The sequence below is a fragment of the Acidovorax sp. FG27 genome (genome assembly GCF_040365715.1).
Classification (GTDB): Bacteria; Pseudomonadota; Gammaproteobacteria; order Burkholderiales; family Burkholderiaceae_C; genus Paracidovorax.
This window is the reverse complement of record NZ_BAABVY010000009.1, coordinates 1-54,379: the sequence shown is the minus strand read 5'-3', so window position 1 is coordinate 54,379 and position 54,379 is coordinate 1. Positions and strand designations below refer to the sequence as shown.

Annotated in this window: 58 protein-coding genes and 3 pseudogenes (1 of these 61 cut by a window edge); 26 read left to right on the top strand and 35 right to left on the bottom strand. The window is 67.5% G+C overall.

Going from position 1 to position 54,379, the window contains the following annotated elements; translation table 11 throughout:
• The 5 genes from ABWV53_RS07215 to ABWV53_RS07195 form a co-directional block, all read left to right on the top strand.
• A protein-coding gene (locus ABWV53_RS07215; protein WP_353364401.1) for an acyl-CoA carboxylase subunit beta crosses the window boundary here: on the top strand, positions 1-171 show its end. 1,362 nt of this gene lie to the left of the window's left edge; the window shows 171 of its 1,533 coding nt (coding positions 1,363-1,533); its start codon lies beyond the left edge, outside the window; it ends in the stop codon at positions 169-171.
• A 149-nt stretch (positions 172-320) separates the two neighbouring features.
• Positions 321-2,420: an ATP-binding protein gene (locus ABWV53_RS07210; protein ID WP_353364399.1), complete on the top strand. Its 2,100-nt coding sequence runs from the start codon at positions 321-323 to the stop codon at positions 2,418-2,420.
• 83 nt (positions 2,421-2,503) lie between these two features.
• Positions 2,504-3,007: a VOC family protein gene (locus ABWV53_RS07205; protein ID WP_353364396.1), complete on the top strand. Its 504-nt coding sequence runs from the start codon at positions 2,504-2,506 to the stop codon at positions 3,005-3,007.
• A 365-nt stretch (positions 3,008-3,372) separates the two neighbouring features.
• A complete protein-coding gene (gene bioB, locus ABWV53_RS07200) occupies positions 3,373-4,470 on the top strand; it encodes a biotin synthase BioB (protein ID WP_353364394.1) in 1,098 nt (365 codons plus the stop codon).
• Between the two features lie 136 nt (positions 4,471-4,606).
• A complete protein-coding gene (locus tag ABWV53_RS07195) occupies positions 4,607-4,858 on the top strand; it encodes a hypothetical protein (protein WP_353364392.1) in 252 nt (83 codons plus the stop codon).
• Between the two features lie 93 nt (positions 4,859-4,951).
• Here the strand turns inward: ABWV53_RS07195 and ABWV53_RS07190 are convergent, their stop codons facing one another.
• The 4 genes from ABWV53_RS07190 to ABWV53_RS07175 form a co-directional block, all read right to left on the bottom strand.
• Entirely contained in the window at positions 4,952-5,161 is a 210-nt protein-coding gene (locus ABWV53_RS07190; protein ID WP_353364390.1) for a hypothetical protein, read from the bottom strand.
• A gap of 156 nt (positions 5,162-5,317) precedes the next feature.
• The gene (locus ABWV53_RS07185; RefSeq protein WP_353364388.1) at positions 5,318-7,390 is read right to left on the bottom strand and encodes a TonB-dependent receptor; all 2,073 of its coding nucleotides are present in this window, start codon (positions 7,388-7,390) and stop codon (positions 5,318-5,320) included.
• 164 nt (positions 7,391-7,554) lie between these two features.
• A complete protein-coding gene (locus ABWV53_RS07180; protein WP_353364386.1) occupies positions 7,555-7,983 on the bottom strand; it encodes a hypothetical protein in 429 nt (142 codons plus the stop codon).
• Between the two features lie 96 nt (positions 7,984-8,079).
• Positions 8,080-9,132 (bottom strand): tyrosine-type recombinase/integrase, encoded by a 1,053-nt coding sequence (locus ABWV53_RS07175; protein WP_353364384.1) that lies wholly within the window; start codon positions 9,130-9,132, stop codon positions 8,080-8,082.
• Between the two features lie 128 nt (positions 9,133-9,260).
• Between ABWV53_RS07175 and ABWV53_RS07170 the strand changes: the two genes are divergently transcribed.
• Positions 9,261-10,253, top strand: a complete 993-nt coding sequence (locus ABWV53_RS07170) for a DNA-binding protein (RefSeq protein ID WP_353364382.1) — start codon at positions 9,261-9,263, stop codon at positions 10,251-10,253.
• Positions 10,254-10,485: 232 nt separating this feature from the next.
• Here the strand turns inward: ABWV53_RS07170 and ABWV53_RS07165 are convergent, their stop codons facing one another.
• The gene (locus tag ABWV53_RS07165) at positions 10,486-11,925 is read right to left on the bottom strand and encodes an MATE family efflux transporter (protein WP_353364380.1); all 1,440 of its coding nucleotides are present in this window, start codon (positions 11,923-11,925) and stop codon (positions 10,486-10,488) included.
• A gap of 82 nt (positions 11,926-12,007) precedes the next feature.
• Positions 12,008-12,463 (bottom strand): MarR family winged helix-turn-helix transcriptional regulator, encoded by a 456-nt coding sequence (locus ABWV53_RS07160; RefSeq protein ID WP_353364378.1) that lies wholly within the window; start codon positions 12,461-12,463, stop codon positions 12,008-12,010.
• A gap of 50 nt (positions 12,464-12,513) precedes the next feature.
• On the opposite strand from ABWV53_RS07160, the gene ABWV53_RS07155 reads away from it, so the two are divergent.
• Positions 12,514-13,065, top strand: a complete 552-nt coding sequence (locus ABWV53_RS07155) for a PaaI family thioesterase (protein WP_353364376.1) — start codon at positions 12,514-12,516, stop codon at positions 13,063-13,065.
• A complete protein-coding gene (gene gloA, locus ABWV53_RS07150) occupies positions 13,062-13,478 on the top strand; it encodes a lactoylglutathione lyase (RefSeq protein WP_353364374.1) in 417 nt (138 codons plus the stop codon). The genes ABWV53_RS07155 and gloA overlap by 4 nt, the downstream gene beginning before the upstream one ends.
• Positions 13,479-13,550: 72 nt before the next feature.
• Here the strand turns inward: gloA and ABWV53_RS07145 are convergent, their stop codons facing one another.
• From ABWV53_RS07145 to ABWV53_RS07130, 4 genes are all read right to left on the bottom strand, one after another.
• Positions 13,551-14,045, bottom strand: coding sequence for a GNAT family N-acetyltransferase (locus ABWV53_RS07145; RefSeq protein ID WP_353364372.1), 495 nt, complete (start codon positions 14,043-14,045; stop codon positions 13,551-13,553).
• An 81-nt stretch (positions 14,046-14,126) separates the two neighbouring features.
• On the bottom strand, positions 14,127-14,780 hold the full coding sequence (eda, locus tag ABWV53_RS07140) for a bifunctional 4-hydroxy-2-oxoglutarate aldolase/2-dehydro-3-deoxy-phosphogluconate aldolase (RefSeq protein WP_353366659.1): 654 nt from the start codon (positions 14,778-14,780) through the stop codon (positions 14,127-14,129).
• Positions 14,781-14,839: 59 nt separating this feature from the next.
• A complete protein-coding gene (gene edd / locus ABWV53_RS07135; protein WP_353364370.1) occupies positions 14,840-16,651 on the bottom strand; it encodes a phosphogluconate dehydratase in 1,812 nt (603 codons plus the stop codon).
• A 114-nt stretch (positions 16,652-16,765) separates the two neighbouring features.
• Entirely contained in the window at positions 16,766-17,296 is a 531-nt protein-coding gene (locus tag ABWV53_RS07130) for a gluconokinase (RefSeq protein WP_353364368.1), read from the bottom strand.
• Between the two features lie 129 nt (positions 17,297-17,425).
• Between ABWV53_RS07130 and gntR the strand changes: the two genes are divergently transcribed.
• Positions 17,426-18,457 carry an HTH-type transcriptional regulator GntR gene (gene gntR, locus ABWV53_RS07125; RefSeq protein WP_353364366.1) on the top strand — a complete coding sequence of 344 codons (1,032 nt, stop codon included), beginning with the start codon at positions 17,426-17,428 and terminating at the stop codon, positions 18,455-18,457.
• An 83-nt stretch (positions 18,458-18,540) separates the two neighbouring features.
• Here gntR and ABWV53_RS07120 read toward each other — a convergent pair whose 3' ends face one another.
• Positions 18,541-19,071 carry an OmpA family protein gene (locus ABWV53_RS07120; RefSeq protein WP_353364364.1) on the bottom strand — a complete coding sequence of 177 codons (531 nt, stop codon included), beginning with the start codon at positions 19,069-19,071 and terminating at the stop codon, positions 18,541-18,543.
• 69 nt (positions 19,072-19,140) lie between these two features.
• Here ABWV53_RS07120 and ABWV53_RS07115 point away from each other — a divergent pair, with 69 nt between their 5' ends.
• The 3 genes from ABWV53_RS07115 to pdxH all read left to right on the top strand — a co-directional run bounded on the left by ABWV53_RS07115 (position 19,141) and on the right by pdxH (position 21,140).
• A complete protein-coding gene (locus ABWV53_RS07115) occupies positions 19,141-19,740 on the top strand; it encodes a gamma-glutamylcyclotransferase (protein ID WP_353364362.1) in 600 nt (199 codons plus the stop codon).
• 98 nt (positions 19,741-19,838) lie between these two features.
• On the top strand, positions 19,839-20,384 hold the full coding sequence (locus ABWV53_RS07110) for a superoxide dismutase family protein (RefSeq protein WP_353364360.1): 546 nt from the start codon (positions 19,839-19,841) through the stop codon (positions 20,382-20,384).
• A 63-nt stretch (positions 20,385-20,447) separates the two neighbouring features.
• Positions 20,448-21,140, top strand: coding sequence for a pyridoxamine 5'-phosphate oxidase (gene pdxH / locus ABWV53_RS07105; RefSeq protein ID WP_353364358.1), 693 nt, complete (start codon positions 20,448-20,450; stop codon positions 21,138-21,140).
• 301 nt (positions 21,141-21,441) lie between these two features.
• Here pdxH and ABWV53_RS07100 read toward each other — a convergent pair whose 3' ends face one another.
• The 5 genes and pseudogenes from ABWV53_RS07100 to merR form a co-directional block, all read right to left on the bottom strand.
• A complete protein-coding gene (locus tag ABWV53_RS07100) occupies positions 21,442-22,395 on the bottom strand; it encodes an AEC family transporter (RefSeq protein ID WP_353364356.1) in 954 nt (317 codons plus the stop codon).
• Positions 22,396-22,524: 129 nt separating this feature from the next.
• The gene (locus ABWV53_RS07095; protein ID WP_353364354.1) at positions 22,525-23,550 is read right to left on the bottom strand and encodes a tripartite tricarboxylate transporter substrate-binding protein; all 1,026 of its coding nucleotides are present in this window, start codon (positions 23,548-23,550) and stop codon (positions 22,525-22,527) included.
• An 88-nt stretch (positions 23,551-23,638) separates the two neighbouring features.
• Positions 23,639-24,520, bottom strand: coding sequence for an HpcH/HpaI aldolase/citrate lyase family protein (locus tag ABWV53_RS07090; protein ID WP_353364352.1), 882 nt, complete (start codon positions 24,518-24,520; stop codon positions 23,639-23,641).
• Positions 24,517-24,960: pseudogene (locus ABWV53_RS07085) on the bottom strand (MmgE/PrpD family protein); the annotation flags it as partial. The pseudogene ABWV53_RS07085 and the gene ABWV53_RS07090, both read right to left, overlap by 4 nt.
• Before the next feature lie 53 nt (positions 24,961-25,013).
• Entirely contained in the window at positions 25,014-25,448 is a 435-nt protein-coding gene (gene merR / locus ABWV53_RS07080; protein ID WP_000414383.1) for a mercury resistance transcriptional regulator MerR, read from the bottom strand.
• 71 nt (positions 25,449-25,519) lie between these two features.
• Here merR and ABWV53_RS07075 point away from each other — a divergent pair, with 71 nt between their 5' ends.
• Both ABWV53_RS07075 and merP read left to right on the top strand, forming a co-directional pair.
• Positions 25,520-25,870, top strand: coding sequence for a mercuric transport protein MerT (locus ABWV53_RS07075; RefSeq protein ID WP_001294666.1), 351 nt, complete (start codon positions 25,520-25,522; stop codon positions 25,868-25,870).
• 15 nt (positions 25,871-25,885) lie between these two features.
• Positions 25,886-26,161, top strand: a complete 276-nt coding sequence (merP, locus tag ABWV53_RS07070; protein ID WP_000732290.1) for a mercury resistance system periplasmic binding protein MerP — start codon at positions 25,886-25,888, stop codon at positions 26,159-26,161.
• A 147-nt stretch (positions 26,162-26,308) separates the two neighbouring features.
• Here the strand turns inward: merP and ABWV53_RS07065 are convergent, their stop codons facing one another.
• Together ABWV53_RS07065 and ABWV53_RS07060 are read right to left on the bottom strand one after the other, a co-directional pair.
• Positions 26,309-27,598, bottom strand: a complete 1,290-nt coding sequence (locus ABWV53_RS07065; protein WP_023343400.1) for an ISL3 family transposase — start codon at positions 27,596-27,598, stop codon at positions 26,309-26,311.
• Between the two features lie 14 nt (positions 27,599-27,612).
• Positions 27,613-27,930 carry a DMT family transporter gene (locus tag ABWV53_RS07060; protein WP_032429244.1) on the bottom strand — a complete coding sequence of 106 codons (318 nt, stop codon included), beginning with the start codon at positions 27,928-27,930 and terminating at the stop codon, positions 27,613-27,615.
• A gap of 301 nt (positions 27,931-28,231) precedes the next feature.
• On the opposite strand from ABWV53_RS07060, the gene ABWV53_RS07055 reads away from it, so the two are divergent.
• Together ABWV53_RS07055 and ABWV53_RS07050 are read left to right on the top strand one after the other, a co-directional pair.
• Positions 28,232-29,488 (top strand): 3-phosphoshikimate 1-carboxyvinyltransferase, encoded by a 1,257-nt coding sequence (locus tag ABWV53_RS07055; protein WP_353364348.1) that lies wholly within the window; start codon positions 28,232-28,234, stop codon positions 29,486-29,488.
• Between the two features lie 133 nt (positions 29,489-29,621).
• Positions 29,622-30,011, top strand: coding sequence for a hypothetical protein (locus ABWV53_RS07050; protein ID WP_034127625.1), 390 nt, complete (start codon positions 29,622-29,624; stop codon positions 30,009-30,011).
• 1 nt (position 30,012) lies between these two features.
• On the opposite strand, the gene ABWV53_RS07045 is transcribed toward ABWV53_RS07050, so the two are convergent.
• Positions 30,013-30,612, bottom strand: coding sequence for an NAD(P)H-dependent oxidoreductase (locus ABWV53_RS07045; protein ID WP_054898696.1), 600 nt, complete (start codon positions 30,610-30,612; stop codon positions 30,013-30,015).
• 108 nt (positions 30,613-30,720) lie between these two features.
• Between ABWV53_RS07045 and ABWV53_RS07040 the strand changes: the two genes are divergently transcribed.
• Positions 30,721-31,122: a TetR/AcrR family transcriptional regulator gene (locus ABWV53_RS07040; RefSeq protein WP_502903846.1), complete on the top strand. Its 402-nt coding sequence runs from the start codon at positions 30,721-30,723 to the stop codon at positions 31,120-31,122.
• 42 nt (positions 31,123-31,164) lie between these two features.
• Here ABWV53_RS07040 and ABWV53_RS07035 read toward each other — a convergent pair whose 3' ends face one another.
• Together ABWV53_RS07035 and ABWV53_RS07030 are read right to left on the bottom strand one after the other, a co-directional pair.
• Positions 31,165-32,454 carry an ISL3 family transposase gene (locus tag ABWV53_RS07035; protein WP_023343400.1) on the bottom strand — a complete coding sequence of 430 codons (1,290 nt, stop codon included), beginning with the start codon at positions 32,452-32,454 and terminating at the stop codon, positions 31,165-31,167.
• 14 nt (positions 32,455-32,468) lie between these two features.
• A complete protein-coding gene (locus tag ABWV53_RS07030) occupies positions 32,469-32,786 on the bottom strand; it encodes a DMT family transporter (RefSeq protein WP_032429244.1) in 318 nt (105 codons plus the stop codon).
• A 176-nt stretch (positions 32,787-32,962) separates the two neighbouring features.
• Between ABWV53_RS07030 and merA the strand changes: the two genes are divergently transcribed.
• From merA to ABWV53_RS07000, 6 genes are all read left to right on the top strand, one after another.
• Complete coding sequence (gene merA / locus ABWV53_RS07025) at positions 32,963-34,651, top strand: mercury(II) reductase (protein ID WP_353366658.1); 1,689 nt, start codon at positions 32,963-32,965, stop codon at positions 34,649-34,651.
• 17 nt (positions 34,652-34,668) lie between these two features.
• Entirely contained in the window at positions 34,669-35,034 is a 366-nt protein-coding gene (gene merD / locus ABWV53_RS07020; RefSeq protein WP_353364344.1) for a mercury resistance co-regulator MerD, read from the top strand.
• Positions 35,031-35,267, top strand: a complete 237-nt coding sequence (gene merE, locus ABWV53_RS07015) for a broad-spectrum mercury transporter MerE (protein WP_003090697.1) — start codon at positions 35,031-35,033, stop codon at positions 35,265-35,267. Before merD ends, merE begins: the two co-directional genes overlap by 4 nt.
• Positions 35,264-36,253 carry a DUF3330 domain-containing protein gene (locus tag ABWV53_RS07010; RefSeq protein ID WP_001276635.1) on the top strand — a complete coding sequence of 330 codons (990 nt, stop codon included), beginning with the start codon at positions 35,264-35,266 and terminating at the stop codon, positions 36,251-36,253. The genes merE and ABWV53_RS07010 overlap by 4 nt, the downstream gene beginning before the upstream one ends.
• 129 nt (positions 36,254-36,382) lie before the next feature.
• Positions 36,383-36,943 (top strand): recombinase family protein, encoded by a 561-nt coding sequence (locus ABWV53_RS07005; RefSeq protein ID WP_003055107.1) that lies wholly within the window; start codon positions 36,383-36,385, stop codon positions 36,941-36,943.
• Positions 36,944-36,945: 2 nt separating this feature from the next.
• The gene (locus ABWV53_RS07000; RefSeq protein WP_304352073.1) at positions 36,946-39,915 is read left to right on the top strand and encodes a Tn3 family transposase; all 2,970 of its coding nucleotides are present in this window, start codon (positions 36,946-36,948) and stop codon (positions 39,913-39,915) included.
• Positions 39,916-39,945: 30 nt separating this feature from the next.
• Here the strand turns inward: ABWV53_RS07000 and ABWV53_RS06995 are convergent.
• The 4 genes and pseudogenes from ABWV53_RS06995 to ABWV53_RS06980 all read right to left on the bottom strand — a co-directional run.
• Positions 39,946-40,941, bottom strand: a pseudogene (locus ABWV53_RS06995) (MmgE/PrpD family protein); the annotation flags it as partial.
• A 64-nt stretch (positions 40,942-41,005) separates the two neighbouring features.
• Positions 41,006-42,187, bottom strand: coding sequence for a CaiB/BaiF CoA transferase family protein (locus ABWV53_RS06990; protein ID WP_353364340.1), 1,182 nt, complete (start codon positions 42,185-42,187; stop codon positions 41,006-41,008).
• Positions 42,188-42,204: 17 nt separating this feature from the next.
• A complete protein-coding gene (locus ABWV53_RS06985; RefSeq protein ID WP_353364338.1) occupies positions 42,205-43,368 on the bottom strand; it encodes an acyl-CoA dehydrogenase family protein in 1,164 nt (387 codons plus the stop codon).
• A 48-nt stretch (positions 43,369-43,416) separates the two neighbouring features.
• Positions 43,417-44,328, bottom strand: a complete 912-nt coding sequence (locus ABWV53_RS06980) for an HTD2 family dehydratase (protein ID WP_353364336.1) — start codon at positions 44,326-44,328, stop codon at positions 43,417-43,419.
• A gap of 96 nt (positions 44,329-44,424) precedes the next feature.
• On the opposite strand from ABWV53_RS06980, the gene ABWV53_RS06975 reads away from it, so the two are divergent.
• Positions 44,425-45,333 (top strand): LysR family transcriptional regulator, encoded by a 909-nt coding sequence (locus tag ABWV53_RS06975; protein ID WP_353364334.1) that lies wholly within the window; start codon positions 44,425-44,427, stop codon positions 45,331-45,333.
• Between the two features lie 28 nt (positions 45,334-45,361).
• Here the strand turns inward: ABWV53_RS06975 and ABWV53_RS06970 are convergent, their stop codons facing one another.
• The 10 genes from ABWV53_RS06970 to msrA form a co-directional block, all read right to left on the bottom strand.
• Entirely contained in the window at positions 45,362-45,667 is a 306-nt protein-coding gene (locus ABWV53_RS06970) for a helix-turn-helix domain-containing protein (protein ID WP_353364332.1), read from the bottom strand.
• Positions 45,648-46,031 (bottom strand): type II toxin-antitoxin system RelE/ParE family toxin, encoded by a 384-nt coding sequence (locus ABWV53_RS06965; protein WP_353364330.1) that lies wholly within the window; start codon positions 46,029-46,031, stop codon positions 45,648-45,650. Before ABWV53_RS06965 ends, ABWV53_RS06970 begins: the two co-directional genes overlap by 20 nt.
• 124 nt (positions 46,032-46,155) lie before the next feature.
• On the bottom strand, positions 46,156-48,291 hold the full coding sequence (locus ABWV53_RS06960) for a TonB-dependent receptor (protein ID WP_353364328.1): 2,136 nt from the start codon (positions 48,289-48,291) through the stop codon (positions 46,156-46,158).
• 210 nt (positions 48,292-48,501) lie between these two features.
• Positions 48,502-48,900, bottom strand: a complete 399-nt coding sequence (locus ABWV53_RS06955) for a hypothetical protein (protein WP_353364326.1) — start codon at positions 48,898-48,900, stop codon at positions 48,502-48,504.
• A gap of 107 nt (positions 48,901-49,007) precedes the next feature.
• Positions 49,008-49,586: a hypothetical protein gene (locus tag ABWV53_RS06950; protein WP_353363158.1), complete on the bottom strand. Its 579-nt coding sequence runs from the start codon at positions 49,584-49,586 to the stop codon at positions 49,008-49,010.
• A 73-nt stretch (positions 49,587-49,659) separates the two neighbouring features.
• The gene (locus ABWV53_RS06945; protein WP_353363160.1) at positions 49,660-49,911 is read right to left on the bottom strand and encodes a hypothetical protein; all 252 of its coding nucleotides are present in this window, start codon (positions 49,909-49,911) and stop codon (positions 49,660-49,662) included.
• A 56-nt stretch (positions 49,912-49,967) separates the two neighbouring features.
• A complete protein-coding gene (locus ABWV53_RS06940) occupies positions 49,968-51,206 on the bottom strand; it encodes an FtsX-like permease family protein (RefSeq protein WP_353363162.1) in 1,239 nt (412 codons plus the stop codon).
• The gene (locus tag ABWV53_RS06935; RefSeq protein WP_353363164.1) at positions 51,203-51,928 is read right to left on the bottom strand and encodes an ABC transporter ATP-binding protein; all 726 of its coding nucleotides are present in this window, start codon (positions 51,926-51,928) and stop codon (positions 51,203-51,205) included. Before ABWV53_RS06935 ends, ABWV53_RS06940 begins: the two co-directional genes overlap by 4 nt.
• Positions 51,925-52,389 carry a Fur family transcriptional regulator gene (locus ABWV53_RS06930; RefSeq protein ID WP_353363166.1) on the bottom strand — a complete coding sequence of 155 codons (465 nt, stop codon included), beginning with the start codon at positions 52,387-52,389 and terminating at the stop codon, positions 51,925-51,927. Before ABWV53_RS06930 ends, ABWV53_RS06935 begins: the two co-directional genes overlap by 4 nt.
• A gap of 98 nt (positions 52,390-52,487) precedes the next feature.
• A complete protein-coding gene (gene msrA, locus ABWV53_RS06925; RefSeq protein ID WP_353363168.1) occupies positions 52,488-53,036 on the bottom strand; it encodes a peptide-methionine (S)-S-oxide reductase MsrA in 549 nt (182 codons plus the stop codon).
• 112 nt (positions 53,037-53,148) lie between these two features.
• Here msrA and ABWV53_RS06920 point away from each other — a divergent pair, with 112 nt between their 5' ends.
• Complete coding sequence (locus ABWV53_RS06920) at positions 53,149-53,853, top strand: TetR/AcrR family transcriptional regulator (RefSeq protein ID WP_353363170.1); 705 nt, start codon at positions 53,149-53,151, stop codon at positions 53,851-53,853.
• 23 nt (positions 53,854-53,876) lie between these two features.
• Positions 53,877-54,379 (top strand): annotated as a pseudogene (locus tag ABWV53_RS06915) (protein-L-isoaspartate O-methyltransferase family protein); the annotation flags it as partial.

Genomic DNA, 54,379 nt, shown 5'->3' with positions numbered 1-54,379 from the left:
GCGGAATACAAGAAGCGTTTCGCCAACCCGTTCGTCGCCGGCGCCCGGGGCTTCATCGACGACGTCATCCTGCCGCACGAGACCCGCAAGCGCATCTGCCGCAGCCTGGTGATGCTGCAGAACAAAAAGCTGGAGAACCCGTGGCGCAAGCACGGGAACATCCCGCTGTGAGCGGCGCGACCTGAGCCCTGATGCGTAGTCGCCTGGCCCCGCCGCGGCACTGCCGCGCACCCTGGCCGGGCGGCTGAACCCCCAATACCTTGACATCACCCCGCCCCCGGCTCGAGGGGCAAGAGAGCTTCGGGAAGAGACACACCACCATGTTCACCAAAATCCTCATTGCCAACCGGGGCGAGATCGCCTGCCGCGTCATCGTCACCGCCCGCAAGATGGGCATCGCCACGGTCGCCGTCTATTCCGACGCCGACAAGGAAGCCCGCCACGTCAAGCTGGCCGACGAGGCCGTGCACATCGGCGCGGCGCCCTCGCGCGAATCGTATCTGCTGGCCGACCGCATCATCGCCGCCGCCCAACAGACCGGCGCGCAGGCCATCCACCCCGGCTACGGGTTCCTGAGCGAAAACGAGGCCTTCGCCCAGCGCTGCGAGGACGAAGGCATCGCCTTCATCGGCCCCAAGGCGCACTCCATCGCCGCGATGGGCGACAAGATCGCCTCCAAGAAGCTGGCCAACGAAGCTAAGGTCAACACCATCCCCGGCTGGAACGACGCCATCGAGTCGGCCGAGCGGGCGGTGGAGATCGCCCGGGACATCGGCTACCCGGTGATGATCAAGGCCTCGGCCGGCGGTGGAGGCAAGGGCCTGCGCGTGGCGTATGACGACAAGGAGGCGCTGGAAGGCTTCGCCGCGTGCCAGAACGAGGCACGCAATTCCTTCGGCGACGACCGGATCTTCATCGAGAAATTCGTGCAGCAGCCGCGCCACATCGAGATCCAGGTGCTGGGCGATTCACAGGGCAACGTGATCTACCTGAACGAGCGCGAGTGCTCCATCCAGCGCCGCCACCAGAAGGTGATCGAGGAGGCGCCGTCGCCCTTCATCAGCGACGCCACCCGCAAGGCCATGGGCGAGCAGGCGGTGGCGCTGGCCAAGGCGGTGAAGTACCAGTCCGCCGGCACGGTCGAGTTCGTCGTCGGCAAGGACCAGGACTTCTACTTCCTCGAGATGAACACGCGCCTGCAGGTCGAGCACCCGGTGACCGAGTGCATCACCGGGCTGGACCTGGTGGAGCTGATGATCCGCGTGGCGGCGGGCGAGCCGCTGCCTTTGAGCCAGGCCGACGTGAGACGCGACGGCTGGGCCATCGAGTGCCGTATCAACGCCGAGGATCCGTTCCGCAACTTCCTGCCCTCGACGGGACGGCTGGTGAAGTTCCAGCCACCGGCGCAGAACCTGTTCGCGGGTGGCGTGGGGGACTCGGGCGCTGCCCCAGCCGGCGTCGCGGCTGCGCACGATGCCGGCACGACGGGCTACGGCGTGCGGGTGGATACCGGCGTGTACGAGGGGGGCGAGATCCCGATGTACTACGACTCGATGATCGCCAAGCTGATCGTGCACGGCATCGACCGCGACGACGCGATGCGCAGGATGCGCGCCGCGCTGGGCGGCTTCGTGATCCGCGGCATCAGCAGCAACATCCCGTTCCAGGCGGCGCTGCTGGCGCATCCGCAGTTCGTCTCGGGCGACTTCAACACGGGTTTCATCGCCCAGCACTATGCCCACGGCTTCCACGCCGAGGACGTGCCGCACGACGACCCGCTCTTCCTGGTGGCCCTCGCCGCGTTCATGAACCGCCGCTACCGCGCACGGGCCTCGGGCATCAGCGGTCAGTTGGCGGGCCACAACGTGAAGGTGGGCGAGCGGTTCGTGGTGGTGGTGCTGGGCGCCGATGGCCAGCACCAGCACCACGAGGTGTCGGTCACCGATTTCGAAGGCAAATCGGGCTCCAGCGCCGTATCCGTGGGCGGCAAGAGCTATCAAATCAGTAGCGCTGCGACTCTGGGCGAGATCCGCGTGCAGGGCCAGTGCAACGGCGCGTCCCTCACGGCGCAGGTCGAGCGCGGCACGCCGCGTAACCCGCTGGCGCTGCGCATCGTGCACAACGGCACGCAGATCGACGCGATGGTGCTGTCGCCCCTGGGCGCGCAACTGCACCGCCTCATGCCCTACAAGGCGCCGCCCGACCTGAGCAAGTTCCTGCTCTCGCCCATGCCGGGCCTGCTGGTGCAGGTGGCGGTGGAGCCGGGCCAGAAGGTCCAGGCGGGCGAAAAGCTCGCCGTGATCGAGGCGATGAAGATGGAGAACATCCTCTTTGCCGCGCAGGACGGGGTGGTGGCCAAGGTGTTGGCCGGGCGGGGCGAGTCGCTCGCGGTCGATCAGGTGATCGTCGAATTCGAGTGAGTTGTCACAGCCATTTGGGCTGCTGGCGCCCGTCTCATAAGCGCCAGCAGCTATTAATTCAATAGCACACAGGAAGCGGCAGCATGCATCCATCCCACCCCAGCCCTTCGCCGGCGGCGCCAGCGGGCCCACGCCCGTTCAAGGTGCTGGGCATCCAGCAGATCGCCATCGGCGGCACCGACAAGGAACGGCTCAAGACCCTCTGGGTGGACATGCTGGGCCTGCGCCCTACCGGCACCTTCCGCAGCGAGCGCGAGAACGTCGACGAAGACATCCTGGCCATGGGGCAGGGCGCCCATGCGGTAGAGGTGGACCTGATGCAGCCGCTGGACCCCGATGCCAAGCCCGCAGTGCACGCCACGCCCTTGAACCACGTCGGCCTTTGGATCGACGACCTGCCGGCCGCTGTGCAATGGCTGGCCGGGCGCGGCGTGCGTTTCGCGCCCGGGGGCATCCGCAAGGGCGCGGCGGGGCACGACATCACCTTCCTGCACCCCAAGAGCAACGACGAGTTTCCGATTGCTGGCGAAGGGGTGCTGATCGAGCTGGTGCAGGCGCCCGCCGAGGTCATCGCAGCGCTGGGCTGACCGATTCCAGCTTGCCTGCTGGTTCGCCCGTCCGGGCGCTGCGACCAACTTCGCGCATCTCCGGCGGCGAGGTGTGGCTGTGCCGTGCGAATTGGCGGCTTATGCCAGCGTTTTCAGCGCAATTGCCGCGGCGCCTGACCACGGTCCCGCAACGTCGGGCATCTGCAGCCAAATGGGTGTCAGGTTGCATCAATTCACGGAGCGAATTGAGCGATGTTGCGGGCACTTTTAGGCCCCCATGTTTCTGCGCCGCAGCCCTGGCCCGCTCGCTTTTTCTGCCACAGAATCCGCCCATTCCGCACTGCTGGCCGCCCTCGGGTCGGCACCGCCGCTCCGCAACATCGCCGTAGAAACGTATTGCCGTCATGACTCTCACCGCTTCCGCCGCCATCGCATCCCCCTCCGACACCGCTCAAGACACGGTGGCCGCCCGCAGCCAGGCGCTGGCCCAGGCCGTGCAGCTGCATCGCCGTCCCGCCGCGCCGGCCGCACCCGCCGGGCCATGGTCGGTCGAGGCCATCCAGGCGCTGCTGGACAAGCCGTTCATGGACCTGCTGTTCCAGGCCCAGACGGTGCACCGCGCGCACTGGCCCGCCGGCGATGTCGAGCTGGCCACCCTGCTGTCGGTGAAGACCGGCGGCTGCCCCGAGAACTGCGGCTACTGCCCGCAGTCCGCCGAATTCGACACCGGCGTGAAGGCCCAGAAGCTGATGAGCGTGCAGGAAGTGACCGCCGCCGCCCAGGCCGCCAAGGACGCGGGCGCCACGCGCTTTTGCATGGGCGCGGCCTGGCGTGCCCCGAAGGACCGCGACATCGAGAAGATGGGCGAGCTGATCGGCGCGGTGAAGGGCCTCGGCATGCAGACCTGCGCCACGCTGGGCATGCTGGAGTCGCACCAGGCGACCGCGCTGCGCGACGCGGGGCTGGACTACTACAACCACAACCTGGATACGGCGCCCGAGTACTACACCGACGTGGTCAGCACCCGCCAGTACCAGGACCGGCTGGACACGCTGGCGCACGTGCGCGCCGCGGGCATCAGCGTGTGCTGCGGCGGCATCATCGGGATGGGCGAGGCGCCGGTCCACCGCGCCGGGCTGATCGCCCAGCTCGCCAACATGGAGCCGTACCCGGAATCGGTGCCGATCAACAGCCTGGTGCGCGTGCCAGGCACGCCGCTGGCGGACAGCGCCCCGGTGGACCCGTTCGATTTCGTGCGCGTCATCGCGGTGGCGCGCATCACCATGCCGCGCGCGCGGGTGCGGCTTTCCGCCGGGCGCCAGCAAATGGGCGAGGCGGTGCAGGCGCTGTGCTTCATGGCGGGCGCCAATTCGATCTTCTACGGCGACAAGCTGCTGGTGACGGGCAACCCCGACGTCGAGGCCGATATCCAGCTGCTGGCCAAGCTGGGCCTGCCCGGCCATCGCACGACCGCGTCGGGCGGCGGGGCGGGCGGGCACTGAGCCGCAGGGGCCAGGCAACCACCGAGTGGGTGTCGCGTCAGGCGCGCCGTCGGCCTACGCAGCCAGGGCACCCGCTTTCGCACAATGGCGGGCAGATCCCGCAGCCCACTTCATCCGCCCCAGAGGAGCCCGCGCCATGACCGCCACCACTTCCGCATCCGCCCAGCAAGAAACCGTGTTCGGCGTGGCCGATGGGGCCACCTATTCCGGGTTGCTGTGCCTGGGCGATGACGGGCGGTACTACTTCTCGCAAGCGCAGGTGGACGGTCACAACCTGCCCATGCCCGACCAGCGGTGGGCATCGCGCGACGAGGCCGTCAAGGTTCTGGCGGCCATGGCTTCCGGCAGCCTCGCGGCCCCCTCGACCCAGCCGCCCTCGGCCAGCTAATCGGCAAGCGGCTCTGCCAGCGCGCCCGGGCTCGCCCGGGCACTGGCCGGCTGTCTCGTCAGCCGTTGGCGGTGATATCGCGCTGGCGCGGCATCAACGCGACCATCTGCGGCCGGGCTTTTCCTTCACGGTGATGTCCACCGCCTTTTGCACCAGCGGCTTGCCGGTGACGGGGTCGGTTGCGACGACGTCTTCCAACTGCAGCTTCTGCACTTCCGTGTGGGTGGATTGCTCCAGGTCGTCGAGCACGGCGGCGACCTGCTTCTCGGCCTTCTCGACCGCGGCGGATGGGGTGGGCGACATGGTGTTCCTCGCAAAGGGCTTGGCCGAAATCGTCCCAGGTTCGCGCCGGTATCCCTCGCCAGGATGCCGCGCATCCGTGTCGGTCGACATCCCGAACCGCCGGCGCCACGCAGCCCCCACTCGCTGGCACGTGCGGGCCTCGAATTGGTGCGTGGGCTACCACTTTACGTTGAGCGAGACATAGGCAGTGCGGCCGGCGTCCGGAGAGAAGCTGGGCTGCGCGCTGCCGGCCGGCCAGAAGAAGTTGTCCCACCAGACGTAGGCAAACCGGCGGTTGGTGACGTTCTTCACCTGCAGGTCGACGCTCACCGTCCTGGACAGGGCATACCGGGCATTGAAGTCCAGCAGCGCGAAGTCGCCGAACTTGCCCTGCGCGTTGAGATCGTCGATGAAATAGCTGCCCTGTGCGCGGGCCTGCAGGCCCAGGCGCAGCGGCTCGCTCGCCTGCCAGTCCACGCCGGCATTGCTGATGTGGCGGGGCGTGGAAAACACCTCCTTGCCGGCAAGCGACGCGCCCGAGGCGGTGAAGCCGCGGCGCACCTTGGCCTCCTGGATCGAGTGCGACGCCCACAGCGTGACCGTGGAGCCGACGCGGGTGGAGGCCTGCAAGTCGATGCCGTGGCGGCGGGTGGCGCCAAGGGCCACGTTGGTCCCCGTGCTGGGCATGTTGGCCACCTCATCGGTGGCGTTCTGGCGCCACACGGCCACCCGCAGTTCGGTGCGGGCGGAAGGCTTGTACTTCACCCCCAGCTCGACGCCGGTGTTGATGGACGGCGTGAAGGTCTCCTGGCCCGGCGCCGTGAGGTAGGCCGGTGCGCGTGAGCCGGTCAGGATCTGGAAGGTGCGGCCCCAGTTGGCATAGACGCTGGTGGCGTCGCTTACGCCGTAGACCATGCTCAGCTTGGGCTGCCTGATCCAGCCGTAGTCCTGCAGGCGGCCGGTGGCGCCGCTGGGGCTCAGGGTGGTGTGTCCGCTGAACTGGTCCAGCCGCAGCCCGGGGATGATCTTGAGCCGGTCGCTCGCCTTGAAGATGGCCTGCACGTAGGCGCCCACGTTGTTCAGCGTGTAGCGGTCGTCGTTGGACACGTGCGTGGGGTTCTCGAAGCGCGTGGGCACGGCGTAGGCGTAACGCAGGCGCTGGTACAGGTTCTTCTGGCGTTCGAGCTGGATGCCGCCGTCCACCGTCCACGCATCGCTCGCCCGCCAGGTGGCCGTGCTCATCAGGCCGGTCTGGTCTTCGTCCCACACGCGCCGCTGGCGCGGCAGGTTGTTCAGGCTGCGCGCTGGGCTGGCCGTGAAGGTGACGCGGCGGTCGTCGTCGTAGTGGTTGAAATAGAGCTTGTTGCCGATGAACAGCGTGGGGGTGGCCTGCCAGTCCAGATGCAGGCTCACGTGGTGCATGCGCCGGTCGTCGGCGTCATGGGCGTTGTGCGCGGCGGACTGGCGCCGGTCCTGCTGCATCGCCGTGGCGGTGAGGAACCCGGGTTCCTCGGCCTGATGGGCATAGAGGCGAACCACGGCGCCGGCCTTGAGCCGCCCGTCGTCCGAGGTCAGGAACCACTTGCCGCCCAGCGTGTACTTCTCGGAATCGGAGTGCGCCCGGCTGCCGTCCGACACCTGGTGCGCCAGAAAGTAGTTCTGGGCGAAGCCGCCCGACTCGCGGCCCAGGGCGACCTGCACTTCGCGCGTGCCGTGGCTGCCCACGGTGGCGCGGGCATCGGTGTACTGGCCGCCCTGGCGGGTGCCGAAGTTGATGTTGCCGCCGATGTTGTGCAGGCCGTAGCGCGGGTCGTTGGTGCCGCGCACGACCTCGATGTAGTCCAGCTCCAGCGGAAAGATCATGTCGATGAACCGCTGGTTGCCGCTGTTGACGTTGCTGGGAATGCCGTCGATGAGCACCTTGATGCCGTTGATGTAGCCCTCGCCATTGAAGGCACGGAAGGTGGCCTTGCCCGACTCGGCGCCCATGCGCGTTTCGGTCAGCTGCACGCCGGGCAATTGGCCCAGCAGCTCCCAGCTCTGCATCACGTTCTTGTCCTCGATCTTGTCGGCGCCGAGGATGTCCACCGATGTGAGCAGGCTGGTGGGCGGCAAGGCGCCGCCGGCGCCCGAATGCACGGGCACTTCGCCCAGGGTGACGACGGAATCGCCGGCGGCGTGCGCGGCGCTTTGCAGGCAGACGAGGGCGGCAGCCACGACGACGGGCCGCATGTGGGAAGGGAAAGGCACGAAAAGACTCCCGGGGGCCAGCGGCCCCACTCAAGGCGATGAACGGAAAGAAGCCATGCGCCCTCGCACGCCCCGGCGCGTGCGGCGCGAATGCGCCAGTGCCGGGGGCGGGGCAGGCGGCGCCATGCGCTCCCGTTGGCAGGAGCGGCGTGGCGCGGTCGAAGTCAGGCGTTCAGCGAGGGAGGAGCACGGGTCGCCGGGATGAGCCACGCAGGCTCGGGATGGCCGGTGCGCGGGCCGTGGCGCGGCGCGGGTGGCTGGTAGGCGGCGCCAGCTCCGTGGCCGGAGGGAGCGCCGCCCTGCGCGAGGTGCTGCCCGGCCAGGTGGGCGCAGACCACGCAGGCGTCCGCCGTGTGGGAGTCATCAGATTCGGCGGGTGCAGCCGGCAGGGCGGCGACGCCTGGTGCAGCGATGGCGGCCGGGCCCGGTGCGGCCATCGTGGCCGAATTCAGCAGTGCCGACAGGCGCGGCGAAGCGGTCGCGGGCGCATGGACGCCGAGGTGCGTCAGCTCGTGCGCCCACGGCAATACCACCGTGCTGCCCAGGGCCAGCCACAGCAGCCCTATGAAACGGTGAACCCAGGCGCGACGCATCGGCCGGGATGATAACTGCGTGGATCCCCCCGGCCGGCGGCCCAGCACGGCGCCGATCAAGACGCGCCGAGCGAAGGCCGCCAGCCTGAGCCGCCTTCAGAGCAGCCGGGCGCCGGGGTTGTCCTTGGACGGACGGTAGTACGCCACCACGCTCGCCACGCTCCGGTGGCCGGTCATGGCCATGGTGTCGGCCAGCGGCACCTTCTGCAGCGCGGCTTCGGTCACGAAGCCCGACCGGAGCGAGTGCGCCGAGAACACCTCCGGCAGTCCGGCGAGCTGGGCACGTGCTCGCACGATGTCGCGCACGGCGGCGGGCGACAGGGCATCGCCGAGATGGCCACCCTTGCGCACCTGCCGAAAGATCGCTCCGTCCTGGATCCCTGCCACCTCCAGCCAGGCTTGCAAGGCCTCGCCGGCCATGCCTTCCAGCGGCTTGTAGTTCTCTGGGCGGTCGGCGGCCGCCTGGTTGCTCTTGGAGTGCTGCAGCGCGTAGGTGAAGCTGCCGTCGCCGCCTCGGCGCAGGTTCTTCATCAGCGCGCCCGCCACCTCGGAGCGGCGGCGTCCTCCTGACGCCCAGGCAAAGAGGAGGAGGGCACGGTCGCGCACGCCCTTGAGCGAATCGTCGCAGGTGTCGAGCATCGCCAGGAGCGGGTCTTTGGTGAGCGCGTCCTTCTTCTGCGGCAGCGCGCCCCGCTTGCCATACGCCCGCCGGATCTTCGTCATCAGCTCGCGCACCTGCGGATCCTGGCAGGGGTTCTTCAACTCGCGCAGCCGGTGGGCCTTGGACAACACGGCGATGCGGTGGATGAGGGTGTTGAGCGCCATCGGCCCTGGCTTGCCCTTGAATCCGGCCCGGACCAGCGCGTCGTCCACCGGGGAGGGCAGGTCGTGGGCCAGCCCATCGGCGGTGGTGCGCTGCGCATGGTCCACGATGAATTGCAGCACAACAGTCGCGGGCAGGGGCAGGGCGATGGCCTGCCCGTAGCGCAGGCCGAACCAGGCAGCCCAGTAACGCAGGGCGGATCGGTAGCTGGCCAGCGTATTCACCGATTCGCCTTCGCGCATCAGGTCATCGACAGCCTCCGCCGTCACCTGCGACAACGTGGAGGGCTCAAGCGCGGGAAAAGCGGTCTGGAGAGGCAAAAGCATGATGGGTTGGCGTTAAACAGGTCTAATGTATTGTAAACAATACATACGACATAGTATAAAATACATATTTATTAATTAGCTCGCGATAAACATCGATTATCGTGGGTAAAAAGCGGAAGGAGCGTGCAATGCAGCCTGCAATCGTTCGAGGCCCTCGTGGCGTGCGGTTGGAAGACGTCTGGACGGCGGCCGATGCCGTCCTCGCCCAGGGCGACCGCCCGACCATCGAACGGGTGCGCCAGCAGCTCGGGCGCGGTTCCCCCAACACGGTGGGCCCGATGCTCGACAGCTGGTATGCGCAGCTGGCCCGCCGCCTGCAGCCGCCCAGCGCGGCGGCAACGGACGCAGCCAGCACGGAGGAGGGCCTGCCCGGCCCGGTGGCACGGGCGGCCAGGGCGCTGTGGGGAAGGGCGGTGCAACAGGCTGACGAAAAGGCCACTGCACAGTTGGAGACGGCGAAGGCCGAGCTGGCCCTGCAAGCCGATGCCCTGCGCCAGGCACAGGCCGCACTGGCCGACGACGCACAGAGGCTGGCGGATCGCAGCGCTGCCTATGCCCTGGCGTTGCAGGCCAAGGACGAGCAGATTGCCGAGCTGGGCCGCCTGAACGAGGCCCAGCAGCAACAGCTGGCCGACATGCAGCAGCAACTGGACGGCGCTCGCGCCGACTGCGCGCAGCTGCGCCAGACTGCCGAGACCGACCGGCGCCAGCATGAGACCCGGGAAACGGAATACCGCGCCGAGCGGTCCCGATGGGAAGACCGCGCCCAGGCGCAGGAGCGCCGGCTGAACGCGGAGGTCGACCGGGCGCGGCAAGAATCCAGGTGCCTCTCGCAGCAGTTGGAGCAAGACGCGAAGAAAGCGTCCAAAGCGGCGGCGGACGCGCTCGACCGCATCAAGGAGCTGGAAGCCCAGCTCGCCCGACGGCAGATCGACACGGCGAGCCTGCTGCAGGAGTTGGAGTCCGCTCGGGCGGAAGTGGCGGGACTGCAGGCGAGGCTCGACGAGCGGGACCGCCAGACCTTTGCCGTCCTGCAGGAGTTGCGGGACCGCTTGCCGGCCACGCCCACGCCGGAAACCGTGGCGGCTGCGAGGCCTCGGAAAGTCCGGGTCAGGCGGTAGGCGGCGGTTGCTGAGGCGCTGCGGGCGCCGAGTGCTCCCGGTGGACAGCGGTCACGCCTGGTGGCGCACCGCTGACCGCAAACGCTCCGATCCCACAGCGACTAGCCTATTTGACATAATATACATCGTATCTAGCCATGATTCAGCTTCAACGAGAGGCGGTCGATCCACTCGGCTGGATCGACCAGCCACACTTGCCCCTCGAATCGATGCTGCCGTCAGCAGACACCGCCTAGTCCCGGCCCGAGCCGGCCCATGGCCAGCGCATCCGCCCAAACCACACTCCGCCGGCGATCGCCAGCGCATTCATCAAGCCGTAGACCACCAGCGCCACCGCCTGCGCCGCGAACACCTGGGCCACTGTGCCGCCCGATCGGAGTGCCCACCAGCCGCCGATACCGGCCACCAACAGCCGCGCGACATTGCCGCCGACCGGCCAAGCCAGCTTGCCGGCGCCCTGGGATGCAAAGTACAGCACCAGGCCGAGTCCGAAAAAACCATACACCGGGCCGACGATGCGCAGGTACTGGGCGCCGGCATCCAGCATGGCCGGCTCCGATCCAAACAGTCCGAGCCATGCGCGTGGGAACAGCGCGGCCGCAAGGCCGATGACCTCGGTCAGCGCGAAAGCGACGCCTGCGCCGATCCAGGTGGCCCGCATGGCGCGCTCGCGGTCTCCCGCGCCCAGGCAGGTGCCGACCAGGGTCACCAGCGGCGCCCCCAGCCCGAACACCAGGGGCACCAGGATGTATTCGAGCCGCGATGCGGTGCCGTAGCCCGCGATGGCCGCAGGCCCGAAATGGCCCACCAGTCCGGTCGCGATGCCGATGGTGAGATTGGTGGCCAGCGTGGACACCGCGCCGGCCAGACCCACGCGCAGGATGGCGCCAAACAGCGATTTGCTCCATTGAATCCCCTCGCGGGTCAGCCGCAACAGGCTGCGCCGCGATCGCAGGTAGGCGCACAGCGCCAGGGTGCCGCCCAGGTAGTACAGCACCAGCGCCAGCGCACCGCCGGCGATACCCATGGCGGGAATCGGACCCCAGCCGAAGATCAGCACCGGCGAGAGCGGCAGCAGCAGCACGGTGCCTGCCGTGGTGACCTGGGCGGGAAGCGCCATGTTGCCGGTGGCGCGCACCACGGCCGACAGGGCATTGAAGAGCCACACCAGCACGGCGCCGGCGAACACCGTGTGCGAGTAGGTCAGCGCCGCCTGCAGCGATGCGCCCTCCCCGCCCATCGACCGGTACAGCGCTGCCCCGCCCCACCAGAGCGCCACCGTGAACAGAAGACCGAAGGCGACGGCGATCCACACGCCCGCCCAGGCCAGCGACTCCGCCTGCGCCCGGTCGCGGCGGCCCAGCGCGCGGGCGATGGCGGACGCGATGGCACCTCCCATCGCGCCGGCGGATGTCATCTGCATCAGCATGACGATGGGAAAGACCAGCGCCATGCCCGCGAGCGCATCGGTGCCCAGGCGGCCGATGAACCACGTCTCTATCAGGCCCGCCGACGCCTGCGCCACCATGATCAGCATGTTGGGCGCCGCCATGCGCAGCAGCAAAGGCGCGAGCGGGGCCTCCAGCATGCGGCGCGTGCGAGGGTCGAGCTCGGCGGCGTCCGGCACAGCGGGCGGTGAAGGCAGTGGCGATGCGGTGATGGCGGTGGACATGGGCTGTGCGATCAGGTGGGTGGTGCCAAAGCCCCCCGCGCATCGGAAGGCGCTGGAGTGGCGCAAACGGCGGGTGGGGGAATCAGCCCTGTTCGCCCGGCTCCGGGTCGGTGCCGAGCAGGCGCACGGTATCGTCCAGCAGCGCATGCAGCGCCGCCACATGCGCCACGCCCAGCCGCTCGTTCAGCGCCTGCTGGGCGATGCGCCAGTGGCGCTGCGCTTCCTGCCGCTTGGCGCGACCGGATTCGGTCAACTGCACGCTGCGGCTGCGCGCGTCGTCTCCCGCCGCCACCTCCACCCAGCCGGCGTCCTGCAACGGCCGCAGGTTGCGGGTCAGCGTGGAGGCGTCCATGCGCATGGCCTGTGCCAGCTCACCCGGCCGCACGGGCTCCATGGCGAGAACATGGGACAGCAGCGAATACTGCGTCGTCTTCAGGCCCGCCTTGGCCACTTCGGCGTCATACCGCTGCGTGACGAGGCGCGTGACCTGGCGCAGCTTCAGGTTGGTACAGCCACGGGGTTTCGGTGCGTCGTTCATGGAATATGATTGTAGCTGCAATAGTTGTAGATGCAACCGAGGAGATGCACATGGCGATGGAAGAGACATTGACCCGATGGCTGGCGCAGGAGGACGCGGTCCTGCAGCGGATGAAGGCGGGGCCGGGAGCCGGCGTCGCGACGGCGGCGCAAATCGCCGGAAAGACCGGGCTGGAGGTCATGCAGGCGATGCTGGCCGGCCAGTTGCCCTACCCGCCCATCGCCGAGACGCTGGCTTTCTCGCTGGTGGAGGTGGCCGAAGGGTCGGCCATCTTCCAGGGCACCCCGGGCGGAGCCCACCTCAATCCCATGGGCACGGTGCACGGCGGCTGGTTCGCCACGTTGCTCGACTCCGCGCTGGGGTGCGCGGTGCATACGCGCATGCCGGCCGGCCGCGCCTACACCACCGCCGAGCTCAGCGTGAACATCGTCAAGGCGCTGACCCCCAAGGTGACCCGGGTGCGGGCCGAAGGCCGGGTGATCCATTGCGGCCGCCAGTTGGCCACCGCCGATGCCCGCCTGTTCGGGCCCGACGGCACGCTCTATGCCCACGCCACGACGACCTGCCTGGTTTTCGAGATGCCGGCACAATCGCGGGCATGAGATTCCTCCACACCATGCTGCGCGTCGGCAACCTCCAGCGCTCGATCGACTTCTACACCCAGGTGCTGGGCATGCAACTGCTGCGGCAGTCCGAGAACCCGGAATACCAGTATTCGTTGGCATTCCTCGGCTTCGACGGCGGCAACCCCGGCCAGGCCGAGATCGAGCTGACCTACAACTGGGGTACCGACAGCTACGAGATGGGCACGGCCTACGGGCACATCGCCCTGGGCGTGCCGGACGCCTATGCGGCGTGCGAAAAGATCAAGGCCGCTGGCGGCAATGTCACCCGCGAGGCTGGGCCGGTCAAGGGCGGCACCACGGTGATCGCCTTCGTGACCGATCCGGACGGCTACAAGATCGAACTGATCGAGCGCAAGAGCGACACCGGCGCGGGCACCGGTCTGCGCTGATTCCGCACCGACCCTCCGCCAGGCTCGCTGGCGGAGGGGCCAGGTGGCAGTGCCAGTGCCAGTGCGACCGCGTCAGTCCACTGGCTTTGCTGCGGCCAGCGCGTGGAGCGCCTCGCCGGTCAGGCGGTAGCGGATCCACTCCGCCTGCGGCTTGGCGCCCAGGCTGTCGTAGAAGGCGATGGACGGCGTGTTCCAGTCCAGCACGCTCCACTCGAATCGCCCGCAGTCGCGGTCGACCGCGATGGCGGCCAGGTGTTGCAGCAAGGCCTTGCCGGCACCCTGGCCCCGGCATTCCGGCGACACGTACAGGTCTTCCAGATAAAGGCCGTGGCGGCCCTGCCAGGTCGAGAAATTGAAGAAGTAGATGGCGAAGCCGACCGGCTGGCCGCCATCGAGGCAGATCAGGCCGAACACGGCCGGGTCGGGGCAGAACAGCGTGCGCTCCAGGTGCTCGGGCGTGGCCAGCACTTCGTGCTCGGCCTTTTCGTAGATCGCCAGTTCACGGACGAACCGCAGGATGAGGCCGGTGTCTTCGGCGGTGGCGGGGCGGATGGTCAAAGAGGTCATGCACGATAACGCGGTGGGCGGGCCGCCCGCAGCGGCCCTTCATCGAATGCTATCATTTTAATAGCTGCAGGCGCTTGCATATCAAGCGCCGGCGGGCGATTTGGCTCGAATTCCAGCGCGCAGCGCCGCCGCCGCCTTCGCCAGTTCGGTCACCCGAGCCCAGTCGCCCTGCGCCAGCGCGTCGCCCGGCACCAGCCAGGAGCCACCCACGCAGGCCACGTTGCCGAGCGCCAGGAATTCGGCCGCGTTGCCAGGCTGGATGCCGCCGGTTGGGCAGAACACCACGTCGCCGAACGGGCCTTGCCACGCCTTGAGCATGGCCAGCCCGCCCGCCTGCACGGCGGGGAAGAACTTCAGCGCGTGAAAGCCCTCCTCCTGCGCCATCATGATCTCGCTGCCGGTCGCCACGCCGGGCAGCAGCGGCACGCCCAGGTCCTGGCATGCCCGGCCCACGGCCGGGGTGAAGCCCGGGCTGACGGCAAAGCGCGCTCCGGCCCGTGACGCGGCCCGCGCATCGGCAGCGCTGCGCACGGTGCCGGCGCCCACCACCGCTTCAGGCACGTCGCGCGCGATCGCCTCCATGCAGGCCAGCGCCTGCGGCGTGCGCAGCGTCACCTCCAGCATGCGGATGCCGCCCGCGACCAGGGCCCGCGCCATGGGCACGGCATGCGCCACGTCGTTCAGCACGATCACCGGGATGACAGGCGCGTCGCGCATGACGTCGGTCGCCGTCAGGGCGGCGGCGGCGGCCGTGCCGGCCGGTTGCGGGCGACCGGCGTCGCCCAGGTTGTCGTTCAAAGCCACGAGCAAGCCCCCTCTTCTGCGCTCAGCGCGTTGCGCCGGAAACCGGCAAACAGTTCACGACCCCAGCCGTGCGTGTTGTCCACGGCCTGGGCCGCCGGCATCACGGCCGGCGTGCGGGCCTGCCAAGCGGCCGGGTCCACCAGCACCTCCAGCGTGCCGGCCACCGCGTCGAGACGGATCACGTCGCCGTCCTGCACGCGCGACAACGCGCCGCCGGCATGGGCCTCGGGCGAGACGTGGATGGCGGCCGGCACCTTGCCGGACGCCCCGCTCATGCGGCCATCGGTCACCAGTGCCACCCGGTAGCCCTTGCCCTGCAGCACGGCCAGCGGCGGCGTCAGCTTGTGCAGCTCGGGCATGCCGTTGGCCTGCGGGCCCTGCCACCGCACCACGCACACCACGTCGCGGTCGAGCTGGCCGGCCTGGAACGCCGCCTGCAGCTCCGCCTGGGAGCCGAACACGGCGGCCGGCGCCTCGATCACGTGGCGGTCTTCCGGCACGGCAGACACCTTGATCACGCTGCGGCCCAGATTGCCCTGCAGCAGCTTGAGGCCGCCCGTGGCGCTGAACGGATCGATCGCAGGCCGCAGCACAGTGTCGTCCCCGCTGGCGCCGATGTCGTTCCAGACCAGGCGGCCCTCTGCATCGCCGCCCGGCAGCCGGGTGAATTCGCGGATGCCGCCGGGCCGCACGGTGAGCACGTCGCCGTGCATGAGGCCGGCGTCCAGCAACTCGCGCAGCACGTAGCCCGGGCCGCCCGCGGCCTGGAACTGGTTCACGTCGGCGCTGCCGTTGGGGTAGACCCGCGCCAGCAGCGGCACCACGTGCGACAGCTCGGCGAAGTCGTCCCAGTCGATCGCGATGCCGGCGGCGCGCGCCACCGCCACCCAGTGGATCAGATGGTTGGTGGAGCCGCCGGTAGCCAGCAGCGCAGCCATGGCGTTGACGATGCAGCGCTCGTCCACCACCTGGCCGATGGGCGGGCAGGCGCCGGCCAGCACCGTGCGGGCCGCCTCGCGCGTGAGCTCCTGGCGCAGCGACTGGCCGGGGTTGATGAACGCGGTGCCGGGCACGTGCAGGCCCATCGCCTCCAGCAGCATCTGGTTGCTGTTGGCCGTGCCGTAGAAGGTGCAGGTGCCCTCGCCGTGGTAGGCGGCCGACTCGGCCGCCAGCAGCTCCGCCCGGCCGACCAGGCCCTGCGCGGCCTGTTCGCGCACCTTGGCCTTGGCGTTGTTGGGCAGGCCCGAGGTCATCGGCCCGGCGGGCACGAAGACGGTGGACAAATGGCCGAACTGCAGGGCGCCGATCAGCAGGCCGGGCACGATCTTGTCGCACACGCCGAGCATCAGCGCCGCGTCGAACACATCGTGGCTGAGCGACACCGCCGTGGCCATGGCGATCACGTCGCGGCTGAAGAGGCTGAGCTCCATGCCCGGCGTGCCCTGGGTCACGCCATCGCACATCGCCGGCACGCCGCCGGCCACCTGGGCCGTGGCGCCGTGCTGGCGCGCCTCGGCCTTGATGAGGTCCGGGTAATGCTGCAGCGGCGCATGGGCCGACAGCATGTCGTTGTAGGCATTGACGATGCCGATGTTGGGCGCCTTGGCCGCGACCACGCGCAGCTTGTCGTTCTGCGGCATGCCCGCGAAGGCGTGCGCCACATTGGCGCAGCCCATGCGGTCGGCGCCCCGGTCGCGCGCGCCCAGCGCGGCGATGCGCTCGAGGTAGGCCGTGCGGGTGGCGTGGCTGCGCTCGCGAATGCGGTCGGTGACGGCTTGGACGGTGGGGTGAAGAGATGTCATGACGTGGGGGCCTTCATACGGTGGGCCGTGGGGGGCGAGGATGCGCGAGGGCCTGGAGGTATCGTACCAATTGCGCCTGTCCCGCCCGAGGCCGGGAATGTGTCAGACAGAGTGTCAGACAGCTCTGCAGGGCGGGGCACCAGCCACCCATCGGCGCACCTGGGCGGCGGACTCGGACAGCGGCGCCGTGGCCGGCAGCGTCAGCACGCCGGGTTCGCCCTCGGGCGACTCCAGCGTCTGGAACTGGCTGTCCACCAGGCTGGCGGGAAAGATGTGGACGGCCGAGCGGGCCTGCACCCGCGCCAGCGCCTCGTCCCGGTCGATCTGCATGAAGACGAAGCGCAGCGCCGGCACCGCAGAGCGCAGCCGGTCGCGGTAGGCGCGCTTGAGCGCCGAGCACGTCAGCACGGCCCCCGTGCGATGCGCCGCGAGCTCCTGGCCCAGTCGGGCCAGCCAGCCCTCGCGGTCGGCGTCGGTCAGCGGCGTGCCGCTCTGCATCTTGCGGATGTTCGCCTCGGGGTGGAAGTCGTCGCCCTCGATGAGCGGCAGCCGCAGCTCGCTCGCCACGGCCTGGCCCAGGCTGGACTTGCCGCAGCCGGAGACACCCATCACCACCAGCCAGACGCCCTCGACGGGTTGTTGCATCGCTAGGTTTCCTTATGGAGCGGGCCTTCCCTCGCTGCCGAAGAAAGCGCCGTGCAAACTATTGGATAGCGCTATCCTAACCGCTCCGGAATGTCGTCTTCGGCTGCGTCCACTGGCCCTATCTCTCCCATGACCGACCAACCACCCCCTGAGCGCCGGCGGGCCACCGGCCGCGTGACCCTGCGGGAGGTCGCCCTGGCGGCGGGCGTGAGCCCGATCACCGTGTCGCGCGCCCTGCGGGGTGAGCGCGCCGTCGCGCCCGCGCTGGCCGAGCGGGCGCGGGCGGCGGCCCTGCAGCTCGGCTACGTGCCCGACCCCGCCGCCCGGGCCCTCGCCTCGCGCCATGGCAGCCAGGTGCTGGTGCTCGTGCCGCTGCTGACCAACGCCCTTTTCGTGGACGTGCTCGAGGCCGTGCACCGCAGCCTGTTCCCCCAGGGCCTTCACCCCTTGATCGGGGTGACCCACTACGACGCCGCCGAAGAAGAGCTGCTGCTGCGCACCTACCTGCCCCACCGCCCGGCGGGTCTGCTGGTCACCGGCTTCGACCGCACCGACGCCGCCCGCGAGCTCATCGAGCGCAGCGGCGTGCCCTGCGTGCACCTGATGGAAACGCGCTCCGCCCCCGGTGTCGCCTGCGTGGGCTTCTCCCAGGCGGACGCCGGCGCCACGGTGACCCGCCACCTGCTGGAGCAGGGGCGCCGGCGCATCGCCTTCTGCGCCGCCCAGCTCGATCCGCGCACCCTGCAGCGCGCCGAGGGCTACCGCCGCTGCCTGCAGTTGGCCCGCTGCCATGACCCGGCCCTCGAACTGCTGAGCCCAGAACCTTCCTCCATCGCCCTCGGCGCCCGGCTCTTCGAAGACCTGCTGGCCCGCTCGCCGGATGTGGACGCGATCTTCTTTTGCAATGACGACCTGGCCCAGGGCGGCCTGCTCGCGGCCCACCGGCTGGGCGTGCCGGTGCCCGGGCGGGTCGCGGTGGCCGGGTTCAACGATCTGGCGGGCAGCGACCAGATGGTGCCGCCGCTGACCACCCTGCGCACGCCGCGGGCCGAGGTCGGCCGGGCGGCCGCGGCCATGCTGCTCGGCATGATCCGCGGCAGCGCCCCCGAGCCCGGCTGCGTGGAGCTGGAGTTCGAGCTGATCGTGCGGGGCAGTACCTGACGCGCCTGGTTTTGCGCAGTGGGCCGCGCCCATGAAAAAGCCCGGTCGGGCCGGGCTTCCTGGGGGACGGGAGACTGTGCGATTTACATCGGCGCCAGCGTCACCTCGACACGGCGGGCCTCGGCGTTGGGGCCGCCGGCCTGGGTGACTTCGGGCTTGCGCAGCTCGATCTTGTCTTCGGGCACGCCGGCAGACTTGAGCGCTTCACGCACGTTGATGGCGCGGTCCTTGGCCAGTTGCGCGTTCACTTCGGCGTCGCCGGTGGCGTCATGGAAGCCGGAGACGATCACCGAGCGGCCTTCGGCCACGGCGCGGGCGATGTCGGCCAGCGCGGGCTGGGCGTCCTGAGCCAGGTCGGCGCGGCCGGTGGCGAAGTAGAAACGCACCACGCCCCCGTCCACCACCACGCGGGCGACGTCGTTGTCCGTCACGTCGAGCGTGCCGGCCGGAGCCACCACCACGGCGGCGGGCTCGACCACCGGAGCGCGGGCCACCGCACGCTGCTTGTACACCGTCACGCCCACCACCGTGGACACCACCAGCGCGATCAGCGCAAAGAGAAAGCCCAGTGCGAAGCGTTGCTGGCTGTCGTCGTCGGACGTGTTGAAGGACATGGTCGGAACTCCGTAAATAATAGGGATGGGAAAGCTTGGAACAAAACCCGCTGATTGTAGAGTCTCGCCATGCCATCGATTGCCGCCCCCCTGCGCGATCCCGCGCCCATGCTCGAACAGGCGCTGGCCGAATGGGGCGGCGCGTCGGACCTGTGGGTGTTCGGCTACGGCTCGCTGATCTGGCGCCCCGACTTCGACTACGCCGAGCGGCGCGAAGCCAAGGTGCATGGCTGGCACCGCGCGCTGAAGATGTGGAGCCGCCTCAATCGCGGCACGCCCGAGTGTCCGGGCCTGGTCTTCGGCATGCTCTCCGGCGGCAGCTGCCGCGGCATGGTGTTTCGCGTGCCGCAGGCCCAGGCGCGGCAGGTGATGATCAACCTGTGGCAGCGCGAGATGGCGCTGGGCGTGTACGACCCGCGCTGGCTCGACTGCCGTACGGCGCAGGGCACCGTGCAGGCGCTCGCCTTCACGCTGTCGCGCCGCAGCCCGAGCCACGCTGGCGTGCTGCCCGACGCGGAGTACCAGCGCATCTTCGCCGAGGCGGCCGGCATCTACGGCACGACGCGGGACTACGCCCAGGCCACCTATGACGAACTCCTGCGCTTGGGCATCGACGACCGTGCCCTGGGGCGTCTGCTGGCGGTGGCCAACGCCTCCAGAAGCTTCTGACCCGCAGGCCGCGCCGGCAGGTGGCGGCGATGTCCGACGCCGCCCGCCTCGCACGGCCGGCATCATGCGCGTCGCTTTCATTTGTCAGGAGACTTCCGATGCCAGCCTCTTTCCGCCCTTCCCGCGCCACGCGGGCCTTCCTGCTCGGCCTGGGCGCCGTGGCACTCGCCGGCTGCGCCAGCATGTCGTCCAACCCCACGGCCACGGCCCGGCTGGAGCCCACCCGCGGCAACCAGACCTCGGGCGAGGTGCGCTTCGTGCAGCATGGCGACCAGGTGCGCGTCACCGGTGAAGTGCGCGGGCTGAAGCCCGGCACCGAGCACGGCTTCCACGTGCACGAAAAGGGCGACTGCTCCAGCGGCGACGGCAACAGCGCGGGAGGCCACTTCAACCCCCTGGCCAAGCCGCACGGCCAGCACGGCCACGGCGAACACCACACCGGCGACCTGCCCAGCCTGGTGGCGGACTCCGCCGGCGTGGCGCGTTTCTCGTTCGAATCGCGCAGCATCAGCGTGGGCAGCGGCAGCACCGATATCGTGGGCCGGGGCCTGATCGTGCATGCCCAGGCCGACGACTACATGACCCAGCCCACGGGCAACGCCGGCGCCCGCCTGGCCTGCGCCGTGATCCAGGCCGCGAAGTAATTCGGGCCGGGGCAGGGCCGCGCCCTGCGGTGCGCTGCGGCGGCATGCGGGCACAATTCCGGCATGACCGACCGCACTCCCCCGTCCGCCCTGCCCCCGTCCCCTCCCCCGGCCCCGCTGTCCACCGCGGTGGCCGACCTGCGCAAGAGCTACGAGCGCGCGGAGCTGAGCGAAGACGCCTCCCAGGCGAACCCGCTGCGCCAGTTCGACCTCTGGCTCGGCGAGGCGCTCTCGGCCCAGTTGCCGGAGCCCAACGCCATGACCGTGGCCACCGTGGGCGCCGACCTGCGGCCCAGCACGCGCATCGTGCTCATCAAGGGCTACGACGAGCGCGGCATCGTCTGGTTCACCAATTACGACAGCCGCAAAGGCCGGCAACTGGCGGGCAACCCCTTCGCCGCGCTCCAGTTCCACTGGGTCGAGCTGGAGCGTGTCGTGCGCATCGAGGGCGTGGTCGAGAAGGTGAGCGACGAGGAGAGCGATGCCTACTTCGCCAGCCGCCCGCTCGATTCGCGCATCGGCGCCTGGGCCAGCCCGCAGAGCCAGGTGATCGCGGGGCGCGGCGTGCTGGTCGCCAACGCCGCCAAGTACGCCGCGCAGTTCATGCTGCAGCCGCCCCGCCCGCCGCACTGGGGCGGCTACCGCCTCAAGCCCGAGCAGTGGGAGTTCTGGCAGGGCCGCAAGAGCCGCCTGCACGACCGCCTGCGCTACCGGCAGGAAGGCGGCGCCTGGGTGCGGGAGCGACTGGCGCCCTGAGAACGTGTTGACGATCTCCCAGGGGTCGCGCAGCGGTGTGGGCGGGTGGGCTGCAAGGCGCGGTGCGCAGTGGATAGCTTGGGCTATCCACAAGCGCCGCAACGCCGCAGAGCGCCCGCCCACACCGCTGCCCTTCGGGTTGGAACGAAATCGGGCCATGGCAACGAGTTTTGAGGCTCCGGCTGCTTGCATGGGCACGAGCCCATGCAGCGCATCCGCAGCATCCACTCATCCCGATTGCGATCCAACCCGATCCCCTGCGAGATCGTAACCACGTTCTGAATGGCCGGCAGGCGTGCGCTCAGTGCGGGAGCCAGCGCGTCAGCAGCAAGACGAGCGGCAGGGTGACGAGCGCCAGGCCGGTCGATATCGCAATGCTGGAAGACACCTCGTCCTGCATCACTCCATAGCGCTGGGTGAAGAGAAACACGTTGGCGCCCACCGGCAGGCAGGCCACGGCGAACATCACCGCCACCGACACCCCCCGCAGATCCAGCGCCCAGGCCAGCGCGAACACGAGCAGCGGATGCAGCAGGTTCTTGACCAGCGCAATGCCCAGCGCATCGCGCCAGTGCGCGCCGATCTTGCTGTATGCGAGGGTGATGCCCACCAGCAGCAGCGCGATGGGCCCGAGGGCCGTGCCGAGCACTTGCAGGGGCTTGTCCACCACCGTGGGCAGCGCCCAGCCGGTCTGCGCCAGCAGCAGCCCGGCCAGGATCGGCATGGGCACGGGGTGGACGATGCCATTGCGCACGGCCTGCAGCACGGTGAACACCAGGGGGCGCGGCGCGGCGATGCCTGCGCGCTGCTGCTCCCTCGCCTCCGCCAGCTCGAAGACGACGGTCGCGGAGGTCAGCAGGATCAGCGAGTGCAGCGAGATCAGCGTCAGCAGCGTGACGAGGCCGCCCTCGCCATAGAGCAGCCCGATCAGCGGCACGCCGATCATCAGCGTGTTGCCGAACATGTGGGCCAGGCCGCGCGCCGCCGACCGGGTGGTGAAGCCGCACACCGCCATCGTGCCCACGAACACCAGGCCGCTCGCCAGGAAGTACAGGGCCACGGGCTGGAAGTCCAGATCCTGCACGCGCACGCCCGCCATGGTGCGAAAGAGCAGTGCCGGCGTCAGCACCAGGAAGACGAGGTTGGACAGGTCCTTGATGGCCGACGCCCGCACCCAGCCGATGCGGGCGGTGAAGAATCCCACGGCGATGCACAGGATGACCGGAACGAGCGAAGCGAAGACGGGGGAATTCACGGGGAGCGGGATGCGGCCGTCACGGGCACCCGGTGGCTGCCCTGCGAGGCCGGATGCCCGAAGGCCGAGTGCCTGGAAGGGAGCCGATTATCGCCGGCCCCCGCGCCGTCCTCGGGTGGATGGGCGGCTTCAGTCCGCGTAGACGCCTGCCTGGCGGATCACCGGCGCCCACTTGGCGATCTCGGCGGCCAGGTGCGTGCGCAGCCCCTCGGGCGTGACCTTGTCCATCGGCGGCACCTCGGAGCTGAGCTCCGCCAGCCGCTGCGTCACCACCGGGTCCTGCAGGGCCACCCGCAGTGCCTCGTTGAGCTTCTTCAGCGCCTCGGGCGGCGTGCCGCGCGGGGCGTAGAGGCCGTGCCAGACCTTCACCTCGAAGCCTTTCAGGCCCTGCTCATCCAGCGTGGGCACGTTCGGCAGCGCGGCCAGGCGCCGCGGCATGGCCACGCCGATCACCTTCACCCGGTTCTCCTTGATGAAGGGCACGGTCTGCGTCGTCTGGTCGCACAGCAGGTCGACCTGGCCGCCCAGCAGGTCGGTCATCGCGGGGCCGGTGCCCTTGTACGGCACGGTGGTGAGCTCCTCGCCGATCTGGGTCATGAAGAGCAGGCCGCACAGGTGCGAGACTGCGCCCAGGCCGGCGTTGGCCAGGGTGACCTTGCCCTTGTTGGCCTTGATGTAGCCCAGCACGCCCTGCAGGTCGGTGGCGGGGAAGTCCTTGCGCGCCAGCAGCGTCATGGGCACGTCCACCACCTGGCCGATGGGCTCGAAGTCCTTGACCGGGTCGAAGCTCAGCCTCTTGTAGAGCGCGGGCGCCGTCGCCATGCCCATGTGGTGCAGGAAGACGGTGTAGCCATTGGCCGGCGCACGCGCCACCTTGGCGGCGGCGATGGTGCCGCCCGCGCCGGCGGCGTTTTCCACGATGACCGGCTGGCCGAGCGACTTGCCCATGGGCACGGCCAGCATGCGCGCGACCACGTCGGTCGGGCCGCCGGCGGCGAAGGGGATGACGATGGTGACCGGCTTGTCCGGAAAGCCGCCCTGGGCATGGGCGGGGCGGGAATGGCCGGCCAGCCACGCCGCCGCACCGGCCAGGCACAACAGGGCGGCTGCGCGGCGCAGCCCGAGCGGGCGAACGGAAAGGGTTGCGAACTTCATGGCGGTTGTCTCCTATAGGTATTGATGAGCCACAAAAAATCAGGAAGCGGGCTCCGGGCAGCGGCCCGGGGCCTCTGGACGGACGGGTCTACGGCGGCGCCTGCCCGGCGCGCAGCAGGCGCTGCGCCAGCGCGATGACGGGGGCGTCCACCATCTTTCCGTCCACCGTGCAGGCGGCGCCATTCGATTCGGCCTCGGCCCGCAGCACCCGGTGGGCCCAGGCCAGCTCGGCCGGCGTGGGCGCGAAGGCCGCATGCACGCCGGCGACCTGCGACGGGTGGATGCAGAGCTTCGCGCCGAAGCCGAAGCGGCGCGCACGGGCCGTGTCGGCGGCCAGGCGGTCGGCGTCGGCCAGGTCGGTGGTGACGCCGTCCACCGGCGGCGGCAGGCCGGCGCGGCGCGATGCCAGCACCAGCGCCCAGCGCAGGGGCGCCAGCTCGGCTTCGTCGGGTCCGCAGGCCAGCCCTAAGTCGGCCTGCAGATCGAGATGGCCGAAGGCGAGGCGCACCACGCCCGGCACGGCGGCGATGGCCTCGAGCCGCGCCGCGCCCTCGGCCGATTCGATCAGCGGCACCAGCAAGAAACCCGGGGAGCGTGCCTCATGGGGCAGCGCACCGGCCAGCGCCGCCAGCCCCTCGGGGGCCTCGGCCTTGGGTACGACGAGGCATTGCAGCCCGGTTCCGGCCAGCTGCCGGGCCAGCGCCAGGTCGTCCGCGTGGTCGGCAGTGCCCACGCCGTTGATGCGCACGGCCACGCGGCCCCTCTCCTCGGGCGCCAGCACGTTCCAGGCCGCCTGCAGCGCTGCGCGCGCCGCTGGGCGGGCCGCGGGGGATACGGCGTCCTCCAGGTCGACGATGACGGCGTCCGCGCCGCTGGCCAGCGCCTTCGGCAGCCGCTCCGGGCGGTCGGCCGGCACGAAGAGCAGGCTGCGCGCCGTCGCGACGGGGTGGGAGGGGCGGCGGGTGCTCATGCGCCCTCCCCGGCCGGCAGCAGCCTGTCCACGACGGGCCATTCGGCCACGCTCCAGAGCCGCTCCAGCGCCTCGCGCATCACGGCGGGGGGCACGCCGCCGGCGTGTTCGGCCAGGCGCAGCGCCTTGGCGGTGATTTCGGCGCGCGTCAGGGTGTTGCCGGGGTCACCCTTGGGCTCGTCGACCCGGCCATGCAGCACGCGCCCATCGGTGGTTGTGACGGTGACCTTGCCGATCCAGCGGCGCGGGTAGGCGGCGTCCACTTCGGGGTCCAGCACCATCTCCACCCGGTCGCGCAGGGCCTGGGTGGCGGGGCTCTGGTAGTGCGCGTCGAACTCGGCCAGGCCGGCATGGCCGTACTGCGCGGCCAGCGCCAGCACCGTGCCCATCGAGAACTTGCTCTGGTGCACCGTGGAAGGCCGCACCACCGGCCCCAGCAGGGGTCGTCTCAGAAAACGGAAAATAAAGCACGCTAAGGCGTAACTACCCTCGGCTACACCGCGTCGGCACCACGCGGCTCTTTCTCCCCTTGCAGCGAAGCAATCAGCGGGCAAGAAACGTTCCCTTGCCGCGCATGGCAGGCGAACACAAGTTCGGATAGCACGGTTTCCATGCGCGCCAGGTCGGTCATTTTTTCGCGCACGTCCTGAAGCTTGTGCTCGGCCAGGCTGCTGGCTTCCTCGCAGTGGGTGCCGTCATCCAGCCTCAGCAGCTCTGCGATCTCGTCGAGGCTGAATCCGAGCCGCTGGGCTGATTTCACGAAGCGCACCCGCGTCACATCCGCCTCGCCATAGCGGCGGATGCTGCCATAGGGCTTGTCCGGCTCCGGCAACAAGCCCTTGCGCTGATAGAACCGGATTGTTTCCACGTTGACCCCGGCCGCCTTGGCGAAAACGCCAATAGTCAGATTCTCCAAATTTTTTTCCATATCGCTTGACTCCGTACATTGGTACGGAAGTAAGCTTAAGCTATCCAATCCAGATTTGAAAGGACAAGCGTATGTCTGAACCTCAAAACGGGCGCGGGGCGCTCTTCACTGGCGGGCTAGCCGCCATCCTCGCCTCGGCTTGCTGCCTGGGGCCGCTGGTTCTTATCGCCCTGGGGTTCAGCGGCGCTTGGATCGGCAACTTGACGGTGTTGGAACCTTATCGCCCGATCTTCATCGGCGCGGCGTTGGTGGCGCTGTTTTTCGCCTGGCGGCGCATCTACCGACCGGCGCAAGCCTGCAAACCAGGGGATGTGTGTGCGATTCCCCAAGTGCGCGCTACTTACAAGCTCATTTTCTGGGTCGTGGCCGCGCTGGTTCTGGTCGCGCTCGGATTTCCCTACGTCATGCCATTTTTCTATTAATCACAGGAGTTCATCATGAAAAAACTGTTTGCCTCTCTCGCCATCGCTGCCGTTGTTGCCCCCGTGTGGGCCGCCACCCAGACCGTCACGCTGTCCGTACCGGGCATGACCTGCTCCGCTTGTCCGATCACCGTCAAGAAGGCGATTTCCAAGGTCGAAGGCGTCAGCAAAGTTAACGTGACCTTCGAGACACGCGAAGCGGTTGTCACCTTCGATGATGCCAAGACCAGCGTGCAGAAGCTGACCAAGGCCACCGAAGACGCAGGCTATCCGTCCAGCGTCAAGAAGTGAGGCACTGAAAACGGCAGCGCAGCACATCTGACGCCCTTGTCTGCTACCACAAACGAAAAAGGATCTGTCGCATGACCCATCTAAAAATCGGGTATCCGGATTTAATGGTTGATGGGGCTCCTTCACCCCACCAACCTTATACCACCCTCAGATGGTTGATAGATCGACCCCGTAATTGAGTTCCTCTGCGAAATCCGACAGTCCGTAACAGATGGTTTTCTTGTAGAATGGAGAGACCTTCGCAGTTGAGGCCTTCTTCTTGTGCTTCGTGGTGTAGAGCATTCGTGCCCGCATCACCTCGAAGGAGTAACCACGCCCTTCACGGTTCTTGTCCTTGGCCAGTCGGTTGATGGATTCCGTGTAAGCATTGGTGACGGGCATATCCGTCTCGAAGTAGGTCATGATCTCTTCGCGCCAGTTGCCCACCGCTCTGACCAGATCGCTCCAGATTTCCTTCTGGCCTTTCGGGACGGTGGCTATCCACTCGTCCAGGGCGGCTTCTGCCTGGGAGCGCGTGATGGCATCCCAGATGCCGTAGAAGTGCTCCTTGTGCTCGTAGGCGGCCAGCAGTTGCGGGAATGCGCCTGTCCAGGTCTCCATGATCAGCCGCTCTCGGTCTGAGACTTCGTGAGCGCGTTTCAGCAGGATTTTCCGGTCTCCCTTGAGGGTTCGGCTCTGGGAGGGTTTCAGCTCCTTTCTTAGGCCCTTGCGCACCTTCTCCAAGGCATCATTGGCCATGCGCACCACATGGAATTTATCGACCACGATACGGGCCTGTGGTAGCACCGTCTTGACCGCCGTACGGTAGGGGTTCCACATGTCCATGCTGACGATCTCGACCTTCTGCCGGTCTTTCAGCTTCATCAGGTAGTTGGTCACCAAGTCCTGCCGGCGGGTGGTCAGCAGGTCGAGCAGGGTTCTCTCCTCGATGTTGGTCAGAATGCAGCGGTAGCGCTTGTTCAGGTACAGCTCGTCTATACCCAGAATGCGAGGCGTCTCGAATCGGTGCCAGCGCCCCAGGAACTCGGCGCGAGCGCTGAAGATGTCGCGTACCGTCTTCTCGTCCAGGCCAGTCTGCGCCGCCACGAAGGTGTAGGGGTGGTTGAAGGATTCTTTCTCCACGTACTCATGCAGCCGCCGCGTCATGCGGAAGCCGTCCACCATCTCCGGTAGCTGGGGCCTGAAGGAGGTCTTGCAGGCCCGGCAGGTGTACCGGCGACGAACCACCCAGAGGGTGACCCGCTTGCCGTGGATGGGCAAATCACGATAAGGAACATCACGCTTGCCGAACCGCACGATTTCACCCTGCACGCCACATTTCTCGCACGCGATGGGATCGGGTGCGTCCACCTGGAAGTGCATTTCGTCGTCTGTCGACTTGGAGTCCCTGACCTCATAATTTGAGAGGTTAATAAGGCCAGTAACGAGACCCATCATTAATAACCTCGATGTCAGGCGCTGGATAGTTTCATTAACACCAACCCTGAAACAATGAGGATCGCAGCAATGATTCTCGCTGCATTAACCGGTTCAGCCAAAAATGCGATTCCGACAAGAAAAGCGCCTACAGCTCCTATTCCCGTCCAGATTGTGTAGGCAGTTCCGAGTGGAATAGTTCGCATGGCGACTGCTAACAGCCAGAAGCTGGCCACCATTGTAGAAATCGTGATGATCGATGGTAAGAGCCGACTGAAGCCATGAGATTGCTTCATTGTGTAAGCCCACACAATCTCAAGGACACCGGCAACGAGAAGATATACCCAAGGCATTGACCCCTCCGAAATATAACGGGGCCAGGTCGTCCTGGTCATTACTTCCCAAGGTGGGGGAGGTCGTCCTCCTATAGATGGACTGATACTAACCCGCGAAGGGAGGCTGATCAACCATATTCTCCGGTGAGAAAGTGGGAATTACAGGCTGCCAGCAAAGGAGATATCAACCAGATATTCCGGTTACCCTAAAATACGCAGATCACCCACTCACTCGACAAGCATGGCGTGTTTGCCTGATGATTCGGGTCCGCACGTCGGCCACTCCACGCCACCTCGCCTTGACCAGGAGCCTTGTACCTTGAGTTCGCAGAAAACCGTGACCGTTACACCGCCCAACTTCCCCCTCACTGGCAAGGTCGCGCCCCCCGGCTCCAAATCCATTACCAACCGTGCTCTGTTGCTCGCGGCACTGGCCAAGGGCACCAGCCGTTTGAGCGGCGCGCTCAAAAGCGATGACACACGCCATATGTCGGTCGCCCTGGGGCAGATGGGCGTCACCATCGACGAGCCGGACGACACCACCTTTGTCGTCACCAGCCAAGGCTCGCTGCAATTGCCGGCCCAGCCGTTGTTCCTCGGCAACGCCGGCACCGCCATGCGCTTTCTCACGGCTGCCGTCGCCACCGTGCAAGGCACCGTGGTACTGGACGGTGACGAGTACATGCAAAAACGCCCGATCGGCCCGCTGCTGGCCACCCTGGGCCAGAACGGCATCCAGGTCGACAGCCCCACCGGTTGCCCACCGGTAACGGTGCATGGCGCGGGCAAGGTCCAGGCCAGGCGTTTTGAGATTGACGGAGGCTTGTCCAGCCAGTACGTATCGGCCCTGCTGATGCTGGCGGCGTGCGGCGAAGCACCGATTGAAGTGGCGCTGACCGGCAAGGACATCGGCGCCCGTGGCTATGTGGACCTGACCCTCGATTGCATGCGTGCGTTCGGGGCCCAGGTAGACATCGTGGACGACACCACCTGGCGCGTGGCCCCCACGGGCTATACCGCCCATGATTACCTGATCGAACCCGACGCTTCCGCCGCCACTTACCTGTGGGCCGCAGAAGTACTGACCGGTGGCCGTATCGATATTGGTGTAGCCGCGCAGGATTTCACCCAGCCCGACGCCAAGGCACAGGCCGTGATCGCGCAATTCCCGAACATGCAGGCCACGGTGGTGGGTTCACAAATGCAGGATGCGATCCCGACCCTGGCGGTGCTCGCCGCATTCAACAATACCCCGGTGCGCTTCACTGAACTGGCGAACCTGCGCGTCAAGGAATGTGACCGCGTGCAGGCGCTGCACGATGGCCTCAACGAAATTCGCCCGGGCCTGGCGACCATCGAAGGTGATGACCTGCTGGTTGCCAGCGACCCCGCTTTGGCTGGCACCGCCTGCACCGCACTGATCGATACCCACGCCGACCATCGCATCGCCATGTGCTTTGCCCTGGCCGGGCTGAAAGTCTCGGGCATTCGCATCCAAGACCCTGATTGCGTAGCCAAGACCTACCCTGACTACTGGAAAGCGCTGGCCAGCCTGGGCGTTCACTTGAGCTACTGACACACAAACCTGTGGGAGCGAGCTTGCTCGCGAAAAACGTTAACCAAAACGCGTGTTTGCTGAATGAATGCGGCGCCTGTGAGTTTTTCGCGAGCAAGCTCGCTCCTACAACTGAACCTTGCCGGGAGCGTCAATGACCCTTCGCCAACCCTGCCCACCCGGCGCCTGTGTCTGCAACCGTGAACAACTGCTGGAAGCTCCCGGCGCTGATCTGCGCATTCTGCAACTGACGCGACAGCAGGAAAAAATCCTGCTGGAGCGCCTGGAAAACCTCAAGAGCCTGCAAGACCTCGAACACTTGCAACAGCGGATGTACGACCAACTCGGCATCCGCGTCCACATCGCGCCCGGGCATACCGAGGTCAAAAGCATGCGCGGGATCCAGATCGTCATCGACGAACTGCCGGGCATGTGCCGCAAGACCCGCCAGTCGATCCCCGCCTCCATTCGCCGTGGCCTGGAGAAAAACCCAGAGATTGCCTACCGCTTGCTCGACGCCCACGACCTGTTTCGCGACGCTTGAATTATCCCGCGATGGCCTCACGCTCAAACAACCCCTGCCCCACGGTCCGGGCCTTGTGCAAATGCGCCTGGGCCGTGCCACTTTCCGAGTCCAACAACAACTCGGAAGTGAGTACCCGCGCCCCGCAATAATCAAAGATGCCGTAGTCGATCTGGGTATTCATGGCCTTGGCATAACCGTGTCGATCGAAGGCGCTTTCGTCAGCCGCCCCCAGGGCCAGCACATGTACGTGCAAATGCCTGAGTTTCTTCTGCACCGGTGTATCGGGGCCGTAATCAATCGCCCAGCCATTGACGAATACGCGGTCGACCCAACCCTTGAGCAACGCTGGCATTGACCACCAGTAGATGGGGAACGCCAGCACCAGCGCGTCGGCGCGGTCTATGCGGGCCTGTTCGGCCTGCACGTCGGCTGGCGGCGTCGCCCGAGTACGGTGCACCCGATGGTCGGCGATGGTGTAGCGTGGATCGAACCCTTCAGCGGCAAGGTCGGCTATTTCAAAGGTGTGGCCAGAGGCGGTCAAGCCCGCGCCCACCTCGGCGGCCACACTGTGGGTGAGAGATTGCGGGTCGTGATGAGCAACTACGATCAGTGCGTGCATGACTTTGACTCCATTTGAGCTTAATCTACTTTTAGTAAGTTACGTCGAATAAGTTACTTTTGGTATATAAGCATGTCAAGCAGTGAATCCCCTGCCCCACGTCGTCGTTTGTCCCGTGAAGATCGCCTGCGCCAGTTACTCGACGTGGCCTGGCAATTAGTGCGTGACGAAGGCACCGACGCCCTGACTCTGGGCCGCCTGGCCGAGCTGGCGGGCGTCACCAAACCAGTGGTTTACGACCACTTCGCTACACGCGCAGGGTTGCTGGCCGCGCTGTATGCAGACTTCGACGCGCGCCAGGACCAGGTATTTGCCGATGCCATCGCCACCAGCAAGGCGACCCTTGAGGACCGCGCGTGGGTTATCGCGTCGTCGTATGTCGATTGTGTGTTGTTGCAAGGTCGGGAAATACCCGGGGTGATTGCCGCCTTGAGCGGTTCGCCGGAGTTGGAAGCATCCAAGCGCGAATACGAGGCGATCTTTCTCGATAAATGGGGTATCCGGATTTAATGGTTGATGGGGCTCCTTCACCCCACCAACCTTATACCACCCTCAGATGGTTGATAGATCGACCCCGTAATTGAGTTCCTCTGCGAAATCCGACAGTCCGTAACAGATGGTTTTCTTGTAGAATGGAGAGACCTTCGCAGTTGAGGCCTTCTTCTTGTGCTTCGTGGTGTAGAGCATTCGTGCCCGCATCACCTCGAAGGAGTAACCACGCCCTTCACGGTTCTTGTCCTTGGCCAGTCGGTTGATGGATTCCGTGTAAGCATTGGTGACGGGCATATCCGTCTCGAAGTAGGTCATGATCTCTTCGCGCCAGTTGCCCACCGCTCTGACCAGATCGCTCCAGATTTCCTTCTGGCCTTTCGGGACGGTGGCTATCCACTCGTCCAGGGCGGCTTCTGCCTGGGAGCGCGTGATGGCATCCCAGATGCCGTAGAAGTGCTCCTTGTGCTCGTAGGCGGCCAGCAGTTGCGGGAATGCGCCTGTCCAGGTCTCCATGATCAGCCGCTCTCGGTCTGAGACTTCGTGAGCGCGTTTCAGCAGGATTTTCCGGTCTCCCTTGAGGGTTCGGCTCTGGGAGGGTTTCAGCTCCTTTCTTAGGCCCTTGCGCACCTTCTCCAAGGCATCATTGGCCATGCGCACCACATGGAATTTATCGACCACGATACGGGCCTGTGGTAGCACCGTCTTGACCGCCGTACGGTAGGGGTTCCACATGTCCATGCTGACGATCTCGACCTTCTGCCGGTCTTTCAGCTTCATCAGGTAGTTGGTCACCAAGTCCTGCCGGCGGGTGGTCAGCAGGTCGAGCAGGGTTCTCTCCTCGATGTTGGTCAGAATGCAGCGGTAGCGCTTGTTCAGGTACAGCTCGTCTATACCCAGAATGCGAGGCGTCTCGAATCGGTGCCAGCGCCCCAGGAACTCGGCGCGAGCGCTGAAGATGTCGCGTACCGTCTTCTCGTCCAGGCCAGTCTGCGCCGCCACGAAGGTGTAGGGGTGGTTGAAGGATTCTTTCTCCACGTACTCATGCAGCCGCCGCGTCATGCGGAAGCCGTCCACCATCTCCGGTAGCTGGGGCCTGAAGGAGGTCTTGCAGGCCCGGCAGGTGTACCGGCGACGAACCACCCAGAGGGTGACCCGCTTGCCGTGGATGGGCAAATCACGATAAGGAACATCACGCTTGCCGAACCGCACGATTTCACCCTGCACGCCACATTTCTCGCACGCGATGGGATCGGGTGCGTCCACCTGGAAGTGCATTTCGTCGTCTGTCGACTTGGAGTCCCTGACCTCATAATTTGAGAGGTTAATAAGGCCAGTAACGAGACCCATCATTAATAACCTCGATGTCAGGCGCTGGATAGTTTCATTAACACCAACCCTGAAACAATGAGGATCGCAGCAATGATTCTCGCTGCATTAACCGGTTCAGCCAAAAATGCGATTCCGACAAGAAAAGCGCCTACAGCTCCTATTCCCGTCCAGATTGTGTAGGCAGTTCCGAGTGGAATAGTTCGCATGGCGACTGCTAACAGCCAGAAGCTGGCCACCATTGTAGAAATCGTGATGATCGATGGTAAGAGCCGACTGAAGCCATGAGATTGCTTCATTGTGTAAGCCCACACAATCTCAAGGACACCGGCAACGAGAAGATATACCCAAGGCATTGACCCCTCCGAAATATAACGGGGCCAGGTCGTCCTGGTCATTACTTCCCAAGGTGGGGGAGGTCGTCCTCCTATAGATGGACTGATACTAACCCGCGAAGGGAGGCTGATCAACCATATTCTCCGGTGAGAAAGTGGGAATTACAGGCTGCCAGCAAAGGAGATATCAACCAGATATTCCGGTTACCCTAAAAATCACCGGCATGACCTGCGACTCGTGCGCGGCGCACGTCAAGGAAGCGCTGGAAAAAGTACCCGGCGTCCAATCTGCCATAGTGTCCTATGCCAAGGGCGCGGCCCAGCTCGCCCTTGATCCAGGCACAGCGCCGGACGCACTGACCGCCGCCGTGGCTGGCCTGGGCTACAAAGCGATGCTCGCCGATGCCCCGCCGACCGACAACCGCACTGGGCTGTTCGACAAGGTGCGCGGCTGGATGGGTGCCGCCGACAAGGGCAGCGGCGGCGAGCGCCCGTTGCAAGTCGCCGTGATCGGCAGCGGTGGAGCCGCGATGGCGGCAGCACTGAAGGCCGTCGAGCAAGGCGCGCAGGTCACGCTGATTGAGCGCGGCACCATCGGCGGCACCTGCGTCAACGTCGGTTGTGTGCCGTCCAAGATCATGATCCGCGCCGCCCACATCGCCCATCTGCGCCGGGAAAGCCCATTCGACGGCGGCATGCCACCCACACCGCCGACGATCTTGCGCGAGCGGCTGCTGGCCCAGCAGCAGGCCCGTGTCGAAGAACTCCGTCATGCCAAGTACGAAGGCATCCTGGACGGCAATTCAGCCATCACCGTTCTGCACGGTGAAGCGCGTTTCAAGGACGACCAGAGCCTTATCGTTAGTTTGAACGAGGGTGGTGAGCGCGTCGTGATGTTCGACCGCTGCCTGGTCGCCACGGGTGCCAGTCCGGCCATGCCGCCGATTCCGGGCCTGAAAGAGTCACCCTACTGGACTTCGACCGAGGCCTTGGTCAGCGACACCATTCCCGAACGCCTGGCCGTCATCGGCTCGTCGGTGGTGGCGCTGGAACTGGCGCAAGCCTTCGCCCGGCTGGGTAGCCAGGTCACGATCCTTGCGCGCAGCACGCTGTTCTTCCGCGAAGACCCTGCCATCGGCGAGGCCGTCACAGCCGCCTTCCGTGCCGAAGGAATCAAGGTACTGGAACATACGCAAGCCAGCCAAGTCGCCCATGTGGACGGCGAATTCGTGCTGACCACTGGACAGGGCGAAGTGCGCGCCGACAAGCTGCTGGTCGCCACCGGCCGGACACCGAACACGCGCAGCCTGGCATTGGAAGCGGCGGGGGTAGCCGTCAATGCGCAGGGGGCCATCGTCATCGACAAGGGCATGCGCACCAGTAGCCCGAACATCTACGCGGCCGGCGACTGCACCGACCAGCCGCAGTTCGTCTATGTGGCGGCAGCGGCCGGCACTCGTGCGGCCATTAACATGACCGGCGGCGACGCCGCCATCAATCTGACCGCGATGCCGGCCGTGGTGTTCACCGACCCGCAAGTGGCGACCGTGGGCTACAGCGAGGCGGAAGCGCACCACGATGGCATCGAAACCGACAGCCGCACGCTGACGCTCGACAACGTGCCGCGTGCGCTCGCCAACTTCGATACCCGCGGCTTCATCAAGCTGGTCATCGAGGAAGGCAGCGGACGGCTGATTGGCGTACAGGTGGTGGCCCCGGAAGCGGGCGAACTGATCCAGACGGCTGTTCTCGCCATTCGCAACCGCATGACGGTGCAGGAACTAGCCGACCAGTTGTTCCCCTACCTAACGATGGTCGAGGGCTTGAAGCTCGCGGCGCAGACCTTCAGCAAGGACGTGAAGCAACTGTCCTGCTGCGCCGGATAAGGAAAAGGAGGTGTTCGATGAACGCCTACACAGTGTCCCGACTGGCCCTTGAGGCCGGGGTGAGCGTGCATATCGTGCGCGACTACCTGCTGCGCGGATTGCTGCGGCCAGTCGCCTGCACCACGGGCGGCTACGGCTTGTTCGATGACGCCGCCTTGCAGCGGCTGTGCTTTGTGCGGGCCGCTTTTGAGGCGGGCATCGGCCTGGACGCATTGGCGCGGTTGTGCCGGGCGCTGGATGCGGCGGACTGCGATGAAACAGCCGCACAGCTTGCCGTGCTGAGTCAGTTCGTCGAACGCCAACGCGAAGCGTTGGCCGATCTGGAAGTGCAGTTGGCCGCGATGCCGACCGCGCCGGCCCAGCAAGCGGAGAGTCTGCCATGAACAGCCCCGAGCGCTTGCCGACCGAGACACACAAGCCGTTCACCGGCTACCTGTGGGGTGCGCTGGCGGTGCTCACCTGTCCCTGTCATTTGCCGATTCTCGCCATTGTGCTGGCCGGCACGACGGCCGGCGCGTTCATCGGCGAGCACTGGGGTATTGCAGCCCTCACGCTGACCGGCTTGTTTGTCCTGTCTGTGACGCGGCTGCTGCGGGCCTTCAGAGGTCGATCATGAGCGCTTCCCAGCCAATTGAATGGACAGTGGCGCAACTGGCGCAGGCGGTCGAGCGCGGGCAGCTTGAGCTGCACTACCAGCCGATTGTCGATTTGCGCAGTGAGCAGATTGTCGGCGCGGAAGCCCTGTTGCGCTGGCGTCATCCGACGCTCGGACTGTTGCCGCCGGGCCAGTTCCTGCCCGTGATCGAATCGTCCGGCCTGATGCCGGAAATCGGCGCATGGGTGCTGGGCGCAGCCTGCCGTCAAATGCGCGACTGGCGGGTGCTGGCATGGCAACCGTTCCGGCTGGCCGTCAATGTTTCGGCGAGCCAAGTGGGGCCAGATTTCGACAAGTGGGTAAAGGGCGTGCTGGCCGATGCCGGGTTGCCCGCCGCGTATCTTGAAATTGAGCTGACCGAATCGGTTGCGTTCGGTGATCCGGCGATCTTCCCCGCCCTGGAAGCTTTGCGACAGATCGGTGTGCGCTTCGCCGCCGACGACTTCGGCACCGGCTATTCCTGCCTGCAACACCTGAAATGCTGCCCCATCAGCACGCTCAAGATCGACCAATCGTTTGTCGCCGGACTCGCCAACGACCACCGCGACCAGACCATCGTGCGCACCGTGATTCAGCTTGCGCATGGGCTTGGCATGGAAGTAGTGGCCGAAGGCGTGGAAACATCGGCGAGTCTTGATTTGTTGCGACAAGCGGACTGCGACACAGGACAAGGCTTCCTGTTCGCCAAGCCGATGCCGGCGGCGGCATTCGCCGTCTTCGTCAGTCAATGGAGGGGTGCCACCATGAATGCAAATGATCCGACTGCCACCAGTTGCTGCGTGTGCTGCAAGGAAATCCCGCTCGATGCCGCCTTCACCCCGGAAGGCGCGGAATACGTCGAGCACTTCTGCGGGCTGGAGTGCTATCAGCGCTTCCAGGCGCGCGCCAAGACCGGGAGCGAAACCGATGCCGATCCGAACGCCTGCGACTCATCACTGTCAGACTGAGGCATACCCTATCCTGATGTCAGGAGAAGCCACCCAGCAACGTCAGAATAGAGTTAACTTTTGTGTTTCTTGACACCTGCGGCGAAAGGTCATAGATTTCTTCCTGACACTTTCGTATTTGGAGGTATCTTGCAGGGTCAACGCATCGGCTACGTCCGGGTCAGCAGCTTCGACCAGAACCCGGAGCGGCAACTGGAGCATGTCGAAGTCGGCAGGGTGTTCACCGACAAGGCGTCGGGCAAGGACACCCAGCGGCCCGAGCTTGATTCGCTGCTGGCCTTCGTGCGCGAAGGCGACACCGTGGTGGTTCACAGCATGGATCGCTTGGCGCGCAACCTCGATGACTTGCGCCGCCTCGTACAAAAGCTGACCAAGCGCGGCGTGCGCATCGAGTTCGTCAAGGAAAGCCTGACCTTCACCGGCGAGGATTCACCGATGGCGAACCTGATGCTGTCGGTCATGGGGGCATTCGCCGAATTCGAGCGGGCCTTGATCCGTGAGCGGCAGCGCGAAGGCATCGCGCTCGCTAAGCAACGCGGAGCCTACCGAGGCCGAAAGAAGTCTCTGAGCGGTGAACAGATTGCTGAACTGAAACGGCGCGTCACGGCGGGCGAGCAAAAAGCGAAGCTGGCCCGTGAATTTGGTGTCAGCCGGGAGACCCTGTATCAATACTTGAAATTGGATCAATAAATATGCCTCGTCGTTCCATACTGTCCGCCGCCGAGCGGGAAAGCCTGTTGGCGTTGCCGGACACCAAGGACGACCTAATTCGACATTACACGTTCAGCGATACCGATCTCTCCATCATCCGCCAGCGGCGCGGGCCTGCGAATCGCTTGGGCTTTGCCGTGCAGCTCTGCTACCTGCGCTTTCCCGGAATCTTCCTTGGTGTCGATCAGGCGCCGTCTTTGCCCCTACTGAAACTGGTCGCCGACCAGCTCAAGGTCGGCGTCGAAAGCTGGGACGACTACGGGCAGCGGGAGCAGACCCGGCGCGAGCACCTGGTCGAGCTGCAAACGGTGTTTGGCTTCCAGCCGTTCACCATGAGCCACTACCGGCAGGCCGTGCACACGCTGACCGACCTGGCCATGCAAACCGACAAAGGCATCGTGCTGGCTAGCACCTTGGTTGAGCATCTGCGGCGACAGTCGATCATCCTGCCCGCGCTCAACGCCATCGAGCGCGCTAGCGCCGAGGCCATCACTCGCGCCAACCGGCGCATCTATGACGCCTTGGCCGAACCACTGTCGGACACGCATCGCCGCCGCCTCGACGATCTGCTCAGGCGCCGGGACAACGGCAAGACGACCTGGCTGGCCTGGCTGCGCCAGTCGCCGGTTAAACCGAACTCGCGGCACATGCTGGAACACATCGAACGCCTCAAGGCGTGGCAGGCGCTCGATCTGCCTTCCGGTATCGAGCGGTCGGTGCACCAGAACCGCCTGCTCAAGATCGCCCGTGAGGGTGGCCAGATGACGCCCGCCGACTTAGCCAAGTTCGAGCCGCAACGGCGCTACGCCACCCACGTGGCGCTGGCCATCGAGGGCATGGCCACGGTCACCGACGAAATCATCGACTTGCACGACCGCATCCTGGGCAAGCTGTTCAACGCCGCCAAGAACAAGCATCAGCAGCAGTTTCAGGCATCCGGCAAGGCGATCAACGCCAAGGTGCGGCTGTTCGGGCGCATCGGCCAGGCGCTGATCGAGGCCAAGCAAGCTGGCCGCGATCCGTTCGCCGCCATCGAGGCCGTCATGTCCTGGGATGCCTTCGCCGAAAGCGTCACCGAGGCGCAGAAGCTCGCTCAGCCCGATGACTTCGATTTCCTGCACCGCATCGGCGAAAGTTACGCCACCTTGCGCCGCTACGCGCCGGAATTCCTTGCCGTGCTCAAGCTGCGGGCCGCACCCGCCGCCAAGAACGTGCTCGATGCCATCGAGGTACTGCGTGGCATGAACACCGACAACGCCCGCAAAGTGCCTGCCGATGCCCCGACCGACTTCATCAAGCCGCGCTGGCAGAAGCTGGTGATGACTGACGCGGGTATCGACCGGCGCTACTACGAGCTGTGCGCGCTGTCCCAGCTGAAGAACTCGCTGCGCTCGGGCGACATCTGGGTGCAGGGATCGCGCCAGTTCAAGGACTTCGAGGACTACCTGGTGCCGCCCGCGAAGTTCGCCAGCCTCAAGCAGTCCAGCGCATTGCCGCTGGCCGTGGCCACCGACTGCGACCAGTACCTGCACGACCGCCTGACGCTGCTTGAAGCGCAGCTTGCCACGGTCAACCGCATGGCAGCGGCCAACGACCTGCCGAATGCGATCATCACCGAGTCGGGCCTGAAGATCACGCCGCTGGATGCGGCGGTACCCGACACCGCGCAGGCGCTGATCGACCAGACAGCCATGATCCTGCCACACGTCAAGATCACCGAACTGCTGCTCGAAGTCGATGAGTGGACGGGCTTCACCCGCCACTTCACGCACCTGAAATCGGGCGATCTGGCCAAGGACAAAAATCTGCTGTTGACCACCATCCTGGCCGACGCGATCAACCTGGGCCTGACCAAGATGGCCGAGTCCTGCCCCGGCACGACCTACGCCAAGCTCGCCTGGCTACAAGCCTGGCATACCCGCGACGAAACCTATTCGACAGCGCTGGCCGAGTTGGTGAACGCCCAATTCCGGCATCCCTTCGCCGAACACTGGGGCGACGGCACCACGTCATCGTCGGACGGCCAGAACTTCCGAACCGGGAGCAAGGCCGAGAGTACCGGTCACATCAACCCGAAATATGGCAGCAGCCCTGGGCGAACCTTCTACACCCATATATCCGACCAGTACGCGCCGTTCCACACCAAGGTGGTCAATGTCGGCGTGCGCGACTCGACCTATGTACTTGACGGCCTGCTGTACCACGAGTCCGACCTGCGCATCGAGGAACACTACACCGACACGGCAGGCTTCACCGATCACGTCTTTGCCCTGATGCATCTCCTGGGCTTCCGCTTTGCGCCGCGCATCCGTGACCTGGGCGACACCAAGCTGTTCATCCCCAAGGGGGATACCGCCTATGACGCGCTCAAACCGATGATTAGCAGCGACAGGCTGAACATCAAGGCTATTCGTGCCCACTGGGATGAAATTCTGCGGCTGGCGACCTCGATCAAGCAGGGCACGGTGACAGCCTCGCTGATGCTTCGGAAACTCGGCAGCTATCCGCGCCAGAACGGCTTAGCCATCGCCCTGCGCGAGCTGGGGCGCATCGAACGCACGCTGTTCATCCTGGACTGGTTGCAAAGCGTGGAGCTGCGCCGCCGCGTCCACGCTGGACTGAACAAGGGCGAAGCGCGCAACGCGCTGGCCCGCGCCGTATTCTTCAACCGTCTGGGCGAAATCCGCGACCGCAGCTTCGAGCAGCAGCGCTACCGGGCCAGCGGCCTCAACCTGGTGACGGCGGCCGTCGTGTTGTGGAACACGGTCTATCTGGAGCGCGCAGCACATGCGTTGCGTGGCAACGGGCATGCTGTCGATGACGCGCTATTGCAATACCTGTCGCCGCTCGGCTGGGAACACATCAACCTGACCGGCGATTACCTCTGGCGCAGCAGCGCCAAGATCGGCGCGGGCAAGTTCAGGCCGCTACGACCGTTGCAACCGGCTTAGCGTGCTTTATTTTCCGTTTTCTGAGGCGACCCCCAGCACGTCGATGGCGCCCTGGTGCACGTGCGTGACGACCCGCTCGATGTCGCGCGGCGTGAGCGCGTGCTGCCGCATCAGTTGCAGCAGCGCGTCGGCCGCCGGGTGGGTGTGGCGGCAGCTGGCGTGGTACTTGAACGAGGTTTCCGCCAACGCCCAGCGCGTGCCCAGGCCGTCGGTCAGGCGCGCCGGGTCGGCGTCGCTCGACATGCCGGCCGCCATGCCCTGCGGGCCTTCCAGGATCTGCGCGGCGCCGGTGAAGCCGTCCGCCGCCAGGTAGGCCGCCATCAGCCCGGCGCCGGCCGCGTGCGCGGTGTGCAGCTGCTTGCTGTCGGCGGCGGTGCGCAGGAATTCCCACAGGCCGGCCGACTGCGTGCCCGCCGATCCGAAGGCATGGAGCATCTTCGTCGCGTCCAGCCGCAGCAGGTGGCCCACGGCGGCGGCAGCGGCCAGCGTGCCGGCCGTGCCGGTGGTGTGGAACACGCGGTAATGCGAGCGGCCGAGGAATTCCCCCACGCGGATGCCCACCTCGTAGCCGGCCACGCAGGCCGTGAGCAATTCGCTGCCGCTCGAGCCCAGCGCCTGGGCCACGGCCAGCGCCGGCGGGAACACCACCGTCGCGGGGTGGAAGACGGAGCCGTTGTGCACGTCGTCCTGCTCGGCCACGTGCGATGCGGCGGCATTGGCCTGCGCGGCGGCGAAGGGACTGGTGCCTGGCCCGTGGCCGATGACTTCGCAGGGGCCGTCGCTCGGACCCTGCAGCAGCGCGAACCAGGCGATGCTGGCCACCGGCCGGGCGGTGCGCCCGCCCACGGCCGAGCCGAACCAGTCCACCAGCAGGTCCTCGGCGCGGCGCATCACCGGCGCGGGGATGTGCTCGGGGCGCAGGCCGGCGGCGAAGGCGGCCAGCGCGGCGCCGGGGGCCAGGGCCGCCGCGGGCGCTGCATGCGCCGCGGCCAGGCCGGCGCAGCCGTCTTGGGAATCGGTTTTCATGGTTGAAATGGCCTCTGGCGCTTGTCTCATAGACGCGAGTAGCTATGGTTTTGGTAGCAACGGGCTACACCGTTCCGGCGGCCCGCCAGCGGGCGACGGTGGCGTCCGAATGGCCCAGCTCGCGCAGGATGGAATCGGTGTGCTGGCCGACCGCCGGGATGGGGTCCATCCGGTAGTCGAAGCTGGAGTGGCGCCCCGGCGGCAGCAGGGCCGGCAATTCGCCGGCGGGCGAATCCACCGGGTGCCAGCGTTCCCGCGCCTGCAGCTGGGGGTGGGCCCACAGCCCCGCCATGTCGTTCATGCGGGCGTTGGCGATCTGCGCCCGGTCCAGGCGCTCCAGGACCTGGTCGGTGCTGAGCCCGGCGAAGGCGGCGAGGATCAGGGCCTGCAGCGCCTCGCGGTTGTCGTTGCGGCGGGCGTTGGCGTCGAACCGGGGGTCGGCGGCGAGCCCGGGCTGCTCCAGCACCACCTCGCAGAAGGTCTTCCACTCGCGCTCGTTCTGCAGCCCCAGCATCACCGTGCCGCCGTCGCCCGCCGCGAACGGGCCGTAGGGGTAGATGCTGGCGTGGGCGGCGCCGGCCCGCGGGGGCGGGGTGGCGCCGCCGAAGGCGTAGTACATCGGGTAGCCCATCCACTCGCCCAGCGATTCGAGCATCGAGACATCGACGTGGCCGCCCTGCCCGGTGCGGCCGCGCTGCAGCAAGGCGGCCAGGATGCTGCTGTACGCGTACATGCCGGCCGCGATGTCGGCCACCGAGTTGCCGGCCTTGGCCGGCTCGCCGGCGCTGCCGGTGACCGAGAGGAAACCGGCCTCGCTCTGGATCAGCAGGTCGTAGGCCTTCTTGTCACGGTAGGGGCCGTCCTCGCCGTAGCCCGAGATGTCGCACACGACGAGGCGCGGGTGCTCGGCGCTCAGGCTGGCGTAGTCGAGCCCCATGCGGGCGGCGGCGCCGGGCGCCAGGTTCTGCACCAGCACGTCGGCGCGGGCGATCAGGGCCTTCAGGGCGTCCAGCGCCTCGGGGTGCTTCAGGTCCAGCGTCAGGCTTTCCTTGGACCGGTTGGTCCAGACGAAGTGCGACGACAGGCCGCGCACCCGTTCGTCGTAGGCGCGGGCGAAGTCGCCCACGCCGGGGCGCTCCACCTTGATGACGCGCGCGCCCAGGTCAGCGAGCTGCCGGGTGCAGAACGGCGCGGCGATGGCATGTTCCAGGGAGACGACGGTGATGCCGTCCAGGGGGCGGGTCATGGCGGGGCCTTTTTCGGTCAGAACGATCGCGGCAGGCCCAGCACATGCTCGGCCACGTACGAGAAGATCAGGTTGGTGGAAATGGGCGCCACCTGGTAGAGCCGGGTCTCGCGGAACTTGCGCTCCACGTCGTATTCGCAGGCGAAGCCGAAGCCGCCGTGGTATTGCAGGCAGACGTTGGCCGCCTCCCAGCTGGCCTTGGCCGCCAGGTACTTGGCCATGTTGGCCTCCTTGCCCATGGGCTGGCGGGCGTCGAACAGCTCGCAGGCGCGCCAGCGCATCAGGTTGGCCGCCTCCACTTCGATGAAGGCCTCGGCGATGGGGAACTGCACGCCCTGGTTCTGCCCGATCGGGCGGCCAAACACCTGGCGGTCCTTCGCGTAGCGGGTGATGCGGTCGATGAACCAGTAGCCGTCGCCGATGCATTCGGCCGCGATCAGCGTGCGCTCGGCATTCAGCCCGTCGAGGATGTACTTGAAGCCCTGCCCTTCCTGCCCGATGAGGTTCTCTTCGGGAATCTCCAGGTTCTCGAAGAAGAGCTCGTTGGTCTCGTGGTTGACCATGTTGGCGATAGGCCGCACGGTCATGCCGCTTTGCTCGGCCTGGCGCAGGTCCACCATGAAGATGGACATGCCCTCGCTTTTCTTCGTCACCTCGGCCAGCGGGGTGGTGCGCGCCAGCAGGATCATCCAGTCGCTATGCTGCACCCTGCTGATCCACACCTTCTGGCCATTGACCACGTAGCGGTCGCCGCGCTTGACGGCGGTGGTCTTGATCTTCGTGGTGTCGGTGCCGGTGGTGGGCTCGGTCACGCCCATGGACTGCAGCCGCCATTCGCCGCTGGCGATCTTGGGCAGGTAGAGCGCTTTCTGCGCCTCCGAGCCGTGGCGCAGCAGCGTGCCCATGTTGTACATCTGGCCGTGGCAGGCGCCGGAATTGCCGCCCGCGCGGTTGATCTCCTCCATGATGACCGAGGCCTCGGCCAGGCCCAGGCCGGATCCGCCGTACTCCTGCGGGATCAGCGCGGCCAGCCAGCCGGCGCGGGTGAGCGCGTCGACGAAGGCCTCGGGGTAGGCGCGCTGCTCGTCGATCTTGCGGTGGTATTCGTCGGGAAACTCGGCGCACAGGTCGCGCACGGCGTCGCGGATGTCCTGGTAACGGTCGTCGGCGGTGGTGTTCATGGGTTCCGGGATCGGTCAGGGGTTGGGTTCAGCGGGGCGTGCGGCGCATCAGCCGGCCAGCGTGGCCGTGCCTTCCATGGTCAGCCAGCCCTCGTGGTCCTGCGCCCAGAGGCGCACGGTGCGCCCGTCGGCGCTGGGCTGGCCGTTCAGGCGGAACGGGTGCAGATCGAAGGTGGGCCGCACGGCCTTGAAGGCAAAGCCCGCCACGGCGGCGCCCGGCATCTGCCGGCGCAGCAGGTCCAGCAGCAGCGTGGCGATGAGCGGTCCGTGCACGATCAGGCCGGGGTAACCCTCCACCTCGGTCACGTAGCGCCGGTCGTAGTGGATGCGGTGGCCGTTGAAGGTGAGCGCGGAATAGCGGAACAGCAGCACGTCGTCCGGCACGACCTCGCGCTGCCACGCCGCGCCCTGCTCCGCGGCCACCGGCGGCGGCGCCGCGTCGCCGGGCTGGGGGGCGGCGCGGTAGACGATGTCGTGCTCCTCCACCAGCGCCACGCCCTGGGCGTTGGAATAGGTGTGTTCCACCAGCACGAAGAGCAGGTCGCCGGTGCGCCCGGCCTTGTGCGTGACCGAGACGATGCGCGAATCGCGCCGGGCGGCATCCCCCACCCGCAGGGGGTTGGCCGCTTCCCACCGCAGGCGTCCGCCGGCCCACATGCGGCGCGGCAGCGGCACCGGCGGCAGGAAGCCGCCGCGCTGCGGGTGCCCGTCCGGCCCGATGGCGCTCTGGCGCGCATGCGGCAGGAAGTAGGCCCAATGCCACAGCGGCGGCAGCGGCGTGCCCACGGCGGGTGGCGGGTCGTCCCGGTCCAGCGTGGCGGCAACGCCACGCACCGGCGCGGCGGCGATCAGGTCGTCGGTGGAATCGCTGCGGCCTTGCCAGCCCTGCAGGTGGGCGAGCTGGCCGGCATCCACCGTGCGTTCGGCCGATGCTTCGGTGTCTCTGAATGCTTGCGTCATGGGCTGCATGGTCCACACCACGGCCTCAGCGCACAATCACGCATTTCGAGATCGACCCTTCGGTTTTTCTGAAGGGTTGGCTACCATCACCAGGCCATGCACTTCGATCTGACCGACCTGCGCCTGTTCGTCCATGCCGCCGACGAAGGCAGCCTTACCCGCGCCGCGGCGCGCCAGCACCTCTCGCTGGCGGCGGCCAGTGCGCGCATCAAGGCGCTGGAAGCGCAGACCGGACTGCCCCTGCTCTACCGCGAGGCCCGCGGCGTGCGGCTGGCCCCGCCCGGCGAGGCCTTTTTGCACCATGCACGCGGCGTGCTGCGCCAGGTGGAGCAACTGCGGGCCGACCTGCAGGAATACGGCGGTGGCCTGCGCGGGCACGTGCGCGTCTTCGCCAACACCACGGCGGTGACCGACTTCCTGCCGGAGATCCTGCCGGCGTTCCTGGCGGCCCACCCCCGCGTGAATGTGGACCTGCAGGAAAAGCCGAACGCGGACATCGCCCGGGGCGTGCTGGATGGCCGTGCCGACGTGGGCATCGTCGCCGGCGCCGTCGACACCCTGGGCCTGGAGGCGATCCACTTCAGCACCGACCGCCTGGTGCTCGCCGCATCGGCCAGCCACCCCTTCGCCGCCCTGCCCCGCATCGCGTTCGCCGACACCCTGCAGGAAGACCACGTGGGCCTGCAGGCTGGCAGCACCCTGCAGACCTTCCTCTCCCAGGTGACGGAACGGCTCGGCAAGCCGCTCAAGCTGCGCATCCAGCTCTCCAGCTTCGACGCCATGTGCCGCATGATCGGCGCGGGCGTGGGGGTGGGCATCGTGCCGGAAAGCGCGGCACGGCGGCATCAGGACACGTCACGACTGGCGCTGGTGGAACTGGCGGATGCCTGGAGCGTGCGCGAGCGGCATGTGCTGGTGCGTGACCGCGGACGGCTGCCAGGCTATGCGGAGGCACTGATCGAAGCGCTGTTGGCGCACTACCGGGATGGTGCGGCGGCGCACTGAACGCAGGTGGCCCAGGGCCTGGCAGGCGTCAGATGATGGCCTGCAGCCCCTTGTCGGCGATGATGTTCAGCAGCTTCAGCGCTGGCCCGGCCGGGTGCGTGTGCCCTTGCTCCCACTTGCGCACCGTGGAAGCCGTCGTGTGCAGATGCAGGGCAAACACCGGCTGGCTGAATTTCAGTTCCTCGCGCAGGTGCTTGATGTCGGCGGCAGTGAACTCCCGCACCGGCGGCGGGCAGATGGCATCGAACTCGCGCATCGTGACTTTGCCAATGGCGCCAGCATCGTGCAGCGCGGCCAGGTCGCCGCGCAGGGATTCAATGAGTTTGCTCGTCACACCACACCTCCAGGAGGACGCCGGCTTCCAGCGCCTTGGCCAAGTTCTCTGTGGACAGTTCCAGAAACACCTTGCCTGCGAACTGCAATGCCTTTCGTTCGTCCTGCGTGATGTTGGCCTTGTCGCTCTTCGGGAAACCATGCAGGAATACGTAGCGGCTGCCCATGCGTGCCGATAGCAGCGTCCGGTAACCGCCGCTTTTGCCACCACCCGGGCGAGCGACCCGCTTCTTGTAGAGAGCGCCGCCCAGGTCGGCATCCACCAGACCGGCCTCCATTTCCTGGACCGCCTTGCATAAAGCGGCATCAGGCAATTTTTCGGCAGCCTGCCAACGTGCAAAGTCCTTGCGTTTCAAGACGGTCATAAGGTCGCTTTGAAAAATATACCCGAAACGGGCATATTTTTCCAGTCAGCGATCAGCAGCCACTCCGCGCTGGCTGCCGGCTGCACGTACCGCCCCCGGGCCGGTTACGGCTGCGGCGCCGACATCAGAAGTCCACCTTCACCCCCACCTTCAGGCTGCGCCCGGGCAGCGGCGCCTTCGGGAACGCGGTGGTCGTGAGGATCGACGTCGCGCTGTAGGCCAGCTTGTCGGTGATGTTGTCCAGGCGCGCATACCAGAGCACGTTGCTGCGGGTGGCGCCGAACTGCCACTGCGTGCGGTAGCCCAGCGAGGCGTTCCAGAGGGTGTAGGCGCCGGTGGCACGGCTGCCGTCGGCCGGAACGCGGTTCTGCGCGGCCACGTAGTCGAAGCCCAGGCCGGCGCGCCACGGGCCCTGCGCCCAGGCCAGGGTGCTACCCAGGCGGTACGGGGCGATGCGGGGCAGCGGCTCGCCGGTGTCGCGGTTGCTGGCGCGCACCAGGTCGCCGCGCAGCTGCAGGTCGAGCGTGGAGCCGCCCTGGCCGAACGCCCCGGCCGAGCTCAGGCCCGATTCGCCCAGCAGGCGCAGGTTGCCGCTGGCTTCCAGCCCGTAGAACCGCGCCCGCACGCCCTGGTAGCGGTACTCGGGCAAGGCGCCTTCCGTGGCGGCGGGCACGGGCTCCCCCTCCTCCGACAGCAGCCCGCCGGTGGGCGTGAGCCCGATGTAGTTGGCGAAGCGGCTGTGGAAGGCGGTCACGGCAAAGCGGTTCGGCCCGCTCTTCCAGGCTCCCCCCACGTCCACGCTGGTGGATTTCTCCAGGCCGAGCGTGCCGTCGCCCGTTTCCCATGCCGCCGTGGCGACGTGCGGGCCATTGGCGAACAGCTCGTAGTCCTTGGGGGCGCGCTGGGTGTACGACAGGTTGGAGGTCAGCTGCCAGGCGGGCGTGAGGTTCACCAGCGCACCCAGGGCGGCGCTGTGCGGATGGAAGTCGCGCTTGCCGATCTCGAAGCGCTCCACATCCGGGCTGCCGAAGGATTCGACGCTGGCGCGCTCGGTGCGTGCGCCGAACGTGAGCTTGCCCCAGCCGGTGCCCAGCTCTTCGTGCAGGAAGAGCGCCGTGCTGCGGCTGCGGCTGCGGGGGGCGAAGGCTTCTTCGCCGATGGCGGAAAAGCGGCTGGCCTCGGCCTGCACGCCGACCACGCCCTGCACGGGGCCCAGCGGCGCATGCCGCGCTTCCAGCCGCAGGTCGTTGCCGGCGTTGCGGAAGGTGGTGCCCGGCTCGCCCCCCTCGTATTCGGTGTGTTCGTAGTCGGTGTGGCTGGCCTGCAGGCGCACGCTCTGCAGCGGCCCGGCGTCGATGCGCCAGAGCCCGTCGAGCGCGTAGCGGTTGGAGCGCATGCCGATGCTCACGTCGTCTTCGGCGACGGTGCCGTAGTCGCTGCGGTAGGTGCTGGCCGAGAGGCCCAGGTAGCCCCGGTCGAAGAAGGCCGTGCCGCCCACGGCGCCGCCCCGCGAATGGCTGGCGGAATTGCAGATGCGCCGCGCAAGGCTGGGCGACCCGGGCTTCTCGCAGGCCAGATCGGCCGGCACGCGCACGTCGCCGGTGTCGCGGTCGAACACATCGGCATGCAGGGCGAAGCGCTCGTTGCCGCCTTCGATCATCGCGGCGCCTGCGCGCTCGCGGTTGCCGGTGGCGGCCGATGCCTCGACCTTGCCATCCACGCCGTTGACCGGCTCGCGGGGAATGCGGTTGTCGATGACGTTGACCACGCCGCCCACAGCGCTGCCGCCGTACAGCAGCGCGGCCGGTCCGCGCAGCACCTCGATGCGCTCGGTGGTCAGCGCTTCCGTGGGCACGGCATGGTCGAAGCTGAGCGCCGACGCATCCAGCGTGGCGCCGCTGTTCTGCAGCACGCGGATGCGGTCGCCGTCCAGGCCGCGAATGATGGGGCGGCTGGCGTTGGGCCCGAAGTAGGTGCTGCTGACCCCGGGCAGGCCATCCAGCGTCTGGCCCAGGGTGGACTGGGTGCGCAGCGTGAGCGGGTCGCCCGACAGCGCTGCGGCCGGCGCGACCACCGCGTCGGCACCCAGCGGGTTGCCGGTGACGGTGACGTCGGGCAGGCGCTGGGCCGGTGCGGGGTCAGCCGGCGGGGCCGTCTGGGCGCTGACGCCGGAGGCCAGCAGGCAAAGCACGGCGCAGGCCAGCGGTTGCAGCGTGGCGCGATGCGAAGGATGGGAAGAAACGGTACGGGAATGGGTCATGGCGAGGCCGAAAGCAGGAAAAACGTGAATGGGCGGCGCGACGACCGCGACCGGCGGCCACGGGCGGCGCGGCCGCAATGCCGGCCACGCGCAGCCGCGAGGCCGGCGGGCCAGCGAGCGTCGAGCAGGGAAAGCGGAGAGGAAGAAAAGACGCGGAGCGCGGCGCCGGGCGATTCAGCGCGGCGGCCGAGGGCCGGGAGCCGCGCCGCGTCAGGCGCTGGCCGCAGCGGGCGGTGCGCGTGCCAGGAAGCCGCGCTGCAGGCGCGCGTCGATGCCTCGGGAGGCTGCCTCCGCGGTCAGCGGGGCGGCCGCCAGCGCGGCCACGACCAGGGGCGCCGGCAGCAGCGCGCCGCCGAACAGCAACTGGTCGAGCAACTCGCAATCGGCGCCGCCATGCCCCTGGAACAGCGCGTGGACACCGGCATGGCCGCCCCCCGACGCCCGGTGGTGGGCGTCCGCCTGATGGCCGAGCGCGCCATGCGCCGACGCCTTGGCAGCCGCGGCGGCGGGCGACGCGAGCGGCCCGTGCACGACCTGGTGCATGCGCCCGAGCGCCGGCCCCAGCACCAGGCACAGAGCCAGCCACCAGAGCGCGGCGCGGGCGCTCATCGGCCGGCACGGAGTGCGTTCTAGACTGCGGGGGCGGGTGGCGGCCATGCCGTGGGGGCGATAGTGATCGGTTCAGTGCGAGAAGGTGGGCGGGTGCGGCGTGGCCGTCACTCCACCTGGCGCGCTTCCACCAAGCGGTAGAAGAGGCCGTACTGATCGTCCTGCAGCGTCTGAAAGCGCCCTTCCACGACCACCGGCTCCAGCGAGTAGCGCACCGGCGTGCGGGCCTTCACTTCGATCATGCTTTCCGGGCCGCCCGGGATGCAGAAGGCGCAGGTGAGCGGCACGGAAGTGAGCAAAAAGTGCTTCTGCCCCGGCTTGGTGTCCATCGGCACCATGAAGCCCTGCACGCGCCGGATCGTCATGTGCATGGCCTTCTGCTCGCTGGTGAACACGGGTTCGATCCGGTCACGCAGGGTTTTCTTCGTGAGGTTCGACAGGCTGGACCACGGCACGACGTCGCTGCGCGGCTGCAGCGGCTTGATCGGGCTCTGCGGGCTGTGGTAGCCGGCGCCCTGCCCGGCCGGCAGGCCGCCCGGCCCCATGGGCGACGAAAGCCCGCCGCCGCCGTCGGCCGGCGCTGGCGGTGGCGCTGCGGCGGGCGCGGCTGCCATGGCTGCCGTGCTGAAGACGGCAGCCAGCGCGGCGCAAGCCAGGGCGTGAAAGCGTGGGGGCAGTGAAGACATTGGCGGAAGGTTCTGGAAGCTGGGATGAGGGAAGCGGTCGAGCGGCCCCGCCCGGGGCCGATTGTCTTGCCTTTCAGTGCGCGTGCTTCATGCCGCAGTATTTGCCGATGGCCAGCGTCTTGCAGGCGGCCTGCAGCTCCTTCATGCACAGGTCATGGCCCTTGCCCGATTCGAGGCACTTGGCGGCGGCTTCGTGCGCGGCGGCCATGGCGCGGTGGCGCTGGATGTCGGCCTGGGTTTCCTTGTCGGAATGGCCCTGGGCGTGGGCCAGCGCGGCCATGGCCATCAGCGGCGCGAGAGCGAGGGTGGTCAAGAGTCGTTGCATCGAAAAGGTCCTTCAGGAGGGGGTTGGGAAACCGGGAATGAAAGCAAGCGGGCCGATCAGGCCGGCCGCGCCAGCAGGTCGGCCACGTCGGTACGGTAGGCGCGCACTACGGGCAGCAGCGCCGCCAGGCCGGCGATGCCCAGGGCCAGGGCCGGCACGGCCCATTCCTGCGGCAGCCAGAGGGCGCCGGTGAGCGGCATGGAGCCTTCGGCGCCCAGCCAATGCCCCGCCAGCCCCGCCAGGGCGTGGCCCAGGGCGAGGCCCAGCAAGGTGGCCAGCAGCGCGAGCCACAGGGCCTCGGCCGCGATCACGCCCGCCACCCGCGTGCGCGGCGCCCCCAGCAGGCGCAGCAGCGCCAGATCGGCCTGTCGCTCGCGCACCGCGTTCCAGCAGGCGATGAACACGCTGAGCCCGGCCACGCCGAGCAGCACGCCGCCCAACGCACGCAGCATGTCGGCCCCCACGCCCAGCAGGCGCACCAGCCGAGTGATCTCGACGGCGGGCACGGCGGCCTGCATCGGGGTGCCGGCGTTGATGGCGCGCGGCAGGGTCACGGCGGCGAGCGGGCTGCGCCAGCGCACCAGGGCCAGCGTGATCTCGCGCTCCTCGCGCAGCACGGCCAGGTCGTCGGGGTCGTCGGCCTGCGCGGACTCGTGCACCTGCCAGACCGATTCGGTCGAGGTCAGCATCAGCCGGTCGAGCACGCAGCCGCACGGCGCCAGCACGCCCGAGACGGTGTAGGGATGGTCGCCATGCGCATGGCCGCCACCGCCCAGGCCGTGGCTGCCGACGAAGCGGCGCCCCAGCAGAGAGCCGCCCTCCGCAGCACCGGCTGCCATCGACCGGGCCACGTCAGCGCCCAGCACCGCCTGCAGGGGCGCCTGCCACAGCGCGCCCTGCTCCAGCGCGGCGCCGTAGTGCGCCGGGTATTGCGGCGTGGTGCCGACGATGCGGAAGCCGCCGAAACTGTCGCCCAGGCTGAGCGGGATCGCCTGCGCCACCAGGGGGTTGCGCTGCAGGGCCTGAAAGTCTGCCAGCGCGATGTTGCCCGGCGGCACGTCGATGTGGAACACGCCCGCCAGGATGAGCTGCAGCGGGCTGCCCTTGGCGCCCACCACCATGTCGATGCCCTGCACGTCGCGCTCGAAGCCCCGGTCGACCTGCGTGCCGACCAGCAACACCAGCGTGACCAGGGCCAGGCCCAGCGCCAGCAGCAGCAGGTTCAAGGCCGCCTGCAGCGGGCGCGACCACAGGTAGCGCCACGACAGGAGAGCGATGGATGCTACTGCTTTCATAGCGCGATGCGCCCGTCCTGCAAGCGCTGCGGGCCTGTTTGGCTCAAGGTGGGAAGGGTGCCGGCAGGTCCGGGCTCGGCAGTCAGCCACAGCGCCTGCGCGCCCTCCAGTGCCGACACCCAGGCGGCCGCCCGTGCGTCGTGGGTGGCCACCACCAGGGTGGCGCCGCAGGCGTCGGCGGTCTCGTGCAGCAGCGCCAGCGCGGCGGCGGCGGAGGCGTCGTCCAGGCTGGCCGTGGGCTCGTCGGCCAGCAGCACGCGGGGTGACAGCAGCACCGCGCGCGCCAGGGCCACCCGCTGGGCCTGGCCGCCGGAGAGCGCGTGCGGCCGACGCCCGGCCAGGCCTTCCAGGCCCAGGCGCTGCAATACCGCGTGGATCACCCGATCGTCCCGTGCCAGGCCGGCAGCCAGGTAGGGCAGCGCCAGGTTGCCCGCCACCGTCAGCGCGTCGCTCAGATGCAGCCGCTGCGGCAAAAAGCCGACGGTGCGGGCGCGCCAGGTGTCGAGGCGCGCACCCGCCAGGCCGTCGAGCGTCGTGCCGGCGACCTGCACCGTTCCGGCGGACGGCCGGCGCAGCCCACCCACCAGCGCCAGCCAGGTCGACTTGCCCGAGCCGGACGGGCCTTGCAGCAGCAGGCGCCCGCCCTGCGGCACCTGCACGTCGGGAAATCGCAACGGGGCCGCGCCCGCATGGGCAAATCCGAGCGACCGGGTGACGATCACGCGCCCTCTCCCAGGTCTGGATGGGCGCAGCCGGCGCACCGGCCATGCACAGCGATGTCCACCGCCATGCCTTCATGGCCGGCCGACGCCAGCGCCTGCAGCATCTGCCGCGTGGCGCGCTGCAGGCTCTCGGCACCCTGGGACAGCGGGAAATGCCGGTGGCAGTCATCGCATTCGAAGCGGGGCATGGGCCCCTCGGTGCCGGCGGGCGGGGCCAGCGCATAGCGTGCGACGCGCTGCGCATCCACCTGCCGGCGCAGCACGCCGGCCGTGGCCAGCCGGTCGAGCAGCCGGTACACCGTGACGCGGTTGGCGGGCACGCCGGCCTGGGCCAGGGCTGATTCCACCTGCGTTTCGGAGAGCGCCTCGCCCGCCCGCTCCGCCACCAGCTGCAGCACGGCGCGGGTGGCCCGCGTGGAACGCAGGCCGGGCGGCAAGGCAGGGGCGGCAACGAGGGGCATCGGGTCTGTCATAACGCAAACGGGTTGCATTATGCGGCACGGGCGACCCTGGCTCCTGCCACGGCCACGCCGCCCGTGGCGGGTTCATTCACACCGGGTCAGGCCGCTTCGGCTTTCAGGTGCTGGGTAAACGTCTTGCGGAACTTCTCCACCTTCGGCCCCACCACGAAGGCGCAGTAGCCCTGGCCGGGGTGGTTGAGGAAATAGTCCTGGTGGTAATCCTCCGCAGGCCAATAGCTTTCGAGCGGCTGCACTTCGGTGACCACCGGCGCGCCGAAGGCCCGGCTCTGGTCGAGCTGCGCCACCATCTCGGTCGCCACGCGCTGGTGCTCGGGGTCGGTGGTGTAGATGCCGCTGCGGTACTGCGTGCCCACGTCGTTGCCCTGGCGGTTGAGCGTCGTCGGGTCGTGCGTGGCGAAGAAGATCTCCAGGATCTGCTGCACGCCGATCACCGCCGGGTCGAAGGTGAGCTTGACCACTTCGGCATGGCCGGTGCGGCCGGTGCAGATCTGCTCATAGGTGGGCGACGGCACTTGGCCGTTGGCATAGCCGCTCTCCACGTCGGTCACGCCGCGCACGCGGTCGAACACGGCTTCCGTGCACCAGAAGCAGCCGCCGCCGAGTGTGATGGTTTGCAGGGTGGTCATCGCTTGGGTTCTCCAGTCGGGGATTGGGAAGGTCCCAGGAATTATGGAAGCCCGCCCGCGTTGACGGTGCGGTAGGGGCTTGCTACATTACTAACCAGTCAGTCAGTAATAAATGAGCCCCTCCGCCCCTCCCTCCCCTCAAGCGACCGAAGATGCGCCGCGCCGTGGCCGCCGCAAGGAGGCGCGCCCGGGCGAGCTGCTCGATGCGGCGCTCGACCTGTTCGTGGAGAAGGGCTTCGCCGCCACCAAGGTGGACGAGGTCGCGGCCCGCGCGGGCGTGTCCAAGGGCACGCTGTTTTTGTACTTCCCCAGCAAGGAAGATCTCTTCAAGGCGGTGGTGCGCGAGAACATCGCCGGCCGCTTCGCCGAATGGGACGTCGAGGTCGAGAGCTTTGCCGGCACCACCAGCGAGCTGGTGCGCTGCTGCCTGCACGACTGGTGGGCCCGCATCGGGTCGACCAAGGCTTCGGGCATCACCAAGCTGATGCTGGGCGAGGCGCAGAACTTCCCGGAAATCGCGCTTTTCTACCGCGAGGAAGTGGTCGAGCCCGGCAACCGGCTGATCCGCCGCATCCTGCAGCGGGGCGTGGAGCGCGGCGAATTCCGCGCCGTTGATCTGGACTACGCGGTGTATCTGGTGCTGGCGCCGCTCGTCTTTCTGACGATGTGGAAGCACTCGCTGGGCGCCTGCGTGCCCGACTCGCCCGACCTCTCGCCCGAGCGCTACATCGACACGCAAGCCGATACCTTGCTGCGAGGCCTTTGCGTGCACGCGGATGAAGCCCCCGCCCCGCCTAGAATCGTGGGTTTGTCCTGATCCACGAGCTTCGGAGTAACCCCATGAACATGCCCCTGAACACGTCCGCCAACATCAGCGACCCGATCGCTCAGGCGCGCTACAACATGATCGAGCAGCAGATCCGCCCCTGGAACGTGCTGGACGTGGACGTGCTGGACCTGCTGGCCGTGGTGCGCCGGGAAGAGTTCGTGCCCGTCGCCCACCACGGCATGGCCTTCATGGACACCGAGATTCCGCTCAACAGCTCGGTGGACGAGGCCCGCCGCCTGGGCCAGTTCATGCTGCCTCCCCGGGTCGAGGCGCGCATGCTGCAGGACCTGCAGGTCAAGCCCACCGACCCGCGTGCTCGAGATCGGCACCGGCTCGGGCTATATGGCCGCCCTGCTGGCCGCCCGCGCCCAGCACGTCGTCACGCTGGAGATCGCGCCCGCGCTGGTCGAATTTGCCCAGGAGAACCTGCGCAGCGCCGGCGTGGCCAATGTGGAAGTGCGCCAGGCCGACGGTGCCAACGGCCCGCTGCCCGACGGCCCCTTCGACGTGATCG

Bases quoted from the DNA above. Each gene is read 5' to 3' on its own strand.
- ABWV53_RS07210 (WP_353364399.1), top strand. From the start codon at position 321: ATGTTCACCAAAATCCTCATTGCCAACCGGGGCGAGATCGCCTGCCGC.
- ABWV53_RS07205 (WP_353364396.1), top strand. From the start codon at position 2,504: ATGCATCCATCCCACCCCAGCCCTTCGCCGGCGGCGCCAGCGGGCCCA.
- bioB (WP_353364394.1), top strand. From the start codon at position 3,373: ATGACTCTCACCGCTTCCGCCGCCATCGCATCCCCCTCCGACACCGCT.
- ABWV53_RS07195 (WP_353364392.1), top strand. From the start codon at position 4,607: ATGACCGCCACCACTTCCGCATCCGCCCAGCAAGAAACCGTGTTCGGC.
- ABWV53_RS07190 (WP_353364390.1), bottom strand. From the start codon at position 5,161: ATGTCGCCCACCCCATCCGCCGCGGTCGAGAAGGCCGAGAAGCAGGTC.
- ABWV53_RS07180 (WP_353364386.1), bottom strand. From the start codon at position 7,983: ATGCGTCGCGCCTGGGTTCACCGTTTCATAGGGCTGCTGTGGCTGGCC.
- ABWV53_RS07175 (WP_353364384.1), bottom strand. From the start codon at position 9,132: ATGCTTTTGCCTCTCCAGACCGCTTTTCCCGCGCTTGAGCCCTCCACG.
- ABWV53_RS07170 (WP_353364382.1), top strand. From the start codon at position 9,261: ATGCAGCCTGCAATCGTTCGAGGCCCTCGTGGCGTGCGGTTGGAAGAC.
- ABWV53_RS07165 (WP_353364380.1), bottom strand. From the start codon at position 11,925: ATGTCCACCGCCATCACCGCATCGCCACTGCCTTCACCGCCCGCTGTG.
- ABWV53_RS07160 (WP_353364378.1), bottom strand. From the start codon at position 12,463: ATGAACGACGCACCGAAACCCCGTGGCTGTACCAACCTGAAGCTGCGC.
- ABWV53_RS07155 (WP_353364376.1), top strand. From the start codon at position 12,514: ATGGCGATGGAAGAGACATTGACCCGATGGCTGGCGCAGGAGGACGCG.
- gloA (WP_353364374.1), top strand. From the start codon at position 13,062: ATGAGATTCCTCCACACCATGCTGCGCGTCGGCAACCTCCAGCGCTCG.
- ABWV53_RS07145 (WP_353364372.1), bottom strand. From the start codon at position 14,045: ATGACCTCTTTGACCATCCGCCCCGCCACCGCCGAAGACACCGGCCTC.
- edd (WP_353364370.1), bottom strand. From the start codon at position 16,651: ATGACATCTCTTCACCCCACCGTCCAAGCCGTCACCGACCGCATTCGC.
- ABWV53_RS07130 (WP_353364368.1), bottom strand. From the start codon at position 17,296: ATGCAACAACCCGTCGAGGGCGTCTGGCTGGTGGTGATGGGTGTCTCC.
- gntR (WP_353364366.1), top strand. From the start codon at position 17,426: ATGACCGACCAACCACCCCCTGAGCGCCGGCGGGCCACCGGCCGCGTG.
- ABWV53_RS07120 (WP_353364364.1), bottom strand. From the start codon at position 19,071: ATGTCCTTCAACACGTCCGACGACGACAGCCAGCAACGCTTCGCACTG.
- ABWV53_RS07115 (WP_353364362.1), top strand. From the start codon at position 19,141: ATGCCATCGATTGCCGCCCCCCTGCGCGATCCCGCGCCCATGCTCGAA.
- ABWV53_RS07110 (WP_353364360.1), top strand. From the start codon at position 19,839: ATGCCAGCCTCTTTCCGCCCTTCCCGCGCCACGCGGGCCTTCCTGCTC.
- pdxH (WP_353364358.1), top strand. From the start codon at position 20,448: ATGACCGACCGCACTCCCCCGTCCGCCCTGCCCCCGTCCCCTCCCCCG.
- ABWV53_RS07095 (WP_353364354.1), bottom strand. From the start codon at position 23,550: ATGAAGTTCGCAACCCTTTCCGTTCGCCCGCTCGGGCTGCGCCGCGCA.
- ABWV53_RS07090 (WP_353364352.1), bottom strand. From the start codon at position 24,520: ATGAGCACCCGCCGCCCCTCCCACCCCGTCGCGACGGCGCGCAGCCTG.
- merR (WP_000414383.1), bottom strand. From the start codon at position 25,448: ATGGAAAAAAATTTGGAGAATCTGACTATTGGCGTTTTCGCCAAGGCG.
- ABWV53_RS07075 (WP_001294666.1), top strand. From the start codon at position 25,520: ATGTCTGAACCTCAAAACGGGCGCGGGGCGCTCTTCACTGGCGGGCTA.
- merP (WP_000732290.1), top strand. From the start codon at position 25,886: ATGAAAAAACTGTTTGCCTCTCTCGCCATCGCTGCCGTTGTTGCCCCC.
- ABWV53_RS07065 (WP_023343400.1), bottom strand. From the start codon at position 27,598: ATGATGGGTCTCGTTACTGGCCTTATTAACCTCTCAAATTATGAGGTC.
- ABWV53_RS07060 (WP_032429244.1), bottom strand. From the start codon at position 27,930: ATGCCTTGGGTATATCTTCTCGTTGCCGGTGTCCTTGAGATTGTGTGG.
- ABWV53_RS07050 (WP_034127625.1), top strand. From the start codon at position 29,622: ATGACCCTTCGCCAACCCTGCCCACCCGGCGCCTGTGTCTGCAACCGT.
- ABWV53_RS07045 (WP_054898696.1), bottom strand. From the start codon at position 30,612: ATGCACGCACTGATCGTAGTTGCTCATCACGACCCGCAATCTCTCACC.
- ABWV53_RS07035 (WP_023343400.1), bottom strand. From the start codon at position 32,454: ATGATGGGTCTCGTTACTGGCCTTATTAACCTCTCAAATTATGAGGTC.
- ABWV53_RS07030 (WP_032429244.1), bottom strand. From the start codon at position 32,786: ATGCCTTGGGTATATCTTCTCGTTGCCGGTGTCCTTGAGATTGTGTGG.
- merD (WP_353364344.1), top strand. From the start codon at position 34,669: ATGAACGCCTACACAGTGTCCCGACTGGCCCTTGAGGCCGGGGTGAGC.
- merE (WP_003090697.1), top strand. From the start codon at position 35,031: ATGAACAGCCCCGAGCGCTTGCCGACCGAGACACACAAGCCGTTCACC.
- ABWV53_RS07010 (WP_001276635.1), top strand. From the start codon at position 35,264: ATGAGCGCTTCCCAGCCAATTGAATGGACAGTGGCGCAACTGGCGCAG.
- ABWV53_RS07000 (WP_304352073.1), top strand. From the start codon at position 36,946: ATGCCTCGTCGTTCCATACTGTCCGCCGCCGAGCGGGAAAGCCTGTTG.
- ABWV53_RS06990 (WP_353364340.1), bottom strand. From the start codon at position 42,187: ATGACCCGCCCCCTGGACGGCATCACCGTCGTCTCCCTGGAACATGCC.
- ABWV53_RS06985 (WP_353364338.1), bottom strand. From the start codon at position 43,368: ATGAACACCACCGCCGACGACCGTTACCAGGACATCCGCGACGCCGTG.
- ABWV53_RS06980 (WP_353364336.1), bottom strand. From the start codon at position 44,328: ATGACGCAAGCATTCAGAGACACCGAAGCATCGGCCGAACGCACGGTG.
- ABWV53_RS06975 (WP_353364334.1), top strand. From the start codon at position 44,425: ATGCACTTCGATCTGACCGACCTGCGCCTGTTCGTCCATGCCGCCGAC.
- ABWV53_RS06965 (WP_353364330.1), bottom strand. From the start codon at position 46,031: ATGACCGTCTTGAAACGCAAGGACTTTGCACGTTGGCAGGCTGCCGAA.
- ABWV53_RS06960 (WP_353364328.1), bottom strand. From the start codon at position 48,291: ATGACCCATTCCCGTACCGTTTCTTCCCATCCTTCGCATCGCGCCACG.
- ABWV53_RS06955 (WP_353364326.1), bottom strand. From the start codon at position 48,900: ATGAGCGCCCGCGCCGCGCTCTGGTGGCTGGCTCTGTGCCTGGTGCTG.
- ABWV53_RS06950 (WP_353363158.1), bottom strand. From the start codon at position 49,586: ATGTCTTCACTGCCCCCACGCTTTCACGCCCTGGCTTGCGCCGCGCTG.
- ABWV53_RS06945 (WP_353363160.1), bottom strand. From the start codon at position 49,911: ATGCAACGACTCTTGACCACCCTCGCTCTCGCGCCGCTGATGGCCATG.
- ABWV53_RS06940 (WP_353363162.1), bottom strand. From the start codon at position 51,206: ATGAAAGCAGTAGCATCCATCGCTCTCCTGTCGTGGCGCTACCTGTGG.
- ABWV53_RS06930 (WP_353363166.1), bottom strand. From the start codon at position 52,389: ATGCCCCTCGTTGCCGCCCCTGCCTTGCCGCCCGGCCTGCGTTCCACG.
- msrA (WP_353363168.1), bottom strand. From the start codon at position 53,036: ATGACCACCCTGCAAACCATCACACTCGGCGGCGGCTGCTTCTGGTGC.
- ABWV53_RS06920 (WP_353363170.1), top strand. From the start codon at position 53,149: ATGAGCCCCTCCGCCCCTCCCTCCCCTCAAGCGACCGAAGATGCGCCG.